Source organism: Klebsiella spallanzanii (assembly GCF_902158555.1).
Taxonomy (GTDB): Bacteria; Pseudomonadota; Gammaproteobacteria; order Enterobacterales; family Enterobacteriaceae; genus Klebsiella; species Klebsiella spallanzanii.
This window is the reverse complement of the sequence record NZ_CABGGS010000045.1, coordinates 344,567-388,860: the sequence shown is the minus strand read 5'-3', so window position 1 is coordinate 388,860 and position 44,294 is coordinate 344,567. Positions and strand designations below refer to the sequence as shown.

Sequence of the window (44,294 nt, the reverse complement as noted above, 5' to 3'; positions counted from 1 at the left end):
CTTTAGGTCTCCTGAAGGAACGTTGAAGACGACGACGTTGATAGGCCGGGTGTGTAAGCGCAGCGATGCGTTGAGCTAACCGGTACTAATGAACCGTGAGGCTTAACCTTACAACGCCGAAGATGTTTTGGCGGATTGAGAGAAATTCAGCTTGATACAGATAAACAGAATTTGCCTGGCGGCTGTAGCGCGGTGGTCCCACCTGATCCCATGCCGAACTCAGAAGTGAAACGCCGTAGCGCCGATGGTAGTGTGGGGTCTCCCCATGTGAGAGTAGGGAACTGCCAGGCATCAAATTAAGTAGTAAGCCGGTGCATAAATCCGGTGGTTACAGAAGTATTCGGTGGAGCGGTAGTTCAGTCGGTTAGAATACCTGCCTGTCACGCAGGGGGTCGCGGGTTCGAGTCCCGTCCGTTCCGCCACTTATTGAAAGCCCTGAGCATTCGCTCAGGGCTTTTTTTGCCTGTCGTTTGATTATTGCAGTTTTAGCAAAAATCCTCTGCGTTTAACGATCTTTTTCTCGATCTTTTCGTTCGCCATAATTGCCCTCGTTAACCGATATTGATAAATAAAGAGGAAAATCATGGCAATCCCTGCATTTGGTCTTGGGACCTTTCGCCTGAAGGATGATGTTGTTATCGCTTCAGTGAAGACCGCTCTGGAACTGGGCTATCGCACCATTGATACCGCGCAAATTTATGATAATGAGGCTGCTGTAGGCCAGGCTATCGAAGAAAGCGGCGTGCCGCGTGATGAACTGTTCATCAGCACCAAAATCTGGATCGAAAACCTGAGCAAAGATAAGCTGATCGCCAGCCTCAAAGAGAGCCTGCAGAAGCTGCGTACTGATTATGTGGATCTGACTCTGATCCATTGGCCGTCACCAAACGATGCGGTTGCAGTTGAAGAGTTTATGGTTGCGTTGATGGAAGCGAAGGAACAGGGGCTGACGCGTCAGATTGGTATCTCAAACTTTACCATTCCGCTGATGAAGCGCGCGATTGCTGCCGTTGGCGCTGAAAATATCGCGACCAACCAGATTGAGCTGTCTCCGTACCTGCAGAACCATAAAGTGGTTGATTGGGCACGCGAGCACGGTATCCATATCACCTCATACATGACGCTGGCCTATGGTAAGGCGCTGAAAGATGAAGTGATTGCACGTATCGCTGCTAAACATAATGCGACCCCGGCTCAGGTTATTCTGGCATGGGCGGTGGGCGAAGGCTATGCGGTTATCCCATCTTCCACCAGGCGTGAAAACCTGGCAAGCAACCTGAAAGCGCTGGATCTGAAACTGGATGATGAAGATTGTAAAGCGATCGCCGCGCTGGATTGCAACGACCGTCTGGTAAGTCCGGAAGGTCTGGCTCCTGAATGGGACTAATTTAACCCCCTTTCTGTACTCTAAAACCCTCTTACAGCTTCTTCGGGAGCTGTTGTACATGTTCGCTAAGAAAGTCGATAAATGCTCTGATTCGCGTACTGACGGCTCTGTCGCTGTAGTACACGGCGCTAAAAGGCATTTCAACCGGTAGTCGTTTGTCAGCCAGTAGCTCAACAAATGCCCCTTCAGCAATTTCTTTATCTACCATATAGTCTGACAGACAGGCGATACCATTACCGGCCAGGCACAGTTGCTTAATGGTTTCCCCGCTATTTGATGATATCTCGCTCTCGATTTCCAGTAGTTGCCCATCGCAGCAGGAAACTGGCCATGTATTCAATGAGACGGGTTCACTAAAGCCCAGACACTGATGATTTTTTAGTTCTGCGACGCTTTGTGGCGTACCGTGGCGAGCAAGATAGTCCGGAGAGGCGATAATTTTGCGGTAGCTATTGAACAATGGCCTGGCGCGCAGACTGGAATCGGTCAGCGTACCGGCGCGGATGGCGACATCCACTTTCCGTTCAATCAGATTGATAAAGGTTTCGGACGAAACGAGCGTAAGACTCATTTCCGGGTAGCGTTCACGGAAGGGCCTTATTAAAGGCATCAGAAAATGCAATATGACTGGTGTGGCGGCATCGACCCGTAATAATCCTCTTGGCGTCGTCCGGCTCTCCAGGAGCTCATTCTCGGCAGCTGCCATCTCCTGAAGTACTATCTGCACTCGTCGAAAGTAACGCTCTCCCTCTTCGGTCAGGCTTAGTTGACGAGTTGTACGGTTAAGTAAGCTTACGCCAAGTTTTGATTCCAGTTTTTTCACCGCCCGACTGACGGCGGAGTTGGCTTGCCCTAGCTGTTCGGCCGCGCGGCTAAAACTGCCGCTCTCGACCACGGCGACAAAGATAGCGATTTCTTCTGAGGTAGCTCTCATTATTGCACCTAAGGCAAAATTATATTGATATTTTGACTATTTTTGTTATTAAAACATCCCTTCATACTACGTGTCATCTTAATCCTGATGATACGGAGATAATTATGCCACTGGCGCTACTTGCCTTAACGATCGGTGCTTTTGCCATCGGAACGACCGAATTTGTGATAGTGGGCCTGGTACCCACCATTGCTGAACAACTCTCTATTTCTCTGCCCTCTGCGGGACTGCTGGTTTCTATCTATGCATTAGGTGTGGCGATTGGAGCCCCCGTGTTAACCGCGCTGACCGGGCGTATGGCGCGTAAGCAGCTACTGTTGGCGTTGATGGTGCTGTTTACTGCAGGTAACGTACTGGCCTGGCAGGCGCCTGGTTATGAAACGCTTATTCTGGCGCGTCTTCTGACTGGCCTTGCACACGGAGTCTTTTTTTCTATTGGCTCGACAATTGCGACCAGCCTGGTGCCAAAAGAGAAAGCGGCTTCGGCGATTGCGATTATGTTTGGTGGTTTGACCGTTGCACTGGTGACTGGCGTACCCCTGGGCACCTTTATTGGTCAACACTTCGGCTGGCGTGAGACATTCCTGGCCGTGTCGTTCCTTGGTGTGATCGCGTTAATCAGTAGTTTTATTCTGGTGCCGAATAATATTCCAGGCCGCGCCAGTGCCGGCCTACGCGATCAGCTTAAGGTTTTGACTCATCCACGTTTACTGATTATCTATGCTATCACTGCTTTGGGATATGGCGGCGTATTTACCGCATTTACCTTCCTAGCCCCGATGATGCAGGATCTTGCAGGTTTTAGCCCATCAGCCGTAAGCTGGATCCTACTGGGTTATGGCGTTTCCGTTGCCGTTGGCAACGTATGGGGTGGCAAGCTAGCGGATAAACGTGGTGCCGTTCCTGCATTGAAGCTGATCTTTGCTGCGTTAGTTGTTCTGCTTTTAGTATTCCAGTTTATGGCAAATATGCAGTATGCCGCCTTGGCGACGGTTCTGGTCATGGGGGTTTTTGCGTTTGGCAATGTTCCGGGACTGCAGGTTTACGTTGTACAGAAAGCGGAGCAGTACACCCCAGGCGCGGTTGATGTTGCCTCAGGCCTGAATATTGCGGCATTTAACATTGGTATTGCGTTAGGCTCAGTGATCGGCGGGCAGACGGTGGAACATTATGGTCTGGCTCAGACGCCCTGGATTGGTGCACTGATTGTGCTGGTTGCGTTATTATTAGTGGCGATCAGCGGCTGGCTTGATAAGCCTCAGCGGTGTGCAGCAGGCCTTTCCGTAGAAGGATAAAGGTTTCTGGCAAATTGCATTGAAAGTGCATACAAAAATCCCTATAACAGAAGAACCAGCTGCAGTTGGGCTGGTTTCCTGTTATCGAGGTTTGATGCCTAAATTGCGAAAGAATACTTATGCCATGCGCTATGTCGCCGGACAGCCTGCGGAGAGAATTTTACCTCCGGGGTCGTTTGCAGGCATGACTCCGGCTTTTCCGGCGGGAGTACCGTTAAGTTCGGATGAGAAAATCCGCGTGCTGGTGTGGAATATCTTCAAACAGCAGCGTGCCGAGTGGAAATCCGTGCTTAATAATTTCGGCAAAGATGCGCATCTGGTATTGCTACAGGAAGCGCAAACCACTCCTGAGTTAGTGAAATTCGCCACGTCTAATTATCTGGCTGCTGACCAGGTTCCAGCTCTGGTGCTTCCTCAGCATCCATCCGGCGTGATGACGCTAGCCTCTGCGCATCCCATATACTGCTGCCCTCTGCGTGAGCGCGAGCCGATTCTGCGGCTGGCTAAGTCGGCATTAGTCACTGTTTATCCGTTACCAGACTCCCGCCTGCTGATGGTGGTGAATATCCATGCGGTCAACTTTAGTCTGGGCGTCGATGTCTACAGCAAGCAGTTGTTACCGATTGGCGATCAGATAGCCCACCACAGCGGACCGGTGATTATGGCTGGCGACTTTAATGCCTGGAGCCGTCCGCGAATGAACGCTTTATACCGCTTTGCGCGGGAAATGTCGCTGCGTGAAGTCCGTTTCTCTGACGATCAGCGCCGCCGAGCTTTTGGTCGTCCGCTTGATTTTGTGTTCTATCGGGGATTAAGCGTACACGACGCTTCCGTGCTGGTAACGCGCGCCTCCGACCACAATCCTCTACTAGTGGAATTCAGTCCCGGCAAGCCTGATTAATTAAGGTGTGTCAGGCCTGCCATGGGCAGGCCTGCGTATGCATGGTGCTGCCTTTATTACTCAAAAAACCGAAGGACAATGCAATGACAATACGCTCTCATCATGACAACGTTGAAAAACAGTTTGGCTCACAGGCCAGCGCTTATCTGACCAGCGCCGTACATGCCTCCGGTCGCGATCTGCAACGTCTGGCCGAAAGGTTGGCAGATTTCCCTCTGGCACATGTACTGGATATGGGGTGCGGCGCCGGGCACGCCAGCTTTGCCGCAGCAGGACAAGTTACAAAGGTGACCGCGTATGATTTATCCAGCCAGATGCTGGATGTAGTGGCCCAGGCTGCAAAGGATAAAGGCTTTGCTAATATTGCCACTCAACAGGGTTATGCCGAATCTTTGCCTTTCACTGATGCCAGTTTTGATGTGGTGATCAGCCGTTATTCTGCACATCATTGGCACGACGTCGGCCAGGCATTGCGTGAAGTTAAACGAGTACTGAAGCCGGGTGGGGTGATGATTATTATGGACGTGATGTCACCAGGGCATCCGGTTCGAGACGTCTGGCTGCAGACCGTTGAGGCTCTGCGCGATACGTCTCATGTTCGCAATTATTCCAGCGGCGAATGGCTGGCAATGGCGAGTGAAGCGGGTTTGGTGATTAATCATCTGTTAACCGATCGATTGCCTCTGGAATTCAGTTCATGGGTTGCGCGGATGCGAACGCCAGCGCCTTTGACGGAAGCGATTCGCTTATATCAGGAGAGCGCATCGGCGGAAGTTAAGGCTTATTTTGCATTACAGCAGGATGGTTCGTTCACCAGCGATACGATTATGTTTGAGGCCCACAAGGCGCTCTAAAGCTGAGAAAAACAAAAGGCACCGCGTGGGTGCCTTTTTAAACTCACTGAATCATCAGGATTCTGGTCTGTCGCTGTTTTTCACATACAGCGTCAACTGATCGCCGGGCTTCAGGTTGCCGGTATCGCTATTCCAGCGCATGACATCACGAATGTTGACGCCATGGCGCTTCGCAATACTCGACAGCGAGTCGCCTTTGCGCACGCGATAGGTAATGCTACCACTGTTGTTTGCCAGACGCTCTGCGCTAGTACCTGCGCCAATCACGAGGTTTTGACCCACCTTCAGGTTCGAACCACGAATACCGTTCCACTGCTGCAGATCTTTTGTCGATACGCCGAGACGTGATGCAATGCCGGAAATGGTATCACCGGAACGCACTTTGTAACTACGGCTGGTCAACGGCCTGTTGTCCGCAAGTTGAGTCGGCTGCACGGCAGCAATGTCACCGGAAGCCAGAGACTCTCGCAGCTGAGCTGCATGTTTCTGCGGCACCAGTACGTAATTCGGACCATTCTCACCCAAAGTTGATCCCTTGACGCCTGCATTGAACGTTTTCAGCTTGCTAACAGGCATTCCTGCCATATCGGCTAGCTGTGAAATCTCAACCGGATTATCAAGACGTACACGAGCCAGCGCACGGCTTTCATCTGCTGTGGGCAGCCTTACGCCATAACGCTTGCTGTTTTTGAGAATGTCGCTCAAAGCCAGCATTTTCGGTACGTATACTTTGGTTTCCTGGGGTAACGACAGTGACCAAAAATCGGTGGGTTTACCACGCGCTTTGTTCGCTTTGATCGCCTTCATGACCCGACCCTCACCGCTGTTATACGCCGCAACGGTTAACAACCAGTCGCCGTCGAACATTTTGTTCAGACGTTGCATCATGTTTAACGCTGCCGTGGTTGAGGCAACGATGTCACGACGCGCATCGTAACTGCGGGTCTGTTTTAAACCATAATTGCGCCCAGTGCTCGGAATGATCTGCCAAATGCCTGCGGCATTGGCGCCAGACGTTGCATGCGGGTCAAAAGCGCTCTCCACTATGGGTAGTAATACCAGCTCCATAGGCATGTTACGTTTCTTAACTTGCCCGGCTATCCAGTACATATACGGCTCTGCCCGTAAAGTTACATCGTGGAGATAGCTCTTATTTCTTAAGTACTTCTGTTTTTGTTCGCGAATCCGGACATTTTCCGGAATTCCCATCTTTAGCTCGTCGCCTATAGAAGTCCACAGATCCTGGTCTTGCGCGTAGAAGGTTCCATCATCTAACCAGCGCGCTTGACTTGTGAACTTGCTTGCTTCCCCTTGACTCGCTGCAGAAAGGCTCTGTGCATGCTGTTGTACGGTGCCATCGTTCTTAGACGCCTGGCACCCCACCAGCAGGACAGAGACGAGTAAAATCGCTCGTGCCTTCATGTGTGTGTCAATAGTTGCTTAAAAGACGAGCAAGGATAACGGCGAAGTCGACTGAAGACAAGAATTAAATATCAGAAGTCGTCTTTCTTTGACCTTAACCAGGCAAATCTCTGAGCAGAGTGTTGCAAATTTGTTTCTTTAGATATTTCTTTAATTAAATCATTATCATCCGTACGTAAAAATAAATTTATACGACGCTCATTTTTCAGATTTACGGGTAGTGTTTTTTGTTTTTTTGCACGTAACTCGTTAACTTTGTGATAGTAATCATTTATATCCCTGTCATGAGGTAAGATACTCAATGCAAACTTCATATTTGCTAAAGTGTACTCATGTGCGCAACATATCAATGTTTCATCAGGTAGGGCGTTAATCTTCTTAAATGATTGATACATTTGATTGGCGGTTCCTTCAAAGAGCCTGCCGCAACCACCGGAAAACATTGTATCGCCACAAAATAGATAAGGTTCACTGAAGAAACAGATGTGTCCTAAAGTGTGACCTGGAGTAGCAAAAATAGAAAATTCGCGACCCAAAACGGAGAGGCTTTCTCCGTCTTTCACAATGTGAGTGGTTCCCTTATCTTGGGTTTCTGCCGGTCCGTAAACCTCTATGGTCGGAAATTTTTCGCGCAGTTGTTTTACGCCGCCAACGTGGTCGTTGTGGTGATGTGTTAAGAAGATAGCTTCGGGCTGCCAGTGGTTTTGTTCTATCGCGGCCAGTACAGGGGCTGCTTCTCCCGGATCGACTATCAGACAGCGGCCGCTATCTTCACTAAGAACCCAGATGTAGTTGTCCTGAAATGCGGGAATACTGATAAGATTCATAAATTACCTCTAAAGCGTAGCGGAAGGTTGCGATGAAGCCGGCAAGGATACCTCATACAGTTACAGCGCCAGAGCACTGGTCCAGCATGCCGTGGGGCGAATACTACCGCGAGTCGCTGGAACGGCAGATGAAACCGTGGCTGGCTAAATTATATGGCTTTCATTTACTTAAGATTGGCAATCTGAGCGCGGAAATCAATACTGAGTCCTGTGCGATTTCCCATCAGGTGAATGTCTCTTTACAGGGGCATCCTGTGCAGGTAAAGGCCGATCCGCTGCATTTGCCTTTTGCTGAAAAATCGGTAGACGCCTGCCTGCTGGCGCATACCTTGCCGTGGTGTAGCGATCCGCATCGACTGCTGCGGGAAGCGGACAGGGTATTGATTGACGATGGCTGGATAATAATGACCAGTTTTAACCCCGTGAGCCTGATGGGATTACGTAAGCTGGTGCCCGTGCTGCGCAATAAACCTCCCTATAACAGCCGCATGTTTACGCTTATGCGTCAGTTGGATTGGCTGTCGTTGCTGAATTTTGAGGTTTTGCACTATAGCCGCCACCAGGTTCTGCCGTGGTCCCGTCATGGGGGGAAAATGCTCAGTACGCATTTACCGGCTCTGGGATGTTTACAGCTGATTATCGCTCGCAAACGTACCATTCCTCTGACGCTAAACCCGATGAAATCGGGGAAAGCAAAAAAACGGATCCCACAGGCGGTTGGCGCCACGAGGCAGTGGCGCAAGGGGCCGGATTAATTTTCGGCCAGATAACCGGTGTCATCCCGAGTTGGGTTCGATGCGGCAGCGCGGGCCAGTTCGTCGCAGCGTTCGTTTTCCGGATGCCCGGCGTGGCCTTTGACCCATTCCCACTTGATTTTGTGTTGGCCCAGCGCGGCGTCCAGTCGTTTCCAGAGGTCGACATTTTTAACCGGTTTTTTGTCCGCCGTTTTCCAACCGCGTTTTTTCCAGTTGTGGATCCACTGGGTAATTCCCTGGCGCACATATTGGCTATCGGTGCTGAGAATAACCTCGCACTGTTCTTTCAGTGCTTCCAGGGCGACAATTGCCGCCATCATTTCCATACGGTTATTGGTCGTAAGGTTAAAGCCTTCGCTAAAGGTTTTTTCTTTTCCCCGATAGCGTAAAATTGCACCGTAGCCGCCGGGACCTGGATTGCCCAGGCAAGAACCATCGGTGAAAATTTCTACCTGTTTGAGCATCTCTGGTAGACTTCCTGTAATTGAAATCGATATGTAAAACGGTAAGTCTGACATAAATGACCGCTATGAGCACAGCAATTACACGACAGATCGTTCTCGATACTGAAACCACCGGTATGAATCAGATTGGTGCCCACTATGAAGGGCACAAGATCATCGAGATCGGCGCGGTGGAGGTGATCAACCGCCGCCTGACCGGGAACAACTTCCACGTCTATTTAAAACCCGACCGGCTGGTGGATCCTGAAGCATTTGGCGTCCACGGTATTGCGGATGAATTCCTGATGGATAAGCCCATGTTTGGCGATGTTGTCGATGAGTTTCTCGACTACATACGCGGCGCGGAGCTGGTCATCCATAATGCATCGTTCGATATCGGTTTTATGGACTATGAGTTCGGTAAGCTGAATCGCGGGATTCCGAAGACAGATACGTTTTGTAAGGTTACCGATAGCCTGGCCCTGGCGCGTAAAATGTTTCCGGGTAAGCGTAATAGCCTTGATGCCCTTTGCTCGCGTTATGAAATAGATAACAGCAAGCGAACGCTGCACGGGGCGTTGCTCGATGCCCAGATTCTGGCTGACGTTTATCTGATGATGACCGGTGGCCAGACAACGATGGCTTTCTCAATGGAAGGGGAAGGGCAGCAGCAAGCTGGAGAAATGGGAATACAGCGCGTTGTGCGTGCTGCCAGCAAATTACGCGTGGTTTATGCTTCCGATGAGGAGCTAATGAACCATGAATCGCGGCTCGACCTGGTTCAAAAGAAAGGCGGTAGCTGCTTGTGGCGGGCCTGATTTACGGGTAAACGCGTTAAAAATAGTCTGATGGGCGATTTTTGCAGCAAGCGATTCAAAAATGAAGAAAAAGCGTTGACGGAGTAGAGGGGAAACCGTAATATTCGCCTCGTTCCCAACGGAACAGTAAGTGGAGCGGTAGTTCAGTCGGTTAGAATACCTGCCTGTCACGCAGGGGGTCGCGGGTTCGAGTCCCGTCCGTTCCGCCACTATTCAGAAAACCTGAATCAGCAATGATTCAGGTTTTCGTCGTTTCAGGCCTCTGTTGAATCAGCTTTTCAGGCACTCTTCCATACACTCGACAAAGATCTGCATCGCCGGGCTGACAACTTTTCCTGCGTGATGTCCGCAAACCGCATTGATAGCCAGCGGGCTTTTGCTGAAAGGCAGTTCCACCAGCTTGCCTTTGCGTAACTCTTGTTCAACGGCAAAACGCGGCAGGTAGCTTACGCCGAGGTTGCCCGCCACGCATTGTTTGATGCTTTCGATACTCCATAGCTCAATGGTATTTTCCAGGGTAATACCGCGCTGGCGCAGCTCGCTTTCAAATATCTGCCGGAAAATACACTGCGGCTCGTTGATGATAAAACTCAGCGGAATATGTTGCTCCGGGCGCATAAAGTCGACCGGATCGTGTTCCGGTGAAGCGACCAGCACCAGTTGCTGTTCGCCGAAGGGGTGAATTTTCAACGCCTCATCATTCCCTACGCGATAAAACACGCCGAGATCGACCTCATCATCCAGCAGAGCATCGCGAATCGAATAGCAATTTAAGGATTGCAGGGATAAACGAACTTTTGGCGCCCGCTGCTTAAAACGCTGCAAAACGGCGGGGATTTTATACGCCAGCAGCGTTTCCCCGGTGGCAACGCGGAGTTCTCCGCCCGGTTCCGCGTCTTGCCTGGCGGCCTGCCGAATCGACTCCATCACCTTTGTCAGATCGTGGATATGGGGAAGAATGTTTTTCCCGGCCGTAGTCAGGCACATCCGACGGCCGATTTTTTCAAACAGCTGGACAGACAGCTCCTGTTCAAGTTGCTGAATGTGAAATGTCACTGTTGATTGCGTACAGCATAGTTTCTGCGAAGCGCGTAAAAAGGATCCCTCTTCTACAACTGTTTTGAGCGTGACAAAGCGACGTAAGTCCATCATGGCCTCAATGTATCGAAGTTATCGAACTTAGAATTAAATAACATTCATTTTTTTAAATAATTCACATCGGGTACTGTCGGCTAAAAAACAGGAGAAGACAAGTGACCCCAACTCTGATTAGCGCATTTTTAACTTATACCCTGATAACCGCTCTGACCCCCGGCCCGAATAACATCCTTGCGCTAAGCAGCGTAGCGTCACATGGCCTGCGCCAAAGCATGTTCGTGCTGGCCGGGATGAGTGTGGGGTTTATCATTACGATGCTGATTTGTGCTGGCCTGACCCTTTCGTTGGTCACGCTCGATGGGGGGTTATCTCGGGCGTTAGGTTGGGTTGGCGCTGCCTATATTCTTTGGTTAGCGTGGCAGATAGCGAAAAGCAAGCCTACAAATAGTGAGCTCAGCGACAGGCCGCTAAGCTTTTGGATGAGCCTCGGCCTGCAGTTTGTGAATGTAAAAATTATCCTTTATGGCGTGACGGCCCTATCGACCTTTGTGCTGCCGGTAACGCGCGAACCGGTGTGGCTGGTCAGCGTCAGTTTACTGCTGGCAGCCATTGGCACTTTTGGCAATGTTTGCTGGGCGCTGGCGGGCCATTTGTTTCAGCGCCTGTTCCTGCACTATGGGCGTCAGGTGAACTGGTTTTTGGCTGTGCTATTGGTTTACTGCGCGGGACGAATCTTGTTTGAGTAATGGAAAAAGGGAGCCTCGGGCTCCCCCGGTTTTTGCTCTAGTTGAGCGTGAAAGGGTCTGCATCCTGCCAGGCTGGAAATTTCTCGCGGTACTCCTTCAGTGCCGTTAACGACAGTTCCGCGTCAAGCCGGGTCGCCTGATGCGGCTCGGCGGTCGCGATAATCTCCCCTTGCGGAGTAATTATCCGGCTATCGCCCCGGTAGTGGTGGCCGTTGCCATCGGTGCCAACGCGGTTGCATCCGGCAACATAGGCCTGATTTTCGATAGCTCTGGCAACCAGTAACGACTGCCAGTGCATTGAGCGTGGCGCGGGCCAGTTGGCAACATAAAGAGCTAAATCATAGTCGTTATGGTTACGTGACCACACCGGGAAGCGCAGGTCGTAGCACACCAGCGGCAGGATCCTCCAGCCGCGCCATTCAAAAATCACGCGTTCATTACCCGCCTCGTAATGATGATGCTCATCCGCCATCCGGAACAGGTGTCGTTTATCATAGAAATGGATTTTACCGTTGGGTTCAACCAGTAAAAAACGGTTAACGGGACCGCGTTCCGTTTGCAGCGCCGCACTGCCGGCGATTAAGGCATGAGTTTGTGCGGCTTTTGCCTCCATCCAGGCAACGACTTCTTCTTGAGAAAGCGACCGTTTTGCCGCCTCCATGGCGAAACCTGTTGTGAACATTTCGGGTAAAACAATGAGATCACGCCCGGTAATCCCTTCCAGTTGACGATCGAAATGGCGCAGGTTGGCGGGACCGTCCATCCATACCAGCGGTTGTTGTAAAAGGGTGATTTTCAGTCCGGGCACAGTGGTGAACTCCAGTATTATGAGCGGAATTATAATGACTTTAATACCATATCAGCCGGCGGATGGTCCGCGGAATATTTTGTAAAAAAAAGATAAGTGTGGAAATGCTTTACGGCCATGACCATAAAAAGAGAGGCGGGGAAATGCCCGCCTCGGTCGTGATGTTGTTATGTTTTAGTTTTTATGCCGCCTCAATCTTGCGTACTTTCTCCGGCAGCTTTACCGGGCGGGTCGCCAGCTCGTCAGGCGCGAAATCGTCAACGTTAATACTGCGCAGGCGGCTGGTTTCAGCACGGACCAGGATATCCGCCTCGTCCTGATTGATTAAGCCTTTTGCCAGCGCGTTACGGGCCAGTTCATCAAGACGGGTAAACGACAGATTCTTGCCCAGCTCTTTGCAAATACGCTGGTGGATAGGATCAGCGGCCATAACATCAAGCAGCGCCTCTTCCAGCAGACCAACCGGGTTGTGTTCGCTCGGCGTCAGATACTGACCGCGGCCAATTCTGGAACGGGTTGCGCTCGGAACCTGCAGAATTTTCGCCACTTTATGATCCAGCTTATCTGACGGTGCCAGGTAGTGACGGCCTGTTGGGAAGATAGCCACGCGAAGCGCCCCTGCGACCAGCCGATTCGGGAAGTTGACCAGCAGATCATCAATCGCCTGTTCCGCCTGATACAGCGCATCCTGTACGCCCCAGTGGACCAGCGGTAAATCCGCTTCGTTACGTCCTTCATCGTCATAACGTTTCAAAACCGCCGAGGCCAGATAGAGCTGGCTTAGCACGTCGCCCAGCCGGGCTGAAATCCGCTCGCGACGCTTCAGGCTACCGCCCAGAACCGCCATTGAAACATCGGATAGCAGGGCCAGGTTAGCGCTCAGGCGATTCATATGCTGATAGTAGCGACGAGTGGCGTCGCGGGTCGGCGAGCTGCTGGTGAGACCGCGAGTCAAGCCCAACCAGAAACTGCGCACCTTGTTACTCCCAACATGACCGATGTGCTTGAACAGCAGCTTATCGAAAGCGTTGACGTCGTTATTCTGCGCCGCCGCCATTTCATCCAGCACGTACGGATGGCAACGAATCGCTCCCTGGCCGAAGATCATCATGCTGCGGGTGAGGATGTTCGCGCCTTCTACGGTGATAGCGATCGGCGCGCCCTGATAGGCTCTCGCCAGGAAGTTACCCGTGCCGAGCATAATGCCTTTACCGCCAGTAATATCCATTGCGTCAATGATGGAGCGCTGCCCGCGGTGGGTACAGTGATACTTCACAATGGCCGACAGTACCGCTGGTTTTTCACCGAGCATAATGCCGTAGGTAATCAGCGAGGCTGCAGCATCCATCACATAGGCATTGCCTGCAATACGCGCCAGTGGTTCTTCAATCCCTTCCATTTTACCGATCGATATTTTGAACTGGCGGCGAATATGCGCGTAGGCACCGGTGGCCATGGCGACGGATTTCAGGCCGCCTGTAGCATTGGATGGCAACGTGATGCCGCGACCAACGGACAAACACTCAACCAACATCCGCCAGCCCTGACCGGCCATCGATGGTCCACCGATAATGTAGTCGATAGGAACGAAGATATCTTTCCCTTGAGTCGGACCGTTCTGGAACGGAACGTTCAGCGGGAAATGGCGACGGCCGATTTCAACACCGGGGGTCGTGGTTGGAATGAGGGCACAGGTGATACCCAGCTCTTCTTCACCGCCCAACAGACGGTCCGGGTCGGAGAGTTTAAACGCCAGACCCAAAACGGTGGCGATGGGGGCCAGCGTGATATAGCGTTTATTCCAGGTCAGGCGCATACCCAGTACCTGCTGGCCCTGCCATTCGCCCATGCAGACGACGCCGGTATCCGGAATTGCCCCGGCATCTGAACCTGCTTCCGGGCTGGTCAACGCGAAACATGGAATTTCCTGACCGCGCGCCAGACGCGGTAAATAGTGGTTTTTCTGTTCTTCAGTACCGTAATGCTGCAACAGTTCGCCTGGGCCTAATGAGTTAGGCACGCCGACGGTAATCGCCAGAATACCAGAGACACCCGACAGCTTTTGCAGCACGCGAGCCTGGGCATAAGCGGAGAACTCCAGGCCGCCGTACTCTTTCTTGATGATCATTGCGAAGAAACGATGTTCTTTCAGATAAGCCCACAGCTCCGGCGGCAGATCGGCCATCTCATGGGTAATTTCGAAGTCGTTCGCCATGCGGCAAGCTTCTTCTACCGGGCCATCAATAAAAGCCTGTTCTTCAGCGGTCAGCCGCGGCTGTGGATAGTTGTGCAGTTTCTGCCAGTCGGGGTTACCGCGAAACAGGTCGCCTTCCCACCAGGTCGTACCGGCATCGATAGCTTCTTTCTCAGTACGTGACATCGGCGGCATGACTTTACGGAAAGCGCGGAATGCCGGGACTGAAATCATCGACTTGCGCATCGGAGCGAAGTTGAACGGCAGCAAAATGATAGCCAGCGGAACCAGCAGCCAGATATTCCACAGCCCCGCAACGCCGAGCGCCGCGGTCCAGATAAGCAAAATCGCGCTGCTGAGCAGCAAATTGATTCGGTGATAGAAGAGCGCACCGAGTAAAACAACGGTTGCAACAATACTCAAAATCATCATAGAGAAATGCTCCCTGTCTTGTAGGAGGTCTGACCACTTGTGATGATATGGTTGTAGTGGATGTAATTTGTTTTAGCAATGTGTTTACAAAATAATTACAACCTTGCTCACATTGTTGTACGGAAATGCGGCACTTAAAATCAAAACCACAGGGGATAACATCGCCTGCTGCTTCTCGCTTCGACGGCTATCCGGTAAACTGCCTGAGTTATCCCACAAATACTGAAGGATTATCCTCATGTACCAGGATCTTATTCGTAACGAACTGAACGAAGCCGCTGAAACACTGGCTAATTTTCTGCAGGACGAAGCCAACATTCATGCGGTTCAGCGCGCAGCGGTGCTGCTGGCGGATAGCTTTAAGGCTGGCGGTAAAGTACTTTCCTGCGGTAACGGCGGTTCTCACTGCGATGCGATGCACTTTGCAGAAGAGTTGACCGGGCGCTATCGCGAAAACCGCCCAGGCTATCCGGCAATTGCGATTTCAGACGTGAGCCACCTTTCTTGCGTCAGTAATGATTTTGGCTATGAATATGTTTTCTCTCGTTATGTTGAATCTGTGGGGCGTGCAGGCGACGTGCTACTGGGGATCTCCACTTCCGGTAACTCCGGCAACGTTATTAAAGCGATTGAAGCTGCTCGCGCTCAGGGGATGAAAGTCATTACTCTGACCGGGAAAGATGGCGGTAAAATGGCGGGCTCTGCGGATGTTGAAATTCGCGTGCCGCATTTTGGCTATGCCGATCGCATTCAGGAAATCCATATTAAAGTGATTCATATCCTGATTATGTTGATTGAAAAAGAGATGGTTAAAGCCTGATAAATCGCGGGGGACAGCCCCCGAATTGTGGTATGAGGTGACCTATGTGCGAACTGCTCGGGATGAGCGCGAATGTGCCAACTGATATTTGCTTCAGCTTTACCGGGCTGGTTCAGCGCGGTGGCGGAACCGGGCCGCATAAAGACGGCTGGGGCATTACTTTTTATGAAGGTAAAGGCTGTCGCACATTTAAAGATCCGCAACCGAGCTTTCAGTCGCCAATCGCTAAGCTGGTGCAGGAGTATCCCATTAAATCCTGCTCGGTCATCGCCCATATTCGTCAGGCTAACCGCGGTATTGTTGCGCTGGAAAATACTCATCCTTTTACCCGCGAACTGTGGGGGCGCAACTGGACCTATGCGCACAACGGCCAACTGGAAGGGTATGAGTCACTGGAAACGGGAAATCTGCATCCGGTTGGTGAGACGGATAGCGAAAAAGCATTCTGCTGGCTGCTGCACAGTATAACCGAGCGCTATCCCGAAACGCCGGGCGACATGGTTGAGGTCTTCAGGTTTATTGCTATGCTTGCCGGCAAACTGCGCGAAAAAGGCGTGTTTAACATGCTGCTTTCCGATGGGCGCTACGTGATGGCGTTTTGCTCGACTAACCTGTACTGGATTACGCGGCGGGCACCGTTTGGCGTAGCGACATTGCTGGATCAGGATGTCGAAATTGACTTTCAGCGCGAGACCACACCAAATGATGTGGTCTCCGTTATCGCCACCCAGCCGCTTACCGGCAATGAAACCTGGAATAAAATTATGCCAGGCGAGTGGGCGTTATTTTGCCTCGGGGACCGTGTAGTTTGAGGCGAGCTGCGGCTGAACAACTTCGTGACTGAGCGGTTTGCTCACCACATAGCGCCCATCTACCACTGAAACGACCGGCGGTTTATGGGTCTGCTGGAAGTAGTCATAACCGGGTTTCAGCTGTTTCCAGAAATCGGCAAAATAGGAATACTTGTGACGTGCCATGTTGGCATCGGTCATGCGGAAAGGGTAAATGCTCACCTGAACGCTCGACTGGCCGAAGACTAACGCGCCGGTAACGAACTGGAAAATCTCATCAATACCGGTATCGGTCATGGCATAGCAACCGACGGATACGCAGGCACCATGGATCATCAGGTACTTACCTTCATAACCATGTGCGCGATCGTATGCGTTCGGGAAGCCGATATTGATAGCTTTGTAGAAACGGCTATCCGGTTTTAGCTGATTGCGGGAAACGTTGTAAAAACCTTCCGGGCTCTTGAAATCGCCCTGGCGCTGTTTTGGCCCAAGTCCGCCGGAGTAATTACAGATTCGGTAGCTGTCGAGAAGCTGCCAGGTTTCGCCCATCTTGACGTAAAGATCGAGCATGCGCTCTTCTTTAAAGATCTCAATGTAGACCGGTGAGCCCATTAATTGCTGCTTATACTCTTTGCTCATCGGCGTTGTCGAGCTGTTACTGCTGAGTAGCCCTGCGAATGACACGCATGGCAACAGAAGCATCGCAATAAATAATGCGATTTTGCGCATACTACTTGTTCCTTGATAAAACAAATAACCACATTGCCAGGACGGCAAGAGAGACCTGAAATCAGAGTTTTCTGGTTTTAGAGCGCTCACATTAGCATCACGGCAGTTTTTCGCAAGCACGATATGCTGCGTTTACATTTTAGTTTTCCGTTATAGCGAATCTTGCAGCAAAGCGCAGTCAGAACTTTGCGTAATAGCTCGCATTTTAGAACGAGTTAATGGCGGTTTGTCTACAGGCGCAGCTCACGAAATGTTACACTTACACCGTTAAACTATCAGGGTAAGAAAGGATGCTTCTCTCCCGTCTTGCGAACCACTAGGACCATGGTGCTCCTTTCTTTCTCTCATTTTCCATTAATGATGCTGGCCCTGGCCTGATGCCGGGGTTTAAGTAACGGATACCTGCTAACGATATGATTAAAATCACGAAAGGGCTGAATTTGCCCATAGCTGGCATGCCATCACAGCAGATTTCCTCGAAGACTGCGGTCAAGCGCGTTGCGCTGCTAGGGGAAGAGTACATCGGTATGCGCCCCTCGATGGCGGTTCGTGAGGGAGACCGAGTGCAAAAAGGCCAGCTCCTGTTCGAAGATAAAAAGAACCCCGGCGTGCGTTTTACCGCCCCCGCAAGCGGTATCGTCAGCGCCATTCATCGCGGCGAACGTCGCGTTTTGCAATCGGTCGTTATCGATGTGGATGGTGATGATGCCGTTCATTTTTCCCGCTATGAATTAGCCGAGCTTGCCGGGTTGCCGCGTGAAGACGTGCAGCAACAGCTGCTGGCGTCCGGGCTGTGGACGGCGTTTCGCACCCGTCCTTTTAGCAAAATACCTGCACCGGGTAGCTTACCTGCGGCCATTTTTGTGACCGCTATAGATACTAACCCGCTGGCGGCGGATCCTCAGCCAATCATACTGGCCCAGCGCGAGGCTTTCGACGCCGGTTTGACGCTGCTGACGCGGTTGACCGACGGCAGGGTTCACGTGTGTCAGGCCAGCGGCGGCAAGCTTGGTGGGCATTCTGTAGGCCAGGTTACCTTCAACCAGTTTACCGGGCCGCACCCGGCCGGGCTGGCGGGAACTCACATCCATTTTCTCGAACCCGTGAGCCTGAAAAAACAGGTCTGGCATCTTAACTATCAGGACGTCATCGCTATTGGCACGTTATTCCTCGAAGGGGAACTGGATTGCGAACGCATCATTGCTCTCGGCGGTCCGCAGGTGAAAGAACCTCGCCTGTTAAAAACGTGTTTAGGCGCCAGCCTTGACGAACTGCTTGTAGATGAACTGCTGGACGATGAGAACCGCGTTATTTCAGGTTCTGTCCTCAGCGGAACTCATGCCTGTGGGCCGTATGCATTCCTTGGGCGTTACCATTTACAGGTCAGCGTAGTGAAGGAAGGGCGCGAGAAAGAGCTGTTTGGCTGGGTGATGCCAGGGAAAGATAAATTCTCCATTACCCGAACCACGCTCGGTCATTTTCTCAAGCATAAGCTGTTCAATTTCTCGACGGATACCCACGGCGGCGAGCGGGCCATGGTGCCAATCGGCAACTATGAGCGCGTGATGCCGCTGGATATTCTGCCTACGATGTTGCTGCGCGATTTGCTGGCGGGTGATACCGATAGCGCGCAGGCGCTGGGCTGTCTGGAGCTGGATGAAGAAGACCTGGCGCTTTGCACCTACGTATGCCCCGGCAAGTACGAATATGGCCCGGCATTGCGCAGTGTGTTAACCCAGATTGAGCAGGAAGGATAAGTGATGGGCTTAAAGCAACTGTTTGAAAAACTTGAGCCGCACTTTACGCACGGCGGCAAGCTGGAGAAGTATTACCCACTATTTGAAGCGACGGCGACGCTGTTCTACACCCCTGGGCAGGTAACGCGCGGCGCAGCGCACGTCAGAGACGCCATCGACCTTAAGCGGATGATGATTCTGGTGTGGTTCGCGGTTTTCCCGGCGATGTTCTGGGGAATGTATAACGTTGGCCAGGAGACCATTCCGGCACTGCATAAATTATACGGTGCGGAACAGCTGCAGCAGGTTATCGCCGGGAACTGGCACTACAGCATCGCGCAATGGCTGGGCGTTAACTTCACTGCTGATGCCGGTTGGCTCAGCATGATGACGCTGGGGGCGGTTTTCTTTCTCCCTATCTATATCACCGTGTTTCTTGTTGGCGGGTTCTGGGAAGTTCTGTTTGCTATCGTGCGTAAGCATGAGGTTAACGAAGGTTTCTTCGTCACCTCCATTCTCTTCGCACTGATCGTGCCGCCCACTCTGCCGCTGTGGCAGGCCGCGCTGGGGATCTCCTTTGGTGTTGTTATTGCCAAAGAGATTTTCGGCGGGACCGGGCGTAACTTCCTTAATCCAGCTCTGGCGGGGCGCGCCTTTCTGTTCTTCGCCTACCCGGCGCAAATTTCTGGCGATCTGGTCTGGACCGCGGCCGATGGTTTCTCCGGCGCGACGCCGCTATCCCAGTGGGCAAGCGGCGGCGGTGAATCGCTGGTTAACGTTACAACCGGCCTGCCGGTTAGCTGGATGGATGCCTTTCTCGGCCATATTCCTGGTTCGATTGGCGAAGTTTCGACGCTAATGATTCTCATCGGTGGCGCCATCATCATCTTCGGTCGCGTGGCTTCCTGGCGCATTGTCGCTGGGGTTTTCATCGGCATGGTGGCTACCGCGACGCTGTTTAATTTTATTGGTTCAGATACCAATCCGATGTTTGCTATGCCGTGGTACTGGCATCTGGTGCTCGGTGGTTTCGCTTTCGGCATGATGTTTATGGCGACGGACCCGGTATCCGCATCGTTTACGGATAAAGGTAAATGGAGTTATGGCCTGCTGATCGGCGTGATGTGCGTGCTGATTCGCGTGGTCAACCCAGCCTATCCGGAAGGGATGATGCTGGCGATCCTCTTCGCCAACCTCTTTGCGCCGCTGTTTGATTACCTGGTGGTGCGGGCCAATATTAAGCGGAGGAAGTCGCGTGGCTGAGAATAAAAGTAACGATAGCATCGGCAAAACGCTGCTGGTGGTGCTGGTGCTTTGCCTGGTCTGCTCAATCGTGGTTGCCGGTTCTGCCGTGGGGCTAAAATCGCGCCAGCAGGAGCAGCGTGCTCTGGATAAACAGCGCAATATTCTGGCGGTTGCCGGTCTGATGAAGCAGGGGATGAGCGCAGATGAAGTGGCTGATATTTTTAAGGCCCGCATCTCTCCACGATTAGTCGATTTAGCCAGCGGTGAGCTGCTGGATAAAGACCCTGGCAAGTTTAATCAGTCCCAGGCGCTGAAAGACTCACAGCAGAGTATTCAGCTGGAAGCCAGCCAGGATCCTGCGGGAATCAAACGTCGTAGTAACATCGCTGAGATTTATCTGGTGCGCGATGATAAGCAGCAGGTTCAGGAAGTTGTACTGCCCATTTACGGCAACGGCTTGTGGTCGGTGATGTATGCTTTCGTCGCGCTGGAAACCGATGGCCGTACTGTCAAAGGCATCACCTACTACGATCACGGCGAAACGCCGGGGCTGGGCGGGGAAATTGAAAATCCTAACTGGCGTCAGCAGTTTGTCGGCAAACAGGTGCTGGACGATAAAGGCATGCCAGCGTTGAGAATTGTGAAAGGTGGCGCGCGCCCGGGAGACGTTCATGCCGTTGACGGGCTGTCGGGTGCAACGCTGACGTCAAACGGTGTGCAGCATAGCTTTGATTTCTGGATGGGTGAACTGGGTTTTGGTCCATTCCTGCATAAGGTGCGAGAAGGGGAGCTGAATAATGGCTGATTTGGGCGACATGAAAGAAATGAAGCGCGTGCTGGTGGGGCCGCTGATCGCTAATAACCCTATCACTCTGCAGGTTCTGGGCGTCTGTTCCGCTCTGGCTGTGACCACTAAGCTCGAAACGGCTTTTGTTATGACCATTGCGGTGACGCTGGTTACGGCGTTCTCCAGCATGTTTATCTCGATGATTCGCCACCATATCCCCAACAGCGTGCGCATTATTGTGCAGATGGCGATTATCGCTTCGTTGGTTATTGTGGTTGACCAACTGCTGCGAGCCTTTGCTTATGAAACCTCCAAACAGCTATCGGTCTTTGTCGGGCTTATCATCACCAACTGTATTGTGATGGGGCGTGCAGAAGCGTATGCCATGAAGTCGCCGCCGCTGGCGAGCTTTATGGACGGTATTGGCAACGGTCTGGGATATGGCGCGATTCTGCTGATTGTCGGTTTTCTGCGTGAGCTTATTGGTAGCGGAAAACTGTTTGGTATCACGGTACTGGAAACGGTGCAGAACGGCGGCTGGTATCAGCCAAATGGCCTGTTTCTACTGGCGCCGAGCGCATTCTTCATTATCGGTCTGCTGATTTGGGCCGTGCGCAGCTGGAAGCCTGAACAGCAGGAAAAGGAGTAACCGATGATGGCTCATTACATTAGCCTGTTTGTCCGCGCCGTGTTTGTAGAAAACATGGCGCTGGCTTTCTTCCTGGGGATGTGTACCTTCCTCGCGGTATCAAAAAAGGTCTCGACCGCTTTTGGGCTTGGCGTGGCGGTAACGGTGGTGCTGGGACTGGCGGTGCCAATCAACAACCTGGTCTATAACCTGGTCCTGCGAGACGGCGCACTGGTGGAAGGCGTTGACCTAAGCTTTCTTAACTTTATTACCTTCATCGGCGTGATTGCCGCGCTGGTGCAGATCCTGGAAATGATCCTCGATAAGTACTTCCCGGCGCTCTACAACGCTTTGGGGATCTTCTTACCGCTGATTGCCGTGAACTGCGCGATTTTTGGCGGCGTTTCTTTCATGGTGCAGCGTGACTATAACTTCACCGAATCCATCGTTTACGGCTTTGGCTCCGGCATTGGCTGGCTGCTGGCGATTGTGGCGATGGCTGGCATCCGTGAAAAAATGAAATACGCAAACGTGCCTGCGGGTCTGCGCGGGTTAGGGATCACCTTTATTACCACGGGTCTGATGGCGATGGGCTTTATGTCATTCTCCGGTGTGCAGCTATAAGGGCGGAAAGTATGGAAATTATTCTTGGCGTAGTGATGTTCACGCTGATCGTCCTGGTGCTGTCGGGACTGATACTGGCCGCGCGTTCAAAGCTGGTGAATGCGGGTGATGTGGTTATTGAAATCAACAATGAGGCAGATAAACAGATTCGTACTCCGGCGGGCGATAAGCTACTGAATACGCTCTCCAGCAACGGTATATTCGTCTCATCCGCCTGCGGCGGCGGCGGTTCCTGCGGCCAATGCCGGGTGACGGTAAAAGAGGGAGGCGGCGATATTCTGCCAACCGAACTTTCGCATATCACTAAACGTGAGGCGAAAGAAGGCTGCCGCCTGGCCTGTCAGGTCGCAGTGAAGCAAAACATGAAAATTGAGCTGCCGGAAGAAATCTTCGGAGTTAAGAAGTGGGAATGCGAAGTTATCTCTAACGATAATAAAGCCACTTTTATCAAAGAGCTGAAGCTGCGCGTGCCGGATGGCGACGAGGTTCCATTCCGCGCAGGCGGGTATATCCAGATTGAATGCCCGTCGCACAAAGTGGCCTATGCCGACTTTGACGTACCTGACGAGTATCGTAGTGACTGGGACAAATTTAACCTCTTCCGCTACGTCTCAGATGTGAAAGAGCCAACGTTACGCGCCTACTCCATGGCTAACTATCCGGAAGAGAAGGGCATCATTATGCTCAACGTGCGTATTGCGACGCCGCCGCCGAAGGTGCCTGATGCGCCGCCGGGTATTATGTCCTCATATATCTGGTCGCTGAAGGCAGGCGATAAAGTGACGATTTCCGGGCCGTTTGGTGAATTCTTTGCCAAAGAGACCGACGCTGAGATGGTATTTATTGGCGGTGGGGCAGGGATGGCACCGATGCGCTCGCATATTTTCGACCAGCTCAAGCGACTGCACAGTAAACGCAAAATTAGCTTCTGGTACGGTGCGCGCTCCCTGCGAGAGATGTTCTACGACGATGAATTCGAACAGCTGGCGCGGGATAATCCTAATTTTACCTTCCATGTGGCGCTCTCCGATCCGTTGCCGGAAGATAACTGGACTGGACATACCGGCTTTATTCACAATGTCCTGTATGAAAACTACCTGCGCGATCACCCGGCTCCGGAAGATTGTGAATTTTACATGTGCGGCCCACCGGTGATGAACGCTGCGGTGATTAAGATGCTTAAAGATCTCGGCGTAGAGGATGAAAACATCATGCTGGATGACTTTGGAGGCTGATGATGCTGACGGTATTTGTGGCGACCTTTATTATTTTCGCGCTGGTTATTCTGGGGATGTCGCTGGGATACTTGATCAAACGTAAAAGTATTCAGGGCAGCTGCGGTGGGATCTCCTCGCTGGGGCTGGAAAAGGTCTGCGACTGCCCTGAACCCTGCGATGCGCGTAAAAAGCGCATGGCCCGCGAGGCGCAGCGCCAGCAGAACCGAATCTTCTAGTTCCTTGCATTCCATTAACCCGGCTGAGCGTAGCGACGCCGGGTTATAACCGCTGACGATATTCATCGCAGCTGACAGCACCTCTCTTCTCAATAACCTATTTTTTGCTGTATACTTATCCAGTTGTGAGTGAGGGCTAACTATGCGCAAAATCATCCATGTTGATATGGACTGCTTCTTCGCGGCGGTTGAAATGCGTGACAACCCAGCGCTGCGCGACATCCCTATCGCTATTGGCGGCAGCCGGGTGCAACGTGGTGTTATCAGTACGGCCAACTATCCGGCGCGTAAATTCGGCGTGCGCAGCGCCATGCCGACCGCCACAGCCCTCAAGCTTTGCCCGCATTTGACTCTGCTGCCCGGCCGCTTTGATGCTTACAAAGAGGCCTCAAATCATATCCGGGAGATTTTTTCACGCTATACCTCGTTAATTGAACCGCTATCGCTGGATGAAGCCTATCTCGACGTTAGCGACAGCGTTCATTGCCAGGGGTCAGCGACGCTGATGGCGCAGGAGATCCGTGAGACTATCCAGCGTGAGCTAAATCTGACCGCTTCCGCCGGCATTGCGCCGGTAAAATTTCTCGCCAAAATCGCCTCGGATCTGAACAAACCCAACGGTCAGTTTGTCATTGCGCCGCACCAGGTCGCTGAGTTTGTTAAAACGTTGCCGCTGTCGAAGATCCCGGGCGTCGGCAAAGTCTCTGCCGCGAAGCTGGAAAACATGGGGTTGCGAACCTGTGAAGATGTGCAAAAGAGCGATCTGGCAATGCTACTCAAACGCTTTGGTAAATTCGGTCGGATATTATGGGAGCGCAGCCAGGGCATTGATGAACGAGAAATTAGCAGCGAACGGCAGCGTAAATCGGTTGGCGTGGAGCGAACTCTGGTAGAGGATATTCATGAGTGGGAGCAGTGCCAGTCAATTATTGAGAATCTCTATCCTGAACTGGAACGGCGTCTGGCGAAGGTAAAACCGGATTTGCTGATTGCCCGTCAGGGGGTCAAGCTGAAGTTTAATGATTTCCAGCTCACCACGCAGGAACATGTCTGGCCACGGCTAAATAAAGCTGACTTGATCACCACCGCGCATAAAACCTGGCACGAGCGGCGCGGAGGCCGGGGCGTCAGGCTGGTTGGGCTGCACGTGACGCTGCTCGACCCGCAGCTGGAAAGGCAATTAGTTTTGGGGCTATAGCGATGTTGAAAATACGATCGTACGAAGAGCGTGATTTTCCTGTGCTCTGCACAATATTTTTACGGGCAGTTAAAGAGACGGCAAGCGCCGATTATTCTCCCCGGCAAATTGCCGCATGGGCGCAGGTTGATGAAGTTCGTTGGCGGCAAAAAATAGCTGCCTCGCGGGTGCTGGTGGCGGTAAAAGAGACTTCGCCGGTTGGTTTTATTACCGCCGTTGGCGACTATATCGACTTACTGTTTATTTCGCCCGATTATAACCGTCAGGGAATGGCCAGCGCGTTGCTTAATGCATTGTTGATACAGCTACCTGAACGCGTTTTAACGGTAGAGGCCAGTATTACGGCAATGCCTTTTTTTGCCCGCCATGGCTTTTGCGTGGTAGAGGAACAGCTGGTGGAGGCGCGCGGTGAACAATTTCTTAATTATCGGATGCAGCGACAAATCGGCTTGCAATAACTATTTTGCCTGATTACTATACCCGCGCTTTCATCTAATTTATTAACTGCAAAGGAGGTTCATCATGAAAATAAATTCTCAGAACGCACTTTGCAGGCCTTTCCAGGAATAACGCTCTTTTTTGCCCTGGTAACGTCTGCCACATCCTTTATTTATTTTTATACCCAAATAATTCGAGTTACACGTCATTAACGCGTATGTAGCTTGAAGTATGACGGTTATATATGGATTGGTATATGGGCAATAATGTTCATTATACGTCTGAAGGTATTTCTTATATTACGTCAGACGATCTGTGGATCGAAGGTTTAGCGATCCAGCAATTACACACCACGGCAAATTTACCCCACATGCAGCGCGTGGTGGGCATGCCTGATTTACATCCCGGGCGCGGCTACCCGATCGGTGCGGCTTTTTTTTCGCTTGGTCATCTCTACCCGGCGCTGGTTGGCAACGATATTGGCTGCGGCATGGCGCTGTGGCAAACGGATATCCTCGGGCGAAAATACAATGCGGATAAGTTTGAGAAAAAGCTGTCCGCCATGGATGACATTGCGCAAGAAAGCTGGCTGGATGAACACCTGCCGGAAAATCTGTTAACGCATCCCTGGCGTAGCGCGCTGGGCTCTATTGGCGGCGGTAATCACTTCGCCGAACTGCAGCAGGTGGATCGGATTGTTGATGACGCGCGTTTTCAGCGCGCCGGCTTTGATGCTCAGCATCTGCTGCTGCTGACGCACAGCGGTTCGCGCGGCCTGGGGCAGGCTATTCTGCAACGTCATATTACGGCTTTTTCTCACGATGGTCTGGCTGAAGGCAGCGCTGCGGCTGTGGAATATCTGGCGGAACATAATGATGCCCTGTCTTTTGCTCGAGTCAATCGCGAACTGATTGCTACCCGTATTTTGCAGCAGGTTCGCGCGACCGGGCAGCGCGTACTGGATGTCGCGCATAACTTTGTCGAGCCATGTTCTGTTAACGGGCAACAAGGTTGGCTGCATCGCAAAGGTGCGACGCCGGACGGCTGTGGCCTGGTGATTATCCCGGGTTCTCGCGGCGACTATAGCTGGCTGGTGCAGCCCCTGGTCAACGAGGAAGCGCTTTATTCGCTGGCCCATGGCGCAGGGCGTAAATGGATGCGCACTGAGTGCAAGGGACGTTTATCTGGTAAATACAGTCCGGCACTGCTGTCCCGAACTGAGCTGGGAAGTCGGGTGATCTGTCGCGATCGTCAGCTGATCTATGAAGAAGCGCCGCAGGCGTACAAATCGGTAGAGAGCGTGCTTGAATGCCTGGTGCACGCCAGACTGGTTGAGCCGGTCGCCCGCCTGCGACCGCTGCTGACGCTGAAAACCAGTGGAGGGAAAGGCGCATGATTTTATTGCAACTCTCCTCCGCGCAGGGGCCAGAAGAGTGCTGTCTGGCGGTGAAACTATCGTTGGATCGACTGATTAAAGAAGCCGCACAGCAACAGGTTTCTATCACGCTTCTGGAGAGCGAAGCGGGGCGGCATTCTGGTACTCTTCGTTCCGCTTTGCTATCCCTTGATGGCGATAATGCTCCTGCCCTGAGCGAAAGCTGGTGCGGTACGCTGCTGTGGATTTTCCCCAGCCCATACCGACCGAATCACCGACGTAAAAACTGGTACGTTGGCGTAGGCCGCTTTTCCGGTGACGAGCAGGAGCAGTCTGGAGAGATCCACTTTGAAACGCTGCGTTCTTCCGGCCCTGGCGGTCAGCATGTGAACAAGACCGACTCAGCGGTGCGCGCCACGCATCTGGCGAGCGGGATCAGCGTGAAGGTGCAATCGGAGCGGAGTCAGCATGCCAATAAACGGCTGGCGCGTTTATTGATTGCATGGAAGCTGGAACAGCAGCGGCAGGATAATAGTGCAGCGTTGAAGTCTGAGCGGCGAATGTTCCACCATCAGATTGAACGCGGCAATCCAGTGCGGACGTTTAGCGGGCGGTAATTAGCTAATCAGTATGAACAAAAAAGGTCCACACCCTGCGGTGTGGACTTTTTTTTGACTTATTTCGCCGGAATCGATTTCAGCAGTTCAGTCAGCAGCGTCCAGTACTGGCCAACGCTCTCAATATGCACTTGTTCATCCGGGGAGTGTGGACCGGTAATGGTTGGCCCGATAGAAACCATGTCCATTTCCGGATACGGTTTTTTGAACAGACCGCACTCCAGACCCGCGTGGATAATCTGGATGTTCGGCGTCTTGTTGAACAGACGCTGATAGGTCTCGCGCACCAGATGCATCACCGGAGAGTTGGCGTCCGGTTGCCAGCCAGGGTATGCGCCTTTGGCTTCGGTTTTTGCACCCGCCAGCTTGCCCAGAGAGTCCAGCATGCTCACGACGTAGTCTTTACCGCTGTCGATCAGCGAGCGAATCAGGCAGTGAATCTGCACATTGTCGTCGGTCATGGTGACAACGCCGACGTTCAGGGAGGTTTCCACCACGCCTTTCGCCACGTCAGAGTTGCGGATGACGCCGTTCGGCGTCGCGTTCAGCAGGCGCACAAAGCTATCGCGGGATTGTGCAGTCAGCGCCGCCTGGTCGTTAGCAATGGATTCCAGCAGCACAGCCAGGTTTTTCTCTTTGGCTGCCAGCTCGTTTTGCAGGATTTCCTGGTACTCATTGGCCAACGCTTTCAGCGCATCCGTTTTGTCTGCGGCAACGGCCACAGTCGCGAACGCTTCACGTGGGATAGCGTTACGCAGCGTACCGCCGTTGAAGTCGACCAGACGCAGATCCAGTTCTTCAGCATGACCCGCCAGGAAGCGCGCCAGCAGTTTGTTGGCGTTACCTAAACCAACGTGGATTTCGCCGCCGGAGTGACCGCCTTTCAGCCCTTTTAGCGTCAGCTTAAAGGCCTGGAAACCGGCGGGAACGGCTTCACGGCTTAGCGCCAGATCGGAGGTGAAGTCGATCCCCCCCGCGCAGCCCATGTAGATTTCACCTTCTTCTTCTGAGTCGGTGTTGATCAGGATATCCGCCTGCAGCCAGTTGGCCTGTAGACCAAACGCGCCGTCCATGCCGGCTTCTTCCGTCATGGTCAGCAGCACTTCCAGCGGGCCGTGGACCACACTGTCGTCAGCCAGCACCGCCAGCGCGGAGGCCATACCAATACCGTTATCTGCGCCCAGCGTGGTGCCGCGCGCTTTGACCCATTCGCCGTCGATATACGGCTGAATCGGATCTTTAGTAAAGTCGTGAACGGTATCGTTGTTTTTTTGCGGCACCATATCGAGGTGCGCCTGCAGCACAACCGGTTTGCGGTTTTCCATACCGGCAGTAGCGCCTTTACGAATCAGAATGTTGCCAACCTGGTCGCGTTCCGCGTGTAAGCCTTTTTCTTTTGCCCAGCCCATAATGTGCTCAGCGAGCTGTTCTTCGTGATAGGACGGATGGGGAATAGAGCAAATTTTGGCAAAAATATCCCACAGCGGCTGCGGGGATAATTGAGACAGTTCAGACACGATGAGTCTCCTTACAATCACCTGCAAAAGTTGTTTGCAGATCGGGGGTTAGCAATCAAATACACTACAAGCCCGGGCTTGCGCGATGGGGTTGAGAATACCACTTTCCGTGTACTCTGGTAGTGTAAACCACGTAAAAAGAGTCGCCGTAGCCGCTTAACGCTGGTTTTTAGCGCGTCAGATCTCTATAATCTCGCGCAACCATTTTCCCCCTCGAACATTATTTAAGCCGTATTACACAGGCTGGGACACTTCACATGAGCGAAAAATACGTCGTCACCTGGGACATGTTGCAGATTCACGCCCGCAAACTGGCAACCCGTCTTCTGCCTGTTGAACAGTGGAAAGGCATTATTGCCGTTAGCCGTGGCGGTCTGGTACCGGGAGCGCTGCTGGCGCGTGAACTGGGTATTCGTCATGTTGATACCGTTTGCATCTCAAGCTATGACCACGATAACCAGCGCGAACTGACCGTACTGAAGCGTGCGGAAGGTGATGGCGAAGGCTTCATTGTTATTGATGACCTGGTCGATACCGGCGGTACCGCTGTTGCCATCCGCGAAATGTATCCTAAAGCACATTTTGTCACCATCTTCGCCAAACCGGCAGGTCGTCCGCTGGTTGATGATTATGTTGTTGATATCCCGCAGGATACCTGGATTGAACAGCCCTGGGATATGGGCGTTGTGTTCGTTCCGCCTATCGCAGGCCGTTAATCTCCGGCATAAATGCTAATTACCACGCCCGGTTTTGCCGGGCGTGGTTTTTTTTACCCTTGTGCAGGTTACAATAGCTTTAGTGGCAACATGATGGAGGCTGCACATGTCCCAGGCTAACCTTAGCGAAACGCTGTTTAAACCCCGATTCAAACATCCGGAAACGTCCACGTTAGTGCGTCGATTTAATACCGGAGCGCAACAACCGATCCAGTCCGCGCTGAGCGGAAATAATGTTGATCATTGGTATCGATTGATTAATCGCCTGATGTGGATCTGGCGTGGCGTGACGCCGCAGGAGCTCCTCGACGTGCAGGCGCGCATCGTGATGAGCGACGCTGAGCGCACCGACCCGGAGCTTTACGATACGGTAGTCGGTTATCGCGGAGGCAACTGGATCTTTGAATGGGCTAAGCAGGCAATGGACTGGCAGCAAAAGGCGGGTCAGGAAGAGGATCTTCTGGTTAGCGGCCGCCACTGGCTCCATGCGGCAAATCTGTACAGTATTGCTGCCTATCCGCATATTAAAGGCGATGAGCTGGCAGAGCAGGCGCAGGTGCTGGCATATCGGGCTTACGAAGAAGCGGCCCAGCGGCTGCCGGGTAAGCTGCGCGAGCTGGAATTCTCCATCCCCGGCGGTGCGCCGATCACTGGTTTCCTGCATATGCCGCCAGGCGATGGTCCGTTCCCGACGGTGTTGATGTGCGGTGGGCTTGATGCGCTGCAGACCGATTATTACAACCTGTATGAGAACTATTTTGCACCATTGGGCATCGCTATGCTGACCGTGGACATGCCGTCAATTGGCTTCTCATCAAAATGTAAACTGACTCAGGACACCAGTTTGCTGCACCAGTATGTACTGCAACATCTGTCCAATGTCCCGTGGGTTGATCATACCCGGGTTGCTGCATTTGGTTTCCGCTTCGGTGCGAATATTGCCGTCCGACTGGGTTACCTTGAATCCCAGCGCCTGAAAGCCGTAGCCTGTCTTGGTCCGGTAGTGCATGGTCTGCTGGTGGATCCGCTACATCAGGGACGCGTTCCGGAAATGTATCTTGATGTCCTGGCCTCGCGTCTGGGGATGCACGATGCCTCTGACGAAGCGTTGCGCGTTGAGCTGAACCGTTATTCATTAAAGGTTCAGGGATTATTGGGCCGCCGCTGTCCGACGCCGATGCTTTCAGGTTTCTGGAAAGACGATCCGTTTAGTCCGGAAGAGGAGTCGCGTTTAATCACCTCATCATCGGCTGATGGCAAGCTGCTGGAAATTCCTTTCAACCCGGTCTACCGCAATTTCGATCACGCCCTGCGGCAAATCGCCCGCTGGATTAGTCATAGATTTAGTTAATATATTGCTAAATTCTATTGATTTGGTAACGTCAGTGCATCACTAAAGGAGATCGCAATGACGTTACCGAGTGGACACCTGAAGAGTAAGCTGATTAAGAAATTCACGGCTCTTGGCCCCTACATCCGTGAGGAGCAGTGTGAAGATAACCGCTTCTTTTTCGATTGCCTGGCAGTTTGCGTCAACGTAAAACCGGCGCCGGAAAAACGCGAGTTCTGGGGATGGTGGATGGAGATGGAAGCGCAGGCATCGCGCTTCACTTACAGCTATCAGTTTGGATTATTCGATAAAGAGGGAGTCTGGTGCCCGGTCGCTATCGACGATCCTGAAGTTACAGAGAAACTCGAAAAGACGCTACGCGATTTTCATGAACGAGCTGAGGCGCTGCTGGCAACATTCAGCCTGAAGCTGGAACCCGCCGATGATTTTAGCGAGCCGGTTAAGCTCCGGGCTTAATCTGCATCGCTATACTCGCGTTTGCAAAAATCCACGCCTTAGCTGCGTGGATTTTTAAACCTATCATATAGTTACAACATCCTTTAGGTTAAATGGTATTGCTGTGAATTAAACCGGCTAAATTCCAATACACATATATTTGATTTCTAAGTAATCCTCTATACCGTACTTCGAACCTTCGCGGCCCAATCCGGAGGATTTTACGCCGCCAAAGGGGGCCACTTCGGTCGAGATAATTCCGGTATTGATACCGATGATGCCGTACTCCAGCGCTTCGCCAACGCGAAAGACGCGGCTCAGATCGCGGGCGTAGAAATAGGCCGCCAGGCCGAACTCGGTATCGTTGGCCTGAGCAATCACATCGGCTTCATCTTTAAAACGGAACAGCGGGGCGAGGGGGCCAAAGGTCTCTTCTTTCGCCACTTTCGCATCGCTGGGTACGTCCACCAGAATCGTCGGCTGAAAGAAATTCCCGCCCAACTCATGGGCTTTCCCGCCGGTCACCGTCCGTGCGCCTTTGTCGATAGCATCGGCAATGTGCTCCTGCACTTTGGCAATGGCCTTCTCGTCAATCAATGGCCCGATGGTGATATTGGGCTGTAGGCCGTCGCCAATTTGCAGTTTGCTTACCGCTTGCTGAAGCTTTTCGGCGAAGCGATCGTAGACGCCGTCCTGGACGTACAGGCGATTGGCGCAGACGCAGGTCTGCCCGGCGTTGCGAAACTTAGAAGCCATTGCGCCTTCGACGGCTTTATCTAAATCGGCATCGTCAAAAACGATAAACGGCGCGTTGCCGCCTAACTCCAGCGAAACCTTCTTGATATCTTTCGCGCACTGCTCCATCAGCTGGCGGCCAATTTCCGTCGAGCCGGTAAAGGAGAGTTTACGCACCAGGGGGTTGCTGGTTAGCTCATTACCGACCGCGCTTGCGGAACCCGTAACCACGTTAAATACGCCCTCAGGGATCCCGGCGCGATTAGCCAGCTCCGCCAGCGCCAGCGCGGAAAACGGCGTCTGGCTGGCGGGCTTGAGCACCATCGTACAGCCTGCGGCCAGCGCTGGACCTGCTTTACGGGTGATCATCGCCGAGGGAAAATTCCACGGGGTGATGGCGGCGGTCACGCCAATCGGCTGCTTAATTACCAGCAGCCGCTTATCGGCCTGATGGCCGGGAATGGTGTCGCCGTAGACGCGTTTGCCCTCTTCGGCAAACCACTCAATAAAAGAGGCGGCGTAGCTGATTTCACCTTTTGCTTCCGCCAGTGGCTTACCCTGTTCCAGGGTCATCAGGCGCGCTAAATCGTCCTGATGCTCCATCATTAAATCGAACCAGCGGCGCAGAATATTGGCCCGTTCTTTGGCGGTAAGGGCACGCCAGGCGGGTAGGGCCCTGCTGGCGGCGTTGATAGCCTCGCGGGTTTCCTCGGCGCCCATTTTGGGCACGCTGCCCAGCTGTTGGCCGTTGGCGGGATTCGTCACCGCGATGGTCTCTCCGCTGCTGGCATCGCGCCAGCATCCGTTAATCAATGCCTGTTGGCGAAAAAGAGTAGAGTCGTTAAGTTGCATAGTTGCGTCCTGTCTTATCGGTAAAAGCTGTGAATGCGTCCGGTCTGCGGCGTCAAACACCTGTCCCTGTTTAGTGTAGACGAACATGCTCAAGGGACCGGGCACAGCACTGGCTGATGTGATAATAGCCAGCTTAAATTTGTGGTTTTTTGGGCTGGCGGGACGTTAAAGCAGAGGATTTACATGCGCCGGCGCGGTTAAAGCGCCGGGCATTTTTCGCGGGATCAGAACTTCCAGGAGACGCTGCCGACGATGCTGCGTTCTGCGCCGAAGTAGCAGTAGGAGAGCGAGTTACAGGCAGCGATGTAGCTCTTATCGGTCAGGTTATTGACGTTCAGCTGCGCGCTGAGGCCTTTAATCCCTACCTTCGACAGGTCATAGCCAATCGTCATATCCACTAAGGTATAGGACGGTAGGGTATGCGTATTCAGGCGATCGCTGGTAATGCCATTAACGTAGCGCACGCCGGAGCCGAGCGTCAGACCATCCAGCGGGCCGCTTTTCACATCGTAGCTTAGCCACGCGCTGGCCTGGTTGCGTGGGGCGTAAACGGCACGCTTGCCTTGCTCTTCCGGGCTGCTTTTCTTATAGCGGATATCGGTGTAGGTATAGGCGGCCTGCAGGCGGAAGCTGTCCGTTAGCTGACTGATGGCTTCCAGCTCTACCCCTTTCGATTCAATTTCACCAATCGAGCGGTACGGGTCGGTCGGCTCTTCTTTGGTGGCGATATTGGTCTGGTTGATGCGGAATACCGAGGCGCTGAACTGGCTGTTCATCCCCTCCGGCTCATACTTCAACCCGGCTTCCCACTGCTTGCCTTTCATCGGATCCAGTATGTTGCCGCTTTCATCGGCGAAGCTGGTCGGCGTAAAGGCGGTGGAGTAGCTGATGTATGGCGCAAAACCACTATCGAACAGATACATTAGCGCGGCGCGGCTACTGAAGTTGTTCTTATCCAGATCGCTACGCGAATTGTTGAGCTTGCTGATATTGGACACGCTCACCTGATCGTAGCGCCCGCCGAGCGTGAAGCGCCAGCGGTCCCAGGACATCTGATCCTGCAGATAGTAGCCAGTCTGGCGCAGCTTGTGTTTTTCGCGGCTGTACATGGTGATGTAATCCGGCTTCGCGCCATAGACCGGATTAAAGGCGTCGATAGCCGGGAACTCGCCGTAATAACCGGTAGTGTCGTTGCTGCGGTCCTGATAATCGATCCCCAGCAGCAGGCGATGGTTGACGGCCCAGGTGTCGACGCTACCGTCGAGTTGGTTATCCAGCGTGATAGCGTTCATCTTTTCGTCCGAGCCGGAATAACCGCGGTTCAGCTCGGTTTCGTTCAGCCAGCCTGCGGCATAGACCTGGTTCAGCTCAACTTTGGTATGCAGATAGCGCAGCTTTTGTCGCACCGACCAGCCGCTATCAAACATGTGTTCGAAGTTGTAGCCGACCATATTTTCACGACGGTCATACTTGTCGTAATCATCTTCCCCTTCGAAGAAGGTGTTAGCGATTTTCTTGCCATAGTGCGGAACCACGGTGCCTTCATAGGGGAGACCTGAGTGGCTGCCGCCCTCCGGGTCGCGATGCAGGTAGGCCATTAAATCAAGGCGCGTCTGGTCGGTAATGCGCCAGGTCAGGCTGGGCATAATCGCGTAGCGCTGCTCTTTTAAGGTATCGAACTGGGAGTCCGCGTAGCGGGTCATTCCACTTAAGCGTGCCGCCACCCGATCGTTATCGTCCAGCGCGCCGGTGACGTCAAACGCCGCGCCGCGCTGGTTGTTATTACCGGCAAATAGTTTGATTTCACCGCCGGGATCGAATGAGGGTTTACGCGAAGTGAGGGCGACGATGCCGCCGGGCGAAGAGCGGCCATAAAGCACCGAGGCCGGGCCGCGCACAACTTCGATATTCTCCAGGAACCAAGGATCGACCACCAGCGAGCTGTGCGAATTGGTGTCTCCCATCATTTTAAGGCCGTCGAGGTAGACGTTATCCAGACTGCCATCGGAGAAGCCGCGCAGGACGATGTAGTCAAAGCGGTTGGAGGCGCCAATCTGGTTGCTATATACGCCAGGCGTGTAGCTAACGGCCTGACGGACGCTGATCGCGCCCTGTTCTTCAAACTGCTCGCGGGTAATGATAGACACCGACTGCGGGGTCTCAATATCCGGGGTGGCAATTTTGGTCGCGCCGCTCTGCATCTGCGAAGTGACCACGATGGTTTCGTTTTTAGCGGTTTCCTGAGCCAGCAGCGGGAAAGTGACGCTGCCGGTCACCCATCCTACCAGTAGCGCCAGGCGAGTTTTCGCAAACATGAACATCTCCAAAGGCATTTCTAATTGTTAATAAGAATTATTACCTTTTTGATGCTTTCTATAGCTATGCGGAATGCCAGGATGCGTATGCGCGCTGCCAAAGCGTCTAAGTATTCTTCGCGAAAATGTAAAAAATGCATTAGCCCGGCTTTTGTACGTCACAGGGCGAGATACCGTAGCGCCGACGAAAGGCGGTCGAGAAGTTGGTGGCGTGCTGGTAGCCCGACATCCACGCGGCCTGCTGTACGCTATAGCCCTCAAGTAAGTAGCCTCTTGCCCGCTCCAGACGGCAGTCCCGCAGATAGTCGAACACAGAGCAGCCGTAAGCGTGGCGAAATTTGCTGCGCAGGCTGCTGGAACTCATTGCTGCCCGCTGCGCCAGCTCATTGAGGGTGTAGTCGTTTTCCGGCGATTGCTCCAGCAGGCGGCGGACTCTCTCCAGCCGCTGCTGCTCGCCACCTGTCGGGACGACCTGTTTCGCGCTTTCATCCTGACATACGCTCAATCCGTGGCCAAACAGTTGCAGGATAAGTCCTTCCAGCATTAGCTGCCGGGAAACGCGCCCAAGCGCACCCCGTTGCGCGTATTGTAATCCGCTCAGCAGAAAACCCGGTATCTGCCAGATAAGCGTTGGCGTCTGGCATCTTTCCCATTCGCGCATCAATGAGTCGAGCAGGCCGTCGCGCCATGCGCCATCCGGGTAGAGTCCGAGTGAGAGCGTCCGCAGCCGGCTGTCCGCATCGTGGCGGGCGCTCATCGCCTGGTGTTCGCTAAGCCGCGAGGTGAACGCCATCCCGGAGCGTACGAGATGCTGTTCTCCGTTCAGGGTCAGGTCGACGCAGCCCTCCAGCACCACCAGCATATAGAGAGGACTGCTATGGCGGGAGGTCGTCTCATAAGGTTGCAGAACATGAACATCAGAATGAGTGACGCACATGCCGCAGGGCAGCGTCATCTCTTCGACTTCTCCTCGTAAAACGGGACTGGCGTACGATGGCTGCGGATTTTGCGGCAGCATCGGGAAACGGTAATCGATACCGTAACGTTCGCCAAAATCCATAAACTCGCTGACGGAGAAGGTTTTTCTCAGCGCCGGGCGGGCGGGTTCGTTTTGCGGAGTCGTATTGTTCATGCGGTTTTCTGCACTGGAAATGGGGCGTCATCGGATGAGGCAACTTTATCATCGCGCGGTCAGTGCGACAATAAAGATGAGAATCATTATCAACGTTTACATGACATGATGGTGTTACAGCAGAAAGGAGCGCGTGGACAGGTAATAGCCACGCGTTGACATAATGGATCAGGCGTCAGCGTTGTCCAGAGGCCAGGAGTCAAACAGGTAGCCGTCAAAGTAAATATCGTCGACGTTGGAGAACTCCAGCAGGCGACGTTTGACGTTTTCCAGGTGCTGCCACATGGCGAGTTTTGCCGCGCGGGCATCTTTTTTGATAAGAGCCGCAAGGATCCGCTTATGATCGACCAGCCACTCCTGGCGGTAGTGAGTATCGCCGAGATGGCGGTGTAGCTGGATCCACATGGGATTATTTTCCCGCCACTGCCATGACTGGCGAAACAGCTCCACCAGCATACTGTTGTGCGTCGCTTCAGCGATGGCCAGGTGAAACTGCATATCGCCGCTTTCAGAGCCGCCCGGCGCGCTGCTGGCCAGTTCGCGTTCTTCCAACTGCAAGGCCTGGCGCATTTTGATGATATCTTCCCGGGTCGCCTGTAGGGCGGCGAATTCGGCGATGTTGCTTTCCAGCAACTGGCGGGCCTGCAGCAGTTCAAATGGGCCTGCGTCGTTGCAATGATTGATGTCCGTATTCTCTGCGCTACCTTCACCGGCGGCATTATCGAGCACGTAGATCCCGGCGCCGCGGCGTACTTCCACCAGCCCTTTAATTTCCAACATGATCAGCGCTTCACGCACCACGGTACGGGTCACGTCCAGCATCTCGGCGATTTCTCGCTCCGGCGGTAAGCGATCGCCAGGGCTATACGGTGTTTGTACGATCAGATCGCGAATTAACGCGCCGACTTCCTGGTAGGGTCTGTGCTGAGATGTTTGTGATTTCATGATGTTATGCTGTGAGATGCGATGGCCTGGGGGCTGACTATAGCATTTGACCGAAGGGTTGACACCTCTCTCGGTGTGGATACGGGAAACGGGTCAACCAAATTTCTGCTCAGTTGACCCGTGATACGAGAAGATTACCGACTGGCGTTGGCCGCCGCAACGCACTCTCGTGCGCCCCATTGACACAGTCGGCGATAAGCCTGTGTTACTGCCTCGACAAAATCGCCATTATCCGGCAGATCGTGGGCAAAAATTCCGCTTATGGCCAGCAGCGCGGCGACGCGTTCTGTCCCCTGGAAACGCTGGTTGATCTGTTGGATCTCCGCCAGCAGCGGGTCGACGACATCAATCGGCTGCCCTTGTTCATCGATCCCCTGGGTATAGCGCATCCAGCCCGCCACGCCGAGCGCCAGATGACGCCAGTCGCTACCGTTTTGTAAATGCAGACGGACGGGATCCAGCAGGCGCTGTGGCAGCTTCTGGCTACCGTCCATGGCGATCTGCCAGGTGCGGTGGCGCAGGGACGGATTGCTGAAGCGGGCGATCAGTAGCGTGGCATAGGCCTGCAAATCGGTACCTTCCGGCATCGATAAAGTAGGCGCTTGCTCTTGCATCATCAGGGCGAAAGCGGCTTTGCGGTATGCCGGGTTAGTCATGGTGTCAGCGATGGTTTCATATCCGCCGAGATAGCCAAGATACGCCAGGAAAGAGTGGCTGCCGTTGAGCATCCGCAGCTTCATCATTTCAAACGGCACCACGTCTTCAACAAACTGCGCGCCGACTTTGTCCCACTTCGGGCGACCGTTGACGAAGTTGTCTTCAATCACCCATTGACGAAACGGTTCACAGGCGATGGCGCACGGATCGTAGACCCCAAGCTGGTCGGCTATCTCCTGCAGCGTTTCGGGCGTTGCCGCCGGTACGATACGGTCAACCATCGTACACGGGAAGGTGGCATGGTCTTCAATCCACGCCGCCAGCTCCGGGTCTCTGGCCTGCGCCAGCCCAAGCACCGCCACTTTAGCCACGTGGCCATTTTCGCGAACGTTATCGCAGGACATCACCGTAAACGCCGTTAGCCCCTGTTCGCGGCGCAGTCGCAGCGCTTCGACAATGTAGCCGATGGCGGATTTCGGCGTTGCCGGGTTGGCAAGGTCGTGTTGAATCAGCGGATTATTGCGATCGAGCTGGCCGCTGGCCGCATCGGTGCAGTAGCCTTTTTCCGTCACCGTCAGGGAGACGATTGCCGTTTCTGCACGCGTCATCGCACGCAGTATACCGTCGCAGCCGTCGATTTCCGGGTGCAGCGCTTCTTTCATCGAACCGATAATTTTCAGGACGGTGTTGTCGGCCCCTTTTTCCGCTACGGTGTAGAGCAATTGCTGATTTTTAAGATTCTCAATCAGTATGCGGTCGTTGCCCGGCATCAGGTTGACTTCGCAGATGCCCCAGTCGCTATCGCTGGTTTCCAGCAGATGGTGGGTGTAAAGCGCTTGATGCGCGCGGTGAAATGCGCCGCAGCCCAGGTGAACGATACGGGATTCCAGGCGAGAACGATCCCACGCAGGGCGTGTCACCGGCAGGTTGCTGTCGGCAATGGTTGCAGTCATAGCAAACTCCAGAGTAGGCCGCAAAACGCGACCGAAGGGAAAAGGCGGAACGTACTGCCCCGCCAGTCAGGGTTAGCGGCTAAAAAAAGCGCGCTGAATCGCCAGCTCGACGCCGCGGACTTCAGCCAGCCCTTTCAGGCGACCAATTGCGGAGTAGCCGGGATTGGTTTTCTTTTTCAGGTCGTCGAGCATCTGATGACCGTGGTCAGGACGCATCGGGATGAGGTCCTCTTTGCCTTCTGCTTTGCGACGATGTTCTTCTTCCACGATGGCCTTCACTACTTCGTACATATCTACGTCGCCGTGCAGGTGCGCCGCTTCATGGAAGGTTTTTGGGTTATCTTCCCGCTGAGTGGATCGCAGGTGGGTGAAGTAAATACGCGGGCCGAACTGTTTAATCATATCAACCAGATCGTTGTCGGCGCGTACGCCGTAGGAGCCGGTACACATGGTAAAGCCGTTAGCCATGCTGTTAACCGTATCGACCATCCACTGCATGTCTTCCACGGTAGAGACAATACGCGGCAGGCCGAGAATCGGGCGCGGTGGATCGTCCGGATGCACAGCCATACGAACGCCAGCCTCTTCGGCGACGGGAATAATCGCTTTCAGGAAGACGGCGAAATTCTCACGCAGCGCGGCTTTATCAATATCTTTATAGGTCGCAAGGTGTTGGCGGAACTGATCAAGGGTATATCCCTCTTCCGCGCCCGGCAGGCCAGCGATGATGTTGCGGGTCAGGCGCGCTTTATCTTCGTCGCTCATGGTGGCGAAACGCTGATTCGCCTGGGTGACTTCTTCGGCGCTGTAATCCGCTTCTGCGCCAGGACGCTTAAGGATGTGCAGCTCAAAGGCGGCGAATTCTATCTGATCGAAACGCAGGGCTTTGGAGCCATCCGGCAGGACGTATTCCAGATCGGTACGGGTCCAGTCGAGAACCGGCATAAAGTTGTAGCACACGGTACGAATGCCGCACTGCGCCAGGTTACGCAGAGATTGCTGGTAGTTGGCGATCCACTGAAGGTAGTTGCCGGAACGGGTTTTTATCTCTTCGTGAATCGGCACGCTCTCAACGACCGACCAGACCAGACCGGCTGCTTCCACGATGGCTTTACGCTTGAGGATCTCTTCAACTGACCACACTTCGCCGTTCGGGATATGGTGCAGGGCGGTGACTACCCCGGTCGCGCCCGCCTGGCGGACGTCAGCTAAAGTGACCGGATCGTTAGGGCCATACCAGCGCCATGTCTGTTCCATACTGAACCTCTTTCACGTTGTTGGTCTGCTTCAGACCATTGTGTTGATTGGAATGTCGGTTTTGGTCAACCATTGTTAGGGAGAGAAACCTGACAATATGGCGTATAAATTCCTCTAATTGGTCAAGCATGTCAACCATAAAAGATAAATTGGTAAACCAAAATGTGACGGAGATTAGTGATAAAGATGGCGAGTTAAACGAAAAGGTATTGAAATTTATCAAGCGGTTTTTATTTAATCTATTGATTTTTAATGTTTTACTGTTTTTCATATTGTCGTTTTTAAGCGTAAGCGGCTGATTCCAGTGAATCCGAAGTAATAAATATTGGTGTGGCGGATGAGTGCTTATTGTGATATTGATCTCATAAATGGTTAACCAATGATCGTAACATGTCGACCAAAATAACAATGGTTAAACCAAAGAAGGGTCGACGTTTTATGCACATTCTCAATATTCTGTGGGTTGTATTCGGCATCGGTCTGATGCTGGTGCTTAATCTAAGGTTCCGAATAAACTCGATGGTGGCGCTGCTGCTGGCGGCGCTCTCCGTTGGGATGCTGGCGGGTATGGATCTAATGGAACTGCTGCATACCATGAAATCCGGCTTTGGCAGCACATTGGGCGAGCTGGCGATTATTGTTGTCTTCGGCGCGGTCATTGGCAAGCTGATGGTTGACTCCGGCGCGGCGCATCAGATAGCCCATACGCTGTTGGCGCGCTTTGGGCTACGCTACGTCCAGCTTTCGGTCATTATCATTGGCCTGATATTTGGCCTGGCAATGTTCTACGAAGTCGCTTTTATCATGCTCGCACCGCTGGTTATCGTTATTGCTGCCGAAGCGAAGATCCCCTTTCTTAAGCTGGCGATCCCGGCGGTGGCAGCGGCGACAACCGCCCACTCACTGTTCCCGCCGCAGCCAGGCCCGGTCGCGTTGGTTAACGCCTACGGCGCGGATATGGGGATGGTCTATATCTACGGCGTTCTGGTCACCATCCCCAGCGTGATTTGCGCGGGGCTGATTCTGCCCAGGTTCCTTGGTAATCTTGAGCGTCCGACGCCTGCTTTTCTCAAAGCCGATGTGCCGGTTGACCAGAATAATCTGCCGTCCTTTGGCGTGTCGATTCTCGTCCCGTTGATCCCGGCGATAATCATGATCTCCACTACGATTGCGAATATCTGGCTGGTGAAAGGAACGACCGCGTGGGAGGTGGTTAACTTTATCGGTTCTTCGCCCATTGCCATGTTTATCGCGATGATTGTGGCGTTCGTACTGTTTGGCACCGCCCGCGGCCACGATATGCAATGGGTCATGAACGCGTTTGAAAATGCGGTGAAAAGCATTGCTATGGTGATTCTGATTATCGGTGCTGGCGGCGTACTGAAGCAGACCATCATTGATACCGGTATTGGCGACACCATCGGGATGCTGATGTCGCACGGTAATATTTCCCCTTACATCATGGCGTGGCTGATTACCGTTCTTATCCGTCTGGCGACAGGGCAGGGGGTTGTTTCCGCGATGACGGCTGCCGGGATTATCAGCGCTGCAATCCTCGATCCGGCGACCGGTCAATTGGTGGGGGTTAATCCTGCTCTGTTAGTGCTGGCGACGGCGGCAGGTTCCAATACCCTGACCCATATTAACGATGCTTCATTCTGGCTGTTTAAAGGCTATTTCGATCTCTCGGTAAAGGATACCCTGAAGACCTGGGGACTTCTGGAGCTGGTTAACTCCATTGTCGGACTGATTATTGTGTTAATTATCAGTATCTTTGCCTGATATTCTTTTGTAGATATCCGCAGTTTTATCCAGGCCTGTCATCGACAGGCCTGTTTAAGATCACACTTTTTAATTATAACGATGTCCATATAAAAACTACGTGTTATCATTTCGCTGGTAAATACCTTTTCAACTCTCACCGAGGCTTTGATGCTGGAGAATGTAATCATTAGATAATCAGCTTCCCGACCTTCTCAGGCCGGACTGGTTATCGCTGCGCTTAAACCTTACGCGAACACCTGCGGGTGTTGGCTCGTTTTTACGCATGATGATTAACAGGTTTCTTCAGTATGAATCTATCCCGTCAGGAACAACGGACCTTACACGTTCTCGCTAAAGGCGGCCGGATCGCGCATATTCGCGATGCATCAGGCCGCGTGACCTCTGTTGAATGCTATAGCCGCGAAGGGCTCCTGCTCAGCGACTGTACGCTCGCCGTTTTCAAAAAACTCAAAACCAAAAAACTCATTAAGTCCGTCAATGGGCAGCCCTACCGTATCAATACCACCGGACTGAACAACGTTCGCGCTCAGCTGGACAACCGCTAAGGAGCAACTGATGACAAACCATAACTTCACCTTTCACATCACCTCAGAGCGTGATGCTGATGATATTCGCGAAGTTGAAACCCGGGCCTTCGGCTTTAGCAAAGAGGCCGACCTGGTTGCCGATTTGCTCAACGATGAAAGTGCTCACCCGAGATTATCTCTGCTGGCCAAACATAATGGAAAAGCAGTTGGGCATATTTTGTTCACCCTGGCGACGTTCAAAGGGGAGTCTGACTCTCCGATGATGCATATCCTTGCCCCCCTGGCGGTGGTGCCGGAATACCAGGGCATGGGTGTTGGCGGATTACTTATCCAAAGCGGTATTGAGCATCTGAAGGCAATGGGGAGCCTGGCGGTATTCGTTCTGGGACATGCCGCTTATTACCCGCGGCATGGCTTTGAACCCTGTGCCGGAGATAAAGGCTATCCGGCTCCTTATCCCATTCCCGAGGAGCACAAAGCCTGCTGGATGCTGCAACTGCTTTCGGCCCAACCGCTGGGGAGAACGGGTCAGATACAGTGCGCTCGCGCGTTGATGAAACCCGAGCACTGGCGCGAGTGATCAATAAGGAAATAATAATGACTATTGGCACGATTATTACCGGTTCCAGACACGTAGCGTTGTTATCCGGGGAGCGCAAAATCCCCTGGGATGAACCCGCTTTTAGCCAGCGTATGCTGGAGAACCACCTGTCGCAGGAGCACGACTGGGCCAGCCGCAGGCTGGCGGTTATCGAACAACAGGTGGCGTGGGTTGCCGGGCAATTGCCTGATAACGCCCGCATTCTGGACCTTGGCTGCGGGCCGGGCTTTTACACCCGTCTGCTGGCGGAACGCGGCTTTCGCTGTACGGGCGTGGACTTTTCTCCTGCTTCGATCGCCTGGGCCCGGCAGCAGGCGCAGACCGCCGAGCTGAATATTGATTATCAGCAGCAGGATGTACGCGCCTACGAGCCGGGAGAACAGTTTGATTTCATCATGATGACCTTTGGTGAACTGAACGTGTTCAGCGCGGCAGATGCCCGCTCGCTGATTAACCGCTGTGCGCAGTGGCTGACCCCGGGGGGAAAACTGCTTATTGAGGTTCATACTTTTGATGAAGTTAAACGTCAGGGAATGGCGGAACCCGGTTGGCAGCGCTGTCCGCAGGGGCTGTTTCTTGCCACGCCGCATCTGCTGCTGACGGAGCACGCCTGGGAGTCGGCAGCGCAAACCAGCTCAACGCTGTTTATGGCAATCGAAGAGAACGGCAACGTGACGCGCTTCGGCAGCCAAATGACGGCCTGGCAGGATGAAGAGTACCTCGACCTGCTGCGCACGGCAGGTTTTACCACGATTATCCGCCCGGATAGGGCGGAATGGCCGGTTAGCGAGACCTTTGAAGGCAAGCTATATGCGCTGCTGGCGGAAAAAAATGAACCCAATTCTCTTACTTCAAACTCAATGAAAGGAATTCCAACATTGGATATCCCACGTATTTTTACCATCAGTGAAAGTGCTCACCGCATCCATAATCCATTTACGCCGGAAAAATATGCCACGCTGGGCCGCGTGTTACGTATGAAGCCAGGGGCCCGGATACTCGACCTCGGCAGCGGTTCGGGAGAAATGCTCTGTACCTGGGCTCGCGACCACGGTATTAGCGGTATGGGTGTCGATATGAGCGCGCTATTTAGCCAGCAGGCCAAACAGCGGGCGCAAGAACTTGGCGTTGCCGACAGCGTTGATTTTATCCATCAGG

Annotated in this window: 41 protein-coding genes, 2 tRNA genes, 2 rRNA genes and 1 pseudogene (1 of these 46 cut by a window edge); 31 read left to right on the top strand and 15 right to left on the bottom strand. The window is 53.1% G+C overall.

What is annotated here, in order from left to right:
- The 4 genes from FN082_RS26490 to dkgB form a co-directional block, all read left to right on the top strand.
- Window positions 1–110, top strand: a 23S ribosomal RNA gene (locus FN082_RS26490); the annotation flags it as partial.
- Between the two features lie 64 nt (window positions 111–174).
- Window positions 175–290: ribosomal RNA gene (gene rrf, locus FN082_RS26485) — 5S ribosomal RNA — on the top strand.
- 55 nt (window positions 291–345) lie between these two features.
- A tRNA-Asp gene (locus FN082_RS26480) sits at window positions 346–422 on the top strand.
- A 161-nt stretch (window positions 423–583) separates the two neighbouring features.
- The gene (gene dkgB, locus FN082_RS26475; RefSeq protein WP_142982658.1) at window positions 584–1,387 is read left to right on the top strand and encodes a 2,5-didehydrogluconate reductase DkgB; all 804 of its coding nucleotides are present in this window, start codon (window positions 584–586) and stop codon (window positions 1,385–1,387) included.
- 31 nt (window positions 1,388–1,418) lie between these two features.
- On the opposite strand, the gene yafC is transcribed toward dkgB, so the two are convergent.
- The gene (gene yafC, locus FN082_RS26470) at window positions 1,419–2,321 is read right to left on the bottom strand and encodes a DNA-binding transcriptional regulator YafC (protein WP_142982657.1); all 903 of its coding nucleotides are present in this window, start codon (window positions 2,319–2,321) and stop codon (window positions 1,419–1,421) included.
- A gap of 104 nt (window positions 2,322–2,425) precedes the next feature.
- Between yafC and FN082_RS26465 the strand changes: the two genes are divergently transcribed.
- The 3 genes from FN082_RS26465 to FN082_RS26455 all read left to right on the top strand — a co-directional run bounded on the left by FN082_RS26465 (window position 2,426) and on the right by FN082_RS26455 (window position 5,371).
- Window positions 2,426–3,616: an MFS transporter gene (locus tag FN082_RS26465; RefSeq protein ID WP_142982656.1), complete on the top strand. Its 1,191-nt coding sequence runs from the start codon at window positions 2,426–2,428 to the stop codon at window positions 3,614–3,616.
- A 103-nt stretch (window positions 3,617–3,719) separates the two neighbouring features.
- Window positions 3,720–4,517 (top strand): endonuclease/exonuclease/phosphatase family protein, encoded by a 798-nt coding sequence (locus tag FN082_RS26460; RefSeq protein WP_139541440.1) that lies wholly within the window; start codon window positions 3,720–3,722, stop codon window positions 4,515–4,517.
- An 83-nt stretch (window positions 4,518–4,600) separates the two neighbouring features.
- On the top strand, window positions 4,601–5,371 hold the full coding sequence (locus FN082_RS26455) for a class I SAM-dependent methyltransferase (protein WP_142982655.1): 771 nt from the start codon (window positions 4,601–4,603) through the stop codon (window positions 5,369–5,371).
- Window positions 5,372–5,425: 54 nt separating this feature from the next.
- On the opposite strand, the gene mltD is transcribed toward FN082_RS26455, so the two are convergent.
- Window positions 5,426–6,793 carry a murein transglycosylase D gene (gene mltD / locus FN082_RS26450; RefSeq protein WP_139541163.1) on the bottom strand — a complete coding sequence of 456 codons (1,368 nt, stop codon included), beginning with the start codon at window positions 6,791–6,793 and terminating at the stop codon, window positions 5,426–5,428.
- Window positions 6,794–6,864: 71 nt separating this feature from the next.
- The gene (gene gloB / locus FN082_RS26445; protein ID WP_142464422.1) at window positions 6,865–7,620 is read right to left on the bottom strand and encodes a hydroxyacylglutathione hydrolase; all 756 of its coding nucleotides are present in this window, start codon (window positions 7,618–7,620) and stop codon (window positions 6,865–6,867) included.
- Between the two features lie 32 nt (window positions 7,621–7,652).
- On the opposite strand from gloB, the gene FN082_RS26440 reads away from it, so the two are divergent.
- The gene (locus tag FN082_RS26440; protein WP_139541165.1) at window positions 7,653–8,375 is read left to right on the top strand and encodes a class I SAM-dependent methyltransferase; all 723 of its coding nucleotides are present in this window, start codon (window positions 7,653–7,655) and stop codon (window positions 8,373–8,375) included.
- Here the strand turns inward: FN082_RS26440 and rnhA are convergent.
- Window positions 8,372–8,839, bottom strand: coding sequence for a ribonuclease HI (gene rnhA / locus FN082_RS26435; protein ID WP_142982654.1), 468 nt, complete (start codon window positions 8,837–8,839; stop codon window positions 8,372–8,374). The two genes, FN082_RS26440 and rnhA, sit on opposite strands and share 4 nt — an antisense overlap.
- 65 nt (window positions 8,840–8,904) lie before the next feature.
- On the opposite strand from rnhA, the gene dnaQ reads away from it, so the two are divergent.
- Together dnaQ and FN082_RS26425 are read left to right on the top strand one after the other, a co-directional pair.
- Entirely contained in the window at window positions 8,905–9,636 is a 732-nt protein-coding gene (gene dnaQ, locus FN082_RS26430) for a DNA polymerase III subunit epsilon (RefSeq protein ID WP_139541167.1), read from the top strand.
- 132 nt (window positions 9,637–9,768) lie between these two features.
- Window positions 9,769–9,845, top strand: a tRNA-Asp gene (locus FN082_RS26425).
- 61 nt (window positions 9,846–9,906) lie between these two features.
- Here the strand turns inward: FN082_RS26425 and FN082_RS26420 are convergent.
- Complete coding sequence (locus tag FN082_RS26420; protein WP_139541441.1) at window positions 9,907–10,785, bottom strand: LysR family transcriptional regulator; 879 nt, start codon at window positions 10,783–10,785, stop codon at window positions 9,907–9,909.
- Between the two features lie 104 nt (window positions 10,786–10,889).
- On the opposite strand from FN082_RS26420, the gene eamB reads away from it, so the two are divergent.
- The gene (eamB, locus tag FN082_RS26415) at window positions 10,890–11,480 is read left to right on the top strand and encodes a cysteine/O-acetylserine transporter (RefSeq protein WP_139541168.1); all 591 of its coding nucleotides are present in this window, start codon (window positions 10,890–10,892) and stop codon (window positions 11,478–11,480) included.
- A 37-nt stretch (window positions 11,481–11,517) separates the two neighbouring features.
- Here the strand turns inward: eamB and FN082_RS26410 are convergent, their stop codons facing one another.
- Window positions 11,518–12,288 carry an amidohydrolase gene (locus FN082_RS26410; protein ID WP_139541169.1) on the bottom strand — a complete coding sequence of 257 codons (771 nt, stop codon included), beginning with the start codon at window positions 12,286–12,288 and terminating at the stop codon, window positions 11,518–11,520.
- 181 nt (window positions 12,289–12,469) lie between these two features.
- A complete protein-coding gene (fadE, locus tag FN082_RS26405; protein ID WP_139541170.1) occupies window positions 12,470–14,914 on the bottom strand; it encodes an acyl-CoA dehydrogenase FadE in 2,445 nt (814 codons plus the stop codon).
- 238 nt (window positions 14,915–15,152) lie between these two features.
- On the opposite strand from fadE, the gene lpcA reads away from it, so the two are divergent.
- Both lpcA and FN082_RS26395 read left to right on the top strand, forming a co-directional pair.
- The gene (lpcA, locus tag FN082_RS26400) at window positions 15,153–15,734 is read left to right on the top strand and encodes a D-sedoheptulose 7-phosphate isomerase (RefSeq protein WP_139541171.1); all 582 of its coding nucleotides are present in this window, start codon (window positions 15,153–15,155) and stop codon (window positions 15,732–15,734) included.
- A 44-nt stretch (window positions 15,735–15,778) separates the two neighbouring features.
- Complete coding sequence (locus tag FN082_RS26395) at window positions 15,779–16,546, top strand: class II glutamine amidotransferase (RefSeq protein ID WP_139541172.1); 768 nt, start codon at window positions 15,779–15,781, stop codon at window positions 16,544–16,546.
- Here the strand turns inward: FN082_RS26395 and dpaA are convergent.
- Window positions 16,517–17,257, bottom strand: coding sequence for a peptidoglycan meso-diaminopimelic acid protein amidase (gene dpaA / locus FN082_RS26390; protein ID WP_139541173.1), 741 nt, complete (start codon window positions 17,255–17,257; stop codon window positions 16,517–16,519). The two genes, FN082_RS26395 and dpaA, sit on opposite strands and share 30 nt — an antisense overlap.
- Window positions 17,258–17,670: 413 nt before the next feature.
- Between dpaA and FN082_RS26385 the strand changes: the two genes are divergently transcribed.
- The 11 genes from FN082_RS26385 (at window position 17,671) to prfH (ending at window position 27,358) form a co-directional block, all read left to right on the top strand.
- On the top strand, window positions 17,671–19,014 hold the full coding sequence (locus FN082_RS26385; protein ID WP_142982653.1) for a Na(+)-translocating NADH-quinone reductase subunit A: 1,344 nt from the start codon (window positions 17,671–17,673) through the stop codon (window positions 19,012–19,014).
- A gap of 3 nt (window positions 19,015–19,017) precedes the next feature.
- On the top strand, window positions 19,018–20,256 hold the full coding sequence (locus tag FN082_RS26380) for an NADH:ubiquinone reductase (Na(+)-transporting) subunit B (protein ID WP_139541175.1): 1,239 nt from the start codon (window positions 19,018–19,020) through the stop codon (window positions 20,254–20,256).
- Window positions 20,249–21,043, top strand: a complete 795-nt coding sequence (locus FN082_RS26375) for a Na(+)-translocating NADH-quinone reductase subunit C (protein WP_139541176.1) — start codon at window positions 20,249–20,251, stop codon at window positions 21,041–21,043. Before FN082_RS26380 ends, FN082_RS26375 begins: the two co-directional genes overlap by 8 nt.
- Entirely contained in the window at window positions 21,036–21,674 is a 639-nt protein-coding gene (locus FN082_RS26370; RefSeq protein ID WP_139541177.1) for an NADH:ubiquinone reductase (Na(+)-transporting) subunit D, read from the top strand. The genes FN082_RS26375 and FN082_RS26370 overlap by 8 nt, the downstream gene beginning before the upstream one ends.
- 6 nt (window positions 21,675–21,680) lie before the next feature.
- The gene (gene nqrE / locus FN082_RS26365) at window positions 21,681–22,277 is read left to right on the top strand and encodes an NADH:ubiquinone reductase (Na(+)-transporting) subunit E (protein ID WP_142982663.1); all 597 of its coding nucleotides are present in this window, start codon (window positions 21,681–21,683) and stop codon (window positions 22,275–22,277) included.
- Between the two features lie 11 nt (window positions 22,278–22,288).
- Window positions 22,289–23,512: an NADH:ubiquinone reductase (Na(+)-transporting) subunit F gene (gene nqrF / locus FN082_RS26360; RefSeq protein ID WP_139541178.1), complete on the top strand. Its 1,224-nt coding sequence runs from the start codon at window positions 22,289–22,291 to the stop codon at window positions 23,510–23,512.
- Window positions 23,513–23,514: 2 nt separating this feature from the next.
- On the top strand, window positions 23,515–23,730 hold the full coding sequence (gene nqrM, locus FN082_RS26355) for a (Na+)-NQR maturation NqrM (RefSeq protein ID WP_180349673.1): 216 nt from the start codon (window positions 23,515–23,517) through the stop codon (window positions 23,728–23,730).
- Window positions 23,731–23,872: 142 nt separating this feature from the next.
- Window positions 23,873–24,928 carry a DNA polymerase IV gene (gene dinB / locus FN082_RS26350; protein WP_139541180.1) on the top strand — a complete coding sequence of 352 codons (1,056 nt, stop codon included), beginning with the start codon at window positions 23,873–23,875 and terminating at the stop codon, window positions 24,926–24,928.
- Between the two features lie 5 nt (window positions 24,929–24,933).
- A complete protein-coding gene (locus FN082_RS26345; protein ID WP_407929284.1) occupies window positions 24,934–25,386 on the top strand; it encodes a GNAT family N-acetyltransferase in 453 nt (150 codons plus the stop codon).
- 236 nt (window positions 25,387–25,622) lie between these two features.
- On the top strand, window positions 25,623–26,762 hold the full coding sequence (locus tag FN082_RS26340; RefSeq protein WP_139541182.1) for an RNA ligase RtcB family protein: 1,140 nt from the start codon (window positions 25,623–25,625) through the stop codon (window positions 26,760–26,762).
- On the top strand, window positions 26,759–27,358 hold the full coding sequence (gene prfH / locus FN082_RS26335) for a peptide chain release factor H (protein ID WP_139541183.1): 600 nt from the start codon (window positions 26,759–26,761) through the stop codon (window positions 27,356–27,358). Before FN082_RS26340 ends, prfH begins: the two co-directional genes overlap by 4 nt.
- Window positions 27,359–27,417: 59 nt before the next feature.
- Here the strand turns inward: prfH and pepD are convergent, their stop codons facing one another.
- Entirely contained in the window at window positions 27,418–28,875 is a 1,458-nt protein-coding gene (pepD, locus tag FN082_RS26330) for a cytosol nonspecific dipeptidase (protein WP_139541184.1), read from the bottom strand.
- A 257-nt stretch (window positions 28,876–29,132) separates the two neighbouring features.
- Here pepD and gpt point away from each other — a divergent pair, with 257 nt between their 5' ends.
- The 3 genes from gpt (at window position 29,133) to crl (ending at window position 31,398) form a co-directional block, all read left to right on the top strand.
- Window positions 29,133–29,591, top strand: a complete 459-nt coding sequence (gene gpt / locus FN082_RS26325; RefSeq protein WP_004129200.1) for a xanthine phosphoribosyltransferase — start codon at window positions 29,133–29,135, stop codon at window positions 29,589–29,591.
- A gap of 106 nt (window positions 29,592–29,697) precedes the next feature.
- On the top strand, window positions 29,698–30,942 hold the full coding sequence (gene frsA, locus FN082_RS26320; protein WP_142982652.1) for an esterase FrsA: 1,245 nt from the start codon (window positions 29,698–29,700) through the stop codon (window positions 30,940–30,942).
- 57 nt (window positions 30,943–30,999) lie between these two features.
- Window positions 31,000–31,398, top strand: coding sequence for a sigma factor-binding protein Crl (gene crl / locus FN082_RS26315; protein ID WP_139541186.1), 399 nt, complete (start codon window positions 31,000–31,002; stop codon window positions 31,396–31,398).
- Between the two features lie 117 nt (window positions 31,399–31,515).
- Here the strand turns inward: crl and gabD are convergent, their stop codons facing one another.
- The 6 genes from gabD to uxuA all read right to left on the bottom strand — a co-directional run bounded on the left by gabD (window position 31,516) and on the right by uxuA (window position 40,223).
- Entirely contained in the window at window positions 31,516–32,964 is a 1,449-nt protein-coding gene (gene gabD, locus FN082_RS26310; RefSeq protein WP_139541187.1) for an NADP-dependent succinate-semialdehyde dehydrogenase, read from the bottom strand.
- A 224-nt stretch (window positions 32,965–33,188) separates the two neighbouring features.
- Window positions 33,189–35,297, bottom strand: a complete 2,109-nt coding sequence (gene foxA, locus FN082_RS26305) for a ferrioxamine B receptor FoxA (RefSeq protein WP_139541188.1) — start codon at window positions 35,295–35,297, stop codon at window positions 33,189–33,191.
- 121 nt (window positions 35,298–35,418) lie between these two features.
- Window positions 35,419–36,411: a helix-turn-helix transcriptional regulator gene (locus tag FN082_RS26300; protein ID WP_139541189.1), complete on the bottom strand. Its 993-nt coding sequence runs from the start codon at window positions 36,409–36,411 to the stop codon at window positions 35,419–35,421.
- A gap of 168 nt (window positions 36,412–36,579) precedes the next feature.
- A complete protein-coding gene (uxuR, locus tag FN082_RS26295; RefSeq protein ID WP_139541190.1) occupies window positions 36,580–37,356 on the bottom strand; it encodes a Uxu operon transcriptional regulator in 777 nt (258 codons plus the stop codon).
- 134 nt (window positions 37,357–37,490) lie between these two features.
- The gene (locus FN082_RS26290; protein ID WP_142982651.1) at window positions 37,491–38,966 is read right to left on the bottom strand and encodes a fructuronate reductase; all 1,476 of its coding nucleotides are present in this window, start codon (window positions 38,964–38,966) and stop codon (window positions 37,491–37,493) included.
- Window positions 38,967–39,038: 72 nt separating this feature from the next.
- On the bottom strand, window positions 39,039–40,223 hold the full coding sequence (gene uxuA / locus FN082_RS26285; protein WP_139541192.1) for a mannonate dehydratase: 1,185 nt from the start codon (window positions 40,221–40,223) through the stop codon (window positions 39,039–39,041).
- 438 nt (window positions 40,224–40,661) lie between these two features.
- Between uxuA and gntP the strand changes: the two genes are divergently transcribed.
- The 4 genes and pseudogenes from gntP to FN082_RS30520 form a co-directional block, all read left to right on the top strand.
- Window positions 40,662–42,005 carry a gluconate permease GntP gene (gene gntP / locus FN082_RS26280; protein ID WP_139541193.1) on the top strand — a complete coding sequence of 448 codons (1,344 nt, stop codon included), beginning with the start codon at window positions 40,662–40,664 and terminating at the stop codon, window positions 42,003–42,005.
- Between the two features lie 290 nt (window positions 42,006–42,295).
- The gene (locus tag FN082_RS26275) at window positions 42,296–42,553 is read left to right on the top strand and encodes a YjhX family toxin (RefSeq protein WP_004110819.1); all 258 of its coding nucleotides are present in this window, start codon (window positions 42,296–42,298) and stop codon (window positions 42,551–42,553) included.
- 10 nt (window positions 42,554–42,563) lie between these two features.
- Window positions 42,564–43,108, top strand: a pseudogene (locus FN082_RS26270) (GNAT family N-acetyltransferase); the annotation flags it as partial.
- Between the two features lie 24 nt (window positions 43,109–43,132).
- Window positions 43,133–44,294, top strand: partial view of a class I SAM-dependent methyltransferase gene (locus tag FN082_RS30520; protein WP_142982650.1) — the 5' portion only. Its footprint extends 467 nt past the window's final position; the window shows 1,162 of its 1,629 coding nt (coding positions 1–1,162); its start codon is at window positions 43,133–43,135; its stop codon lies off the right edge, out of view.

Excerpts from the sequence above, each read along its gene's own strand:
- FN082_RS26455 (WP_142982655.1), top strand. The coding sequence starts at position 4,601 with ATGACAATACGCTCTCATCATGACAACGTTGAAAAACAGTTTGGCTCA.
- gabD (WP_139541187.1), bottom strand. The coding sequence starts at position 32,964 with ATGCAACTTAACGACTCTACTCTTTTTCGCCAACAGGCATTGATTAAC.
- FN082_RS26275 (WP_004110819.1), top strand. The coding sequence starts at position 42,296 with ATGAATCTATCCCGTCAGGAACAACGGACCTTACACGTTCTCGCTAAA.
- yafC (WP_142982657.1), bottom strand. The coding sequence starts at position 2,321 with ATGAGAGCTACCTCAGAAGAAATCGCTATCTTTGTCGCCGTGGTCGAG.
- dpaA (WP_139541173.1), bottom strand. The coding sequence starts at position 17,257 with ATGCGCAAAATCGCATTATTTATTGCGATGCTTCTGTTGCCATGCGTG.
- FN082_RS26395 (WP_139541172.1), top strand. The coding sequence starts at position 15,779 with ATGTGCGAACTGCTCGGGATGAGCGCGAATGTGCCAACTGATATTTGC.
- nqrM (WP_180349673.1), top strand. The coding sequence starts at position 23,515 with ATGCTGACGGTATTTGTGGCGACCTTTATTATTTTCGCGCTGGTTATT.
- gpt (WP_004129200.1), top strand. The coding sequence starts at position 29,133 with ATGAGCGAAAAATACGTCGTCACCTGGGACATGTTGCAGATTCACGCC.
- uxuA (WP_139541192.1), bottom strand. The coding sequence starts at position 40,223 with ATGGAACAGACATGGCGCTGGTATGGCCCTAACGATCCGGTCACTTTA.
- dnaQ (WP_139541167.1), top strand. The coding sequence starts at position 8,905 with ATGAGCACAGCAATTACACGACAGATCGTTCTCGATACTGAAACCACC.
- FN082_RS26440 (WP_139541165.1), top strand. The coding sequence starts at position 7,653 with ATGAAGCCGGCAAGGATACCTCATACAGTTACAGCGCCAGAGCACTGG.
- crl (WP_139541186.1), top strand. The coding sequence starts at position 31,000 with ATGACGTTACCGAGTGGACACCTGAAGAGTAAGCTGATTAAGAAATTC.
- gntP (WP_139541193.1), top strand. The coding sequence starts at position 40,662 with ATGCACATTCTCAATATTCTGTGGGTTGTATTCGGCATCGGTCTGATG.
- rnhA (WP_142982654.1), bottom strand. The coding sequence starts at position 8,839 with ATGCTCAAACAGGTAGAAATTTTCACCGATGGTTCTTGCCTGGGCAAT.
- gloB (WP_142464422.1), bottom strand. The coding sequence starts at position 7,620 with ATGAATCTTATCAGTATTCCCGCATTTCAGGACAACTACATCTGGGTT.
- nqrF (WP_139541178.1), top strand. The coding sequence starts at position 22,289 with ATGGAAATTATTCTTGGCGTAGTGATGTTCACGCTGATCGTCCTGGTG.
- FN082_RS26420 (WP_139541441.1), bottom strand. The coding sequence starts at position 10,785 with ATGGACTTACGTCGCTTTGTCACGCTCAAAACAGTTGTAGAAGAGGGA.
- uxuR (WP_139541190.1), bottom strand. The coding sequence starts at position 37,356 with ATGAAATCACAAACATCTCAGCACAGACCCTACCAGGAAGTCGGCGCG.
- frsA (WP_142982652.1), top strand. The coding sequence starts at position 29,698 with ATGTCCCAGGCTAACCTTAGCGAAACGCTGTTTAAACCCCGATTCAAA.
- mltD (WP_139541163.1), bottom strand. The coding sequence starts at position 6,793 with ATGAAGGCACGAGCGATTTTACTCGTCTCTGTCCTGCTGGTGGGGTGC.
- FN082_RS26370 (WP_139541177.1), top strand. The coding sequence starts at position 21,036 with ATGGCTGATTTGGGCGACATGAAAGAAATGAAGCGCGTGCTGGTGGGG.
- FN082_RS26290 (WP_142982651.1), bottom strand. The coding sequence starts at position 38,966 with ATGACTGCAACCATTGCCGACAGCAACCTGCCGGTGACACGCCCTGCG.
- FN082_RS26385 (WP_142982653.1), top strand. The coding sequence starts at position 17,671 with ATGATTAAAATCACGAAAGGGCTGAATTTGCCCATAGCTGGCATGCCA.
- dinB (WP_139541180.1), top strand. The coding sequence starts at position 23,873 with ATGCGCAAAATCATCCATGTTGATATGGACTGCTTCTTCGCGGCGGTT.
- fadE (WP_139541170.1), bottom strand. The coding sequence starts at position 14,914 with ATGATGATTTTGAGTATTGTTGCAACCGTTGTTTTACTCGGTGCGCTC.
- FN082_RS26340 (WP_139541182.1), top strand. The coding sequence starts at position 25,623 with ATGGGCAATAATGTTCATTATACGTCTGAAGGTATTTCTTATATTACG.
- FN082_RS26300 (WP_139541189.1), bottom strand. The coding sequence starts at position 36,411 with ATGAACAATACGACTCCGCAAAACGAACCCGCCCGCCCGGCGCTGAGA.
- prfH (WP_139541183.1), top strand. The coding sequence starts at position 26,759 with ATGATTTTATTGCAACTCTCCTCCGCGCAGGGGCCAGAAGAGTGCTGT.
- dkgB (WP_142982658.1), top strand. The coding sequence starts at position 584 with ATGGCAATCCCTGCATTTGGTCTTGGGACCTTTCGCCTGAAGGATGAT.
- lpcA (WP_139541171.1), top strand. The coding sequence starts at position 15,153 with ATGTACCAGGATCTTATTCGTAACGAACTGAACGAAGCCGCTGAAACA.
- foxA (WP_139541188.1), bottom strand. The coding sequence starts at position 35,297 with ATGCCTTTGGAGATGTTCATGTTTGCGAAAACTCGCCTGGCGCTACTG.
- FN082_RS26465 (WP_142982656.1), top strand. The coding sequence starts at position 2,426 with ATGCCACTGGCGCTACTTGCCTTAACGATCGGTGCTTTTGCCATCGGA.
- nqrE (WP_142982663.1), top strand. The coding sequence starts at position 21,681 with ATGGCTCATTACATTAGCCTGTTTGTCCGCGCCGTGTTTGTAGAAAAC.
- FN082_RS26380 (WP_139541175.1), top strand. The coding sequence starts at position 19,018 with ATGGGCTTAAAGCAACTGTTTGAAAAACTTGAGCCGCACTTTACGCAC.